Origin of the sequence: Lonsdalea quercina subsp. quercina, assembly GCF_000688655.1 — a bacterium.
GTDB classification, from domain to species: Bacteria; Pseudomonadota; Gammaproteobacteria; order Enterobacterales; family Enterobacteriaceae; genus Lonsdalea; species Lonsdalea quercina.
Window position 1 is genome coordinate 115,343 of the sequence record NZ_JIBO01000002.1, and the last position, 57,671, is coordinate 173,013.

The following is a 57,671-nucleotide window of genomic DNA, read 5'->3' on the forward strand; positions in this document are numbered from 1 at the left end:
GCGCACGGTCTCCAACCCTTTAAATACCATCTGCGGCTCGCCGTTGGCGTTCAACGTCAGCCCGGCGTAGCGCTTTTTACTGCCCTGTTCCGCGCCGCGGATCGTCGGCATCAGGAAACGCTGATAATGGGTTTCGTACTCCAGTTCCAGGGCGCACTCCAGCCCCTGGGTCCGTGCCAGATGCTCTCGCCACCACGCGTTCACGTACTGCGCCAGTTCCCGGCCGATGGCGTCCGCTTCCTGCTCGTTATGGGCGTGATTGAGCCAGACGAACGTCGAGTCGGTATCGCCGTAAATCACCTGATAGCCGCGGGCTTCAATCAGCGCCTGCGTTTGCTGCATGATGTCGTGCCCGCGCAGGGTGATGGAGGAGGCCAGTCGCGGATCGAAGAAGCGGCAGCCGCTTGAGCCTAGTACGCCGTAGAAGGCGTTCATGATGATTTTCAGCGCCTGCGAAAGCGGTTTGTTGCCGCTGCGCTTCGCCGCCTCGCGCTCCTGCCAGATGCTGCCGACAATCGCGGGCAGGCAGTGCTGCTTGCGGGAAAACCACGCGCCGCGATAGCCCTCAACTGAATGTTGTTCGTCCGGGTGCCGCATGCCGACGGTCAGCCCGACGGGGTCGATCAGAAAGGTGCGAATGATGGAGGGGTAGAGGCTTTTATAATCCAGTACCAACACGGAGTCATATAAACCCGGACGGGAGTTCATGACGAAGCCGCCGGGGCTGGCTTCCGGCGGTATCTCGCCAAGGTTGGGGGCGACGAAACCCGCCCGGTGCATCCGGGGGAAATAAAGGNGGGTAAACGCCGCCACGGAGCCGCCGCTGCGGTCTGCCGCCAGACCGGTGAGGCTGGCGCGTTCCAGCAAAAACGGCAGCAGTTCGGTCTTGTCGAAGATGCGCGTCACCAGCTCGCAGTCTTTCAGGTTGTAGTGGGCGAGGGCTGGCTTGTCTTCAGCGAAGCGGCGGTCGATCTCGTCCATCCGCTGGTAAGGGTTATCCATCGCTTTCCCTTCACCCAACAGCGTTTGCGAGACGAACTCCAGGCTAAAGGAGGCGAAGTTCCAGGTGGCGGACTTGAGCGCTTCAATGCCGTCAACAATCAGTCGGCCGGGGGCGCTGGCGAAAAAGTGCCCCTGCTTGTAGCCATGTTCCCGCCATTCCAGCTCCGCCTGCTGCCGGCCCAGTCGTAGCGGAATGCCGTAACGTTCGGCGTGCTTTTGCAGTACCCGCAGGNCGAACTGCACCAGATTCCAGCCGACGATGAGATCGGGATCGTACAGCTGAATCCAGTGATTAAGCTGTTCCAGCAACTGTGGCCGGCTGGCGACGTACTCCAGCGTGAGGTCGCCCGCGTCAGCCGGGTCGCCGTTGGGCGGACCCAGCATAAACACCTGCCGCTGGCCGCAGCCTTCCAGGCCGATGCAGTACAGTTCGCCGTGGCGATTGGTTTCGATATCCAGCGACACCATGCTGAGCGGCGGACGATAGTGCGGCTCGGGTTTCATTCTGGCGTTGATGAGACGTCCTTCCGGGCCGGCGTCGCCGTCGAACCAGACCGGCGCAGTGATAAATCGCTCCATCAAAAAACGTTCAGGTGGGCGAATATCTGCTTCATAAATGGGGACGCTGGCTTCCTGCAACCGTTTTTCGATACGCTGTAGCTGGCGGTATTGCGGGCAGTAAAGGCCCAGCAGCTCTTCGTGATGAAAACTTTTCATTTCCAGCGGGCGAAGCTCGGCCTTTTTCTCGCCGTTCAGCGCGGCGCGGACTTCCGCTTCATGGCGGGCGGGAACAAAAGCCACGGCCTGTTGCAGAGGAAGACGCACCCGTTGCGGGCCGTCGTTGGTGGCGAGCCAGAACTCGACCTGTATGCCGGCCGGCGTATCTTGCCAATGGCGGGTGAGCGCAAAGCCCTGACGCGGGGAGGGAACAGTCATAACCTCAGGCCGTATGAAGAAGAAAGACGTCATTAAGTGTGGTTATCTATACAGTGGTTGTCCAGCCTTTTTCGCCTGCCACCTGGTGAGGCAGCGCTTGTGTTCGCGGTGCGCCCGAAGTCCGAATGATTGATTTGTCTTATGAAAGCCGCGTAAAAATCCGCACCATGCGAACGCAATGCGGGTGGCTCATGGTGCAACAGACGCCCATCGCGGGCATTTAAGGCAATCACTTCCTGTTATATCTGATTTATTAATTGATTAATAACGCGTTTATCCGCCCCGGCTAATTGGCATGGTAATTGCTGATTTTCCCATTGTGGTGCGGGTTGTGCCCGTGCGCATTTTTGCTGGCGATAGCCCTATACACAGCTTCATTTCACGATGGGAACGTAAACCACTATTCATTGACGAGGCGGAACATGAAGAGAAGAGTTTTCTACACAACGATAGCGGCGGTCTGTGTGTCCTCAGCGCTGGCGGCCGCGAATGTCATGGCGGACGAAGTGAAAATCGGTGTGGTGCTGCCCTTGAGCGGCGCGTTGAGCGGTTATGGCCAGCCGTCACAGAAAGGGGTGACGCTGATTAACGGCATGGAGCCGACATTAGCCAATGGCGATACCGTCAAGCTGATCATCATTGACGACAAGAGCGACAAGGTTGAAGCCGCCAACGCCATGCAGCGTCTGGTTTCCAGCGACAAGGTGGATGCGGTGATCGGCGAGGTGACCTCAACCAATACGCTGGCGATGACCAAGATGGCGGAAGACACCAAAACGCCGCTGATTTCTCCCACGGCGACTAATGACCGCGTGACGCGCAACCGCGAGTACGTCAGTCGGGTGTGCTTCTCCGACAGCTTCCAGGGCGTGGTAGGCGCGAACCTGGCCAGCCGCGATTTGAAAGCCAAGAAAGCGGCCATCATGTTCGACAGCAGCAACGACTACTCGGTCGGTCTGGCGCGCGCTTTCCGCAATCAGTTTGTGAAAAACGGCGGCACCATCGCGGTGGAAGTGCAGGCTCCCGGCGGCAGCAAGGATTTCAAAGCGCAGCTCTCTACCGTTAAATCTCACAACGTCGACATGATTTACATGCCGATTTACTACACCGAAGGCGCGCTGATTGCCGTACAGGCTAAACAACTGGGGCTGAAAGTGCCGGTCGTGGGCGGCGACGGTCTGGCGGCCGATCCGATCTTCTTCAAACTCGGTCAGGACGCGGTGGAAGGCTACATGACCACCGACTACTACTCGCCGAACGCAAAAGAGCAGACGCCGGACGGCGAGAAATTCATTCAGGCCTGGACCGCCAAATATAACGAGCCGACCCATACCTGGGGCGCGATGACGGCGGATGCTTACAAAATGATCGTCGCCGCCATGAATAAGTGCAGCGATCCGCACGATCGCGTTTGCGTGAACAAGAATCTGCGCGCAACCACCAACTTTACCGGTATTACAGGGACGTTGACCCTGAAAGGCGGCGACGCCATTCGTCCTGCGGTCATCAACGAAGTCAAGAACGGACAGCTGGCGTTTAAAACGGTGGTCAATCCTTAATCGGCGGGAAGTAGTAAGGAGCGCACAATGGATTTTGCCGTTTTTTTACAGCAGGTGGTCAATGGCATGAGCCTTGGCAGTATGTATGCGCTGATCGCGATTGGTTACACCATGGTGTATGGCGTACTACGGCTGATTAACTTCGCCCATGCGGATATCATGATGGTCGGCGCCTTTGTGGCGCTGATCAGCTTTACCTCCTTCGGGCTGCCTTTCGGGGCAGCTATTTTGTTTTCGGTACTGATCTCGGCTTTGCTTGGGGTTGCTATCGATCGCATTGCCTATCGCCCACTGCGGCAGGCATCCAAAATCTCCATGCTGATCACCGCCATCGGCGTCAGCTTCTTTCTGGAGAACCTCTTTAACGTGGNGTTCGGCGGCANCCCGCGTTTCTTCGAATCGCCGCCGTTTTTCAATCAGACGATGACGCTCGGTCAAATCGTGATCACTCAGGTGGCGTGGATGGTGCCGCTGATCACGCTAGTGCTGCTGGCGATCATTCTGCTCATTCTGTACCGCACCCGACAGGGGATGGCGATCCGCGCGGTGGCGTTCGACGTCAATACCGTTCGCCTGATGGGCATTGATGCTAACCACATTATTTCGCTGGTGTTTGCGCTGGGGAGCGCGCTGGCCTCGCTGGGCGGCGTGTTCTATGCCATCAGTTACCCAACCATCGATCCGCTGATGGGGGTATTGATCGGCCTGAAAGCCTTCGCCGCAGCGGNGCTGGGCGGGATTGGCAGCGTGACCGGGGCGGTCATCGGCGGCTTTATTCTGGGCTTCACCGAAGTGGTGGCGGTCGCCGTATTTCCTGAGCTTGGGGGGTACAAAGATGCTTTCGCCTTCCTGTTTTTAATTTTGGTGCTGCTGTTCAGACCGGTGGGCATCATGGGTGATGAACGACTGGAAAGGAGCCGCTTCTGATGAGAATGCCGCAGACCTCCTCTTCGCTGCTGTTGTGCTATATCGTTTTGTTCGCGCTGGCTTTTTTAGGGTTATTTACCGTGCAGAGCGCGTTCGATGACTATGTACTTCGGATTATCTGCAACATCTTTATTTTTATGATCCTGGCGGTCAGCTACAACCTGATCAACGGGGTCACCGGTCAGTTGTCGCTGGAGCCGAACGGCTTCGTCGCCATCGGCGCGTATGTCACGGCGCTATTACTGCTGACCGCAGACAACAAAACGGACATGTTCGAAATGGCGTCGCCCAGCCCCTTCATTCTGGCTTTGCACACCACGTTCCTGCCCGCGCTGATCATTAGTGGTATCTGCGCCGCGGTGGTCGCTGTCTGTCTGTCGTTCCCGGTCTTTCGCGTACGCGGCGACTACCTGGCGATAGTGACTCTGGGGTTTGGCTTCATTATCAAGATCCTCGCGATCAACAACCCGCAGATCACCAACGGCGCTATCGGACTGAATGAGATCCCGCAGGCGGACCACATTCTGTACTGGTGCGGGTTTATCGCGTTGATCGCCGTACTGTTCGTCCTGCAACTGGTGTATTCCAAATACGGGCGGGCGATGAAGGCGGTGCGCGATGATGAGGACGCCGCAATCGCCATGGGCATCAACACCTTCCGCATCAAAACCTGCGCGTTCGCGACCAGCGCCTTTTTCGAAGGCATCGGCGGCGGCCTGTTGGCCTCCCTGCTGACCATCATCTCGCCGGATCTGTTCGACTTTATGCTGACGTTCCAGCTGCTGATCATCATCGTGCTGGGCGGATTGGGCAGCACCACCGGCGCGATCCTGGGAACGATCATCGTGGTGGGCAGCGGCGAGTGGCTGNGCTTCCTTGACCAGCCATTGACGCTATTCGGCCAGGACCTGGGCGCGCACCCCGGTCTGCGGATGGTGGTGTTCTCGCTGGTGCTGTTGATCATCATGCTGTTCGCGCGCGAAGGGCTGCTGGGCAAACAGGAAATCTGGGAAATACGCAGGAGGCGGCAGAATGGCAAATGAGACATTACTTCGCGTAGCGGACGTCACCATGCAGTTTGGTGGGCTGCGCGCCATCGACGGCGTCAGTTTTAAGATAGCGCCCGCGGAGATCTTCGGTTTGATCGGGCCGAACGGCGCCGGAAAAACCACGCTGTTCAACGTGATTACGGCCAACTACAAGCCGACCGGCGGCACGGTGGAGTTGGAGTCTCAGGCGCTGACCGGGCTGAAACCGAATCAGGTGGTGAACCGGGGGATCGCCAGAACGTTTCAAAATATCCGGCTGTTTCCGTCCATGACGGTGCTCGACAATGTATTGATCGGACTCGACCGTTTTATTCATTACTCCTTCCTCGAAGCCGCTTTGCGTTGCGGGCGCTTCTTCACGGCGGAAAAACGCGCGCGGGAAAAAGCGATGCAGCTGCTTGAGTACATCGGCATCGCCGAACACGCGCATTCGCTGGCAACCAATCTGAGTTACGGCAACCAACGTAAGGTGGAGATTGCGCGGGCGCTGGCGACATCGCCCAAACTGCTGTTGCTGGACGAGCCTGCCGCGGGGATGAACCCACGCGAGACGGCCGAACTGGCGCAGCTCATTTTTAAAATGCGGAAAGACTTCGGACTGACGGTGCTGTTGATCGAACATGATATGTCGTTTGTTAACTCCCTTTGCGAGCGGGTGATGGTGCTGGATTACGGCAAGGCGCTGTTCAGCGGTACGCCGAATGAGGCCATCAATCATCCCGACGTCATCGCCGCGTATCTGGGGGACATCGATTATGCTTAAAGCGACCGATCTACGGGTTTTTTACGGCCTGATTCAGGGGCTGAAGGGGATCGACATTGAGGTCAACAACAGCGAGATCGTGACGTTAATCGGCAGTAACGGGGCCGGGAAAACGTCGACGCTGAACGGCATCATCAATCTGGTGAAGTCGACGGGCGTGGTCAATTTTCTCAACGAGGATATCTCTCGTCGACAGACGCATCAGATCGTGCGTCAGGGGCTGGCGCTGGTGCCGGAAGGGCGCAAGGTGTTCACCAATCTGACTATCGAAGAAAATTTGCGAATGGGAGCCTATAACAACCCGATCAGATTCAGCTATCTGCGCGACAAGATGTATGCCATGTTCCCCCGCTTAAAAGAGCGTCGCGCGCAGCTGGCGGGCACGATGAGCGGCGGCGAACAGCAAATGCTGGCGATTGCACGGGCGCTGATGAGCGAACCGGCGTTACTGATGCTGGACGAGCCAAGTCTGGGACTGGCGCCGAAGGTGGTGGGCGAGCTGTTCAACATCATCCGCCAACTGCGCGAGGAGAAGATTACGATCCTCCTGGTCGAGCAGAATGCGACGGCGGCGTTGAAAATCGCCGACCGGGCCTACGTGCTGGAAAACGGCAAGATCGTCCTGCAAGGGCCTGCGCAGGCGATCCTGGCGAATCCGGAGGTGAAGGCGATGTACCTCGGCGGTTGAGGTTTGNGGGAGAGTTGCCATCGCCGATCCTCTGTCGCGGGGGGGCTTCCTGCGTCAGGGGCCTGCACGATGGGTTCATCCAGCAAGCTGCCGAGCCGGCGGCGAGCGAGGGGCTGCCGTCCGGCGGTTTTCTGCTATTATCCCGAAGTCCTGATTTTTAGCGCAGATAAGTAGGGATTTATGCAAGCCTGGCTTGAGCACTTGGTTACTCAATCGTTAGCCTATTCACTGCTGGCCGTTTTGCTGGTGGCTTTTCTTGAGTCGCTGGCGTTGGTGGGGTTGCTGCTACCGGGCACCATAATGATGGCGTCGCTGGGCACGTTGATTGGCAGCGGACACCTGGGACTGTATCCGGCCTGGGGGGTTGGCATTATCGGCTGCCTGCTGGGGGATTGGATCTCCTATTACGTCGGCTGGCGCTTCAAGGATCGGCTGCATGGCTGGTCGTTCGTCAAGAAGCACAGCGCCTACCTCTATCGCGTCGAAAAAATGCTGCATCAGCATCATCTCGCGACCATTCTGGTCGGGCGCTTTATCGGCCCGACACGGCCGCTGATCCCTATGGTCGCGGGGATGCTGGAACTGCCCCCGAAACGATTCTTGGTACCGAACATCATCGGCTGCCTGACCTGGCCGCCGGTGTATCTGATGCCGGGAATTTTGGCGGGGGTGGCGATTGATATTCCCCACGCGGCGGACAGCGGCAGCTTCCGCTGGCTGTTGCTGATCGCCGCGGTGCTGACCTGGTCCGCTGGTTGGCTGCTGNGGNGCGCGTGGCGTACTCGCCGAGCGCCGTCTGAAGGATGGCTGACGCCAGCGCGTTTACGCTGGCTGGCGCCGATAGCCACGGTTGCTGCGGTGATCAGCCTGGTGCTGCTGTGGCGGCACCCGCTGATGTCGGTCTACCTGCACCTGCTGCTGCAAATTTTTCGCGGCTGATTAGCGGTAAAACTCAGCCACCTGCTCGAAAATGCGGGTGTCGTCGCCGTGGCGGCGCACCTGCAGCACATCTTCCAGTTTTTCTACCTGACTGATCATCTGCGCCAGACGATCGTCGTCGTTCACCAGCAGCCAAATGCGGCTTTGTTCACCGCCTGGCAGCGGCATACACATGATGCCTTCCACGTTGAACGCCCGGCGGGCGAACAGCCCGCAGACATGCGACATGACGCCGGGATGGTTGCGTACGGACAGCTCAAGCGTGACCTGGGGTGAAGAGGATGCGGTTTGCATAGCATTAATCTCCAATCATCTCAATATTGGCGGCGCCCGGCGGCACCATCGGATAGACTTTTTCGTTCACATCGATCAGCGCGTGAATCAGCGCCGGACCCGGCTGGTTCAGGATGTCGCGCAGAGCGGCTTGTGGATCTTCCGCCGCGTTCAAATCACAGGTCGCCAGTCCGAAACCGGCGGCAATCGCCAGGAAATTGGCCTGATAGCTGTAGTCGGACGCCACGTAACGCTGTTCGTAAAACAGATCCTGCTGCTGGTGGACCATGCCCAGCGCCTGATTGTTCATCAGTACGATTTTGACGTTAAGGCGTTGTTCGGCCAGCGTCGCCAGTTCCTGAATATTCATCATCAGGCTACCGTCGCCGGAGAAGCACACCACCGTGCGATTGGGTTCCGCCAGCGCGGCGCCGATCGCAGCCGGTACGCCAAATCCCATCGTTCCTAAACCGCCAGACGTCAGCCACTGGCGCGTGCGGCGCAGCGGGTAGGACTGGGCTACCCACATCTGATGCTGACCGACGTCGGTGGAGATAATGGCGCTGTCGTCCAGCGATTCGGCGACGGCATGGACCAGTCCGTAGTGGCTCAACGGATCGTCCTGTTGCAGAGTGGCGGGGAACGCCTGCTGTAATTCATTCACCTGCTGTCGCCATTCGGCGCGCGTCTGCGGCGCGATCAGCGGCAGCAGCTGCGTCAGTCCTTTTGCAACATCGGCATGCAGCGCCACGTGCGGCTGGCGGATTTTGCCCAGCTCGGCGGCGTCGATATCCATGTGAATAATGCTGGCGTTCGGGCAGAACTGCTCGGCTTTGCCAATGGCGCGATCGTCGAAGCGTGCGCCCAACACGATCAACAGATCGGACTGTTGCAGGATCATGTTGGTGGATCGTGCGCCGTGCATTCCCAGCATGCCCAGCGACAGCGGATGATCGGCAGGCATGGCGCCGAGCGCCATCAATGTCATGGTAGTGGGAATACCGGCGGACTCCGCCAGTTGGATCGCCTGCCGGTGGGCGCCGGCGCTGACGATCCCGCCACCGAGATACAGCACGGGACGGCTGGCTGCGTTGATCATCGCCGCCGCCTGCTCAAGGGCCTGCGGTTCGGCGGCGACCGGCGCGTCATTCGGCGCAGGCGCAGGCAGGGCGTCCAGATCAATGGTGGCGGTCTGTACATCTTTCGGCACGTCGATCCATACCGGGCCGGGGCGGCCGGACTGCGCGATGCGGAAGGCCTCGTTCATCACGTGGGCCAGCTCGTTGATGTTTCGCACCAGATAGTTGTGTTTGGTGACGGGGATGGAGATGCCGTAGGTGTCCACTTCCTGAAAGGCATCGCTGCCGATCATATTGGAGGAGNCCTGAGCGGTAATGCAGACCAGCGGAATGGAATCGAGTTTCGCATCGGCAATCGCGGTCAGCAGGTTGGTCGCGCCGGGGCCGCTGGAGGCCATGCAGACCGCCGCTTTGCCGCTGGCTCGCGCCATGCCCTGAGCGATGAAGCCCGCGCCTTGCTCGTGTCGCGCCAGTACGTGGCGAATGGTTCGGCTTTGTCCCAGCGCATCGTACAACGGCAGGGCGGCCCCGCCGGGAATGCCCGTGACGGTCGTGATGCCTTGCTGCTCCAGCATGTGGACGATCAGCTCAGCTCCGGTATAACGCATAGTCATATCCTTTATCAGAGCCGGTGCAGTTTGGGAGCGGGGATAGAAAGGACAAACCCCGCTCGGCTGGCGCCGGCGGGGTTTGAGAATCTCTTCTGGATTCGGACCCGTTACGGCGCGTTGCCGACCACGACGACGACCACTAGGCGCACGACGACAACCGCATCGACGAGTGCGGTGTTGGAGAGTGCTAGCGTGGAGGACGTGTGTTTCACGGAGAATCCTGTCGTTGGTTTTTTTTAAACCATGTGTATGGACAGGCCAATAGCACATGGGCTGTGGCAGACAATAACCCACAACCGTGAAAAGGTCAAAACCTGTTCGCTATCCGTTTTTATTTTGTTCAGCGGGGACGATCCCAAGGATCTGAGCGGCGGCGACGCGCCCTTGTTGCAGGTCGCAGGTTGAGCCGTCGTAAGCCACGTGGCCGTCGACCACCAACGCGGTGCGATCGGCGATACGGGCGGCGTCCTCAAGGTGGTGCGAGACCATCAGCAGGGTCAGCTGGCGGTCGCGGCATACGTCGTCGACCAGCGTCAGCATCTCTGCGCGCAACGCCGGGTCTAGCGCGGAGAACGGTTCGTCCAGCAGCAAAATCGGCTGCTGACGCAATAGGCAACGCGCCAGCGCCGCCCGCTGCCGCTGGCCGCCAGACACCTGCGACGGCAGCCGATCCAACAGCGCGGTCAGCCCGACGCGTTCAGCGATGTGATTCAACGCCACGCGTTGCGGCTGTGTCAGCTTTAGACCGGGATGCAGTCCCAGCGCGATATTCTGCGACAGCGTCAGGTGGGGGAAGAGATTATTTTCCTGGAACAGAATCGACACCGGCCTTTTCGCCGGTGGCGTCCGGCGGTGATCCGCGCCGTTCAGCATAAGGCGGCCGCCGTCCGCAGGAAGAAAACCGGCGATCAAGCTGAGCAGGGAGCTTTTGCCTGCGCCGCTGGGACCGAGCACGGCAACGCGTTCACCGGCTTCCACGCGCAGATCAAACCGCATCGGCTGGTGCTGGTAGAGATAAGTCAGTTTATCGAGAACGATCATAATCGCCTGCCCGTTTTTCAATCAGGGTGAACAGAACAAAACATAGCAGCAGCAAAAGCAGAGCGGNCACGGCGCCGTCGGCGCTGCGGTAAGCGCCGATTTGCTGGTACAGATAAAACGGCAACGTTCGGAACTGCTCATTGCCGAACAGCGCGATGATGCCGAAATCGCCAAGCGAGAGAATCGAGGCGAACGCCAGCGCTTGGGCGATGGGCGCTCGCAGCGCTCGTAGTTCGATGGTTTGCAGTCGCCGCCAGCCGCGGATATCCAACGACTGACACAGCAGGTTGTAGCGTTCGGCGATGTCATACATCGGATTTTCCAGCACTTTGAGCGCGTAGGGGATCGCCATCAGCGCGTTCGTCGCCGCCACCAGCCACAGGGGCGACGTCGGCAGCCCGATGGTGCCGTTCAGCAGCAGGAAAAATCCGCTCGCCAGTACGATACCGGGCATCGCCAGAATCAGCATGCCGCTGAGATCCAACAGCTGGGCGGAAAGCGGGCGGCGACGCAATTTGAGTTCCCGGCTGCTCCACAGCAGCATTAGCGTGAGCAGCACGCACAGCAGGCCGGAGATGATCGCGACCTTCAGCGAGGTCCACAGCGCATCCCACAGTGCGGGGTGACGCAACACGACGGGCAGGGAGGTGTTCAGTCCATCCGCCACCACGGCCAGCAGCGGCGGCAGCAGCAGCATCAGCGCGGCCACGATCAACAGCGCGTCCGTTATGCGATTAAACCGGGTGTCCTGAGGATTGCGCCAGCGCGTCTGCTGGCTGTATCCGACCGGCAGCAGTTTGGCCAGCCGCTGGCTGAGCAGAACCAGACCGAGGCAGCATCCCATCTGGATTAGCGCCAACAGCGAGGCGCGCGCCGGATCGTAGTCAAAGCTTAGTGCCTGATAAATTGCCAGCTCAATGGTGGTGGCTTTGGGGCCGCCGCCCAGCGAGAGCACGACGGCGAAACTGGCGAAACAGAGCATAAAGATCAGCGCGGCCGCAGGCAGGAGCTGTCGGCGCAGCCACGGCCACTCGACGATGCGAAAGTGCTNCCATTCACTCATCCCGAGCTGCGCGGCCATCTGCCGCTGTTCGGTAGCGATGCCTTCCAGCGCCTGCAACATCAGACGTGTGGCTAGCGGCAGATTGAAGAAAACGTGCGCCAGCAGTATGCCGCCAAGTCCATAGGGCGAAAATGAGTAGGGTAGGCCGAACGCCGCCGTCAACTGCGAGAGCCAGCCGTGCCGNCCGTAGACGCTCAGCAGGCCGAACACGGTCACCAGCACCGGCAGCACCAGCGTCATGGCGTACAGTCTAAGCAGCCAGCGATGCCCCGGAAAACGGCGGCGATACAGCGCGCGCGCCAGAAAAATCGCCGGGATGGTCGACAGCAGCGTCGAGAGCGACGCCTGCCAAAATGTGAAGCGAACGACGTGCCAAAGGTAGTCGTCCTGCCACAGCGCGCGCCACGGATTCTGAGGCGCCTGAAGCCACAGCGCGCCGAAAGCCAGCGCCGCGACCACGACCAGCAGCAGGGCGGCGATGGCGCCGGGCCAGAGCCAGCCGGGGATTAGCGGCTGACGGCGCGTTGCCATGCCTGGATCCAGTCGTTACGCTGCGCGGCGACCTGTTGCGACGTATACGACAACGTCGTCGCGGGTTTGTCCAGACGCTGGAAGCCCGCGGGCAGCGGCATGTCGATGACCGGATACATCCAATTGGTGGTCGGGATGAGCTGCTGGAAGGCTGGGCTGACCATGAACGTCAGGAAGCGCTCGGCCAGCTGCGGCTGTTGGCTGCTTGCCAGACGGCCGGCGACCTCCACCTGGAGATAGTGTCCCTCGCTGAAGGGCGCCGCGGCATAGTTGTCTTTCTTCTCTTCGATGATGTGATAGGCGGGCGAGGTGGTGTAGCTCAGCACCAGATCGGCTTCGCCCTTCAGGAACAGACCATAGGCTTCGCTCCAGCCTTTGGTGACGGTGACCGTTTTCGTAGCCAGCTTCTGCCAGGCTTGCGGGGCGCTGTCGCCATAGACTTTTTGCATCCACAGCAGCAGGCCCAGGCCCGGCGTGCTGGTACGCGGATCCTGATAAATGACTTTCCACGGCTCTGGGCTGTCGACCAGCTCATGCAGGCTGCGAGGCGGGTTTTTCAGTTTGTCGCGATCGTAGATGAAGGCGAAGTAGCCGTAGTCGTAGGGTACAAAGGTATCATTGTGCCAGCCGTCCGGCAGCGAGAGCGCGTCGGTATCGACCGTCCGTTTGCTGAACAGGCCGGTATGTTCAGCCGCCTCTAGCAGGTTGTTGTCCAGACCCAGCACAATATCGGCCTGCGTGCGCTTTCCTTCCATCCGCAGGCGGTTGAGCAGCGCCACGCCGTCGGCCAGCGCCACGAATTTCAGTTCGCAGTCGCACTCTTTCTCGAATGCGGTTTTCACGCCGGGACCGGGTCCCCATTCCGAGGTAAAGGAGTCGTAGGTATACACGGTCAGCGTAGGCTTCGCCAACGCCGGAGCAGAGAGAATCAACAGGCAGGACAGTAATTTTTTTAACACTTTGCACTCCTGAAATAAGGGTGGCAAAGGTCTTTGAGCAAGCGGCAAAGCACTCCCAAATCCCTTCGCCGGTATTAACCGGATCAGGTTCGACGGGTATTTTCTCAGCGTAAAGCGGACGGTATGACGGCACCGGACTTTATCGCACCCCGTTGAGAACTCAGGCATTGTAGAGACTTCATGCCCGGAGTCAAAGCGCGCGTCAGTTTTCCGGCGGCGCGAACCAGGCGGATTTGAAATCAAACCACCCCAGCGTATTCATACGAATGCCGCGCATGCTGCGTTGCCCTTGCAATTGGAGCCAGTGGTGAAAAAGCGGATGGATCTGCTGCTGAGTTATGAGCGATTGGCTCCAGTCCGCCAGCGACCAACCGCCCTGACGCCACTGGCTGGCGTCTTCGGTGAGATCCCGATCCAGACAGTGCTGCATCAGCGGCAGTTCGNAGAGCAGGGCGAACAAGGAGAACTCGAGCGGCAGATAGAAATTGGCGCTGCCGAGCCAGATGTCGCTCGCCTCGGCGCCCTGATACCACTCAGCATAGTCGATACGGCGGACCGACAACGNGACGCCGTGAGCCGACAGCAGCCGACGAATGATGTCGCTGATGTCCTGATACTCGGCGTGCTCATGATAAAAAGNGAGGGTCAGGTGCGAGAGGTCTTCAGGTTTGTCCAGCGTCAGGCGGGGCTGGGCGTGGTGCCAGCGCGGCAGCAGGCCGTAGGCCGGGGACCAGTTGCACTGGTAAGTTTCGTCGGCGAGTCCGAGCAGGGCGACCGGACTCAGTACCTGACATAGCCAGTCCCTGACCTCCCGGCGCGAGGTCAGCGGCGAACGTCGGTCGAACAGCAGGAAGTAGCAGCCTTCCTCCAGCCGGTTCTCCAATTCGTTGTTCGGCGAGTTATCGTTTTGTAGTTGAAGGGAACAGGAGGGGGTATCCGGCGCGTCCGGCAATACCCAGATGCTGACCTCGTCGATCAGCGCACGATAGCCAAAGTAGTCGTCGAAGGCGTTGATTTTCAGCTGCGTATTACTGTTGCGCAGAACGGCGTAAGGGCCGGTGCCCACCGGGTGGCGGGTGAAGTCGGGGAGCGTTTTCCNCTCCTGCGGCAAAATCATCGCGGACACGCTGCCGAGCAGCCAGGGAANCCAGACATCCGGCGTCGCCAGGCGCACGTCCAGCACGGACGGGATGGGCGATTCGACGGCACAGATATGTGAAAACAGCGGCATCGCGGTGATGCGTTGCAGAGACGCGATCACATCTTCCATCGTCAGTTCCCGACCGTGATGGAAACGGACGGCGGGGCGCAGGTAAAAACGCCAGTGCTGGGGGGTGACCTGCTGCCAGTGGTGGGCTAAGTCCGGCAGGAGTTCCCCATTTTCCTCATTTATGGTGGTTAACCCGCTAAAGATCTGCCGGGCCAGATGCGTCTCCGAACGCCGTAGCGCAGAGCCGGGCATCAGATTACGCATCGGCCGGTAGTAGGCGATGCGCAGCAGATGCTTACCCTGCCTGAAGCTGCGCCCGATATGGGATAGCAGCATTTGCCGCACCTGCGATTTGTCCCCCACCAACTGCACCAGCTGGTCGATCCGATCTTGCTCCAGCAGGTCTTCCGCCCGCTGTTGCTGTAGCGTCAGGCCGGTATAGAGGAAGCTGAGCCGCGAGCGTTTTCCTCGTCCCGCTTCTGCTTCCCAGGTCAGCCATCCCTCTTCCTGCATGGCTCGCAGGAGCGAGCGAATATGCCGCCGCGAGCAGTTAAGGACGCCGGTCAGCTCCTGTAGCGTGGTGTCTGTAGGCTGTCCTTGCAGGTGTTGCCAGAGCCGGATGAACTGTTGTTGCAGTCGCGATGAGGACATAAAGGGGAACTCCTCAGCCTAAAGTCATCAATATATTTTCCCCTATCTTACGTTGATACTTTGTCACAACGAAAGCGCAAATAATGAACGGTCGGAGGGCATGACGATGGCACTATCACGATTGTATCGAAGTTATCGCAGCATCCTGTCCCTGGGACACTCGGCGTGGGGACGCTGGTTGTCGGCTTCTCAACGTCTGACGCTGCTGATGCAGGTGACGCAATGGNAGACGGAGACTCTGTCTGATGAGGAATACCGCCACTGGATTTGAGGGCGAAGCAGTTTCTATTTTCTGAGTGATGGTGAAAATTTCACCTGCCGACGGTTATTCCGTCGGCTTTTTTTTGGGCTGAAATAAGTAACCGTATCTTATGCTAATATGGGCTATAGAAGTGTGTAAAGGAACGTCAAAGTCGATATAAACATTCAACCTATGGTAACATGCTAGTAAATGAAACTGGGTTAATCGGTTATAGCGAAATAAAAAACTATCTTGATGTGACCATCCTTCAGTGAGACGTTTCAATTCAGTCTATTACATTAAAACAGGTAAAATAATTCACTATGAAGTTACGTAGAAAAAAGGCACAACCCATCGTTCTGGGCGATGTCACCATTATTGACGACACTCGTTTACGTAAAGCCATTACCGCAGCTGCGCTCGGCAATGCCATGGAATGGTTCGATTTTGGTGTGTATGGCTTTGTGGCTTATGCATTGGGCCAGGTCTTCTTCCCCGGCGCTAACCCCAGCGTCCAGATGATCGCCGCATTGGCGACATTCTCTGTTCCTTTCCTGATTCGTCCGTTGGGCGGGCTGTTCTTCGGCTCCTTGGGCGACAAATACGGCCGTCAGAAAATATTGGCCATCACCATTATCATCATGTCGGTCAGTACATTCTGTATCGGCTTGATACCGTCCTATAACTCCATTGGGATCTGGGCGCCGATACTGCTGCTGCTGGCCAAAATGGCCCAGGGCTTCTCCGTGGGCGGCGAATATACCGGCGCGTCGATCTTCGTCGCTGAATACTCCCCGGACCGGAAGCGCGGATTCATGGGGAGCTGGCTGGACTTCGGTTCCATCGCCGGGTTTGTGCTGGGCGCGGGCGTCGTGGTGCTGATCTCCGCCATCGTCGGCGAAGCCGCGTTTCTGGAATGGGGCTGGCGTATCCCGTTCTTCCTGGCGCTGCCGTTAGGGATCATCGGCCTTTATCTGCGTCATGCGCTGGAAGAAACACCTGCGTTTCAGCAACACGTTGATAAAATGGAAAAAGACGATCGCGACGGTTTGAGCAGCGGTCCCAGAGTCTCGTTTAAAGAGATCGCAACAAAACACTGGAAAGGTCTGCTGGCCTGTACGGGGTTGGTGATTGCCACCAATGTCACCTACTACATGCTGCTGACTTACATGCCGAGCTATCTGTCGCATAACCTGCACTACTCCGAGAACCACGGCGTGCTGATCATCATCGCCATCATGATTGGGATGCTGTTTGTTCAGCCGGTGATGGGGCTGCTGAGCGATCGCTTCGGACGTAAACCATTCGTAGTGATCGGCAGCATAGCGATGTTCCTGCTGGCAATCCCGTGCTTCATGATGATCAACAGCGGCGTGATTGGCCTGATTTTCCTGGGACTGCTGATCTTGGCGGTGATTTTGAACGCCTTTACCGGGGTCATGGCTTCTTCCCTTCCCGCTATGTTCCCGACGCACATTCGCTACAGTGCGCTGGCCAGCGCGTTCAACATTGCTATTCTGATTGCCGGTCTGACGCCAGCAGCAGTAGCCTGGTTGGTCGAAGCCAGCAATAACCTGTTTATGCCAGCCTATTACCTGATGGTTATCGCCGTTGTTGGACTGATTACAGGGATCTTCATGAAGGAAACGGCCAACAAGCCGCTGAAAGGCGCCACGCCTGCGGCTTCTGACCTGAGTGAGGCCAAAGAGCTGCTGCGTGAGCATCACGATAATATCGAGCATAAAATCGAAGACATTAACGTGCAAATCACCGAGCTGGAGAAGAAACGCCAGATGCTGATCGACCAGCATCCTCGCATCAACGAATAATCGTTAGCTGCTGTCAGGAAAGCATTCTGCTTTCCTGACGCCAAATCAGGCAGAAGTCCATTGGGCCTCTGCCTGATTTTTTTTGCGCCGCTTCCCATGAATTTGCTGTCGCACCGGGATAATATTCACCGACGCGCCCACCATGCGAAAGATCAATTAAATTAAATGATTGGCTGATCATAGTGTCGATACAAAATAGTTGAAGCTCGAATGTAACCCGTTGTATTGTCCGCAGCGTTTTATTTTTGTTCTATTTTGAAAGGAAAACTCGCACATGGCCGAATATGGAAAAGCAGTACCAAGAGAAGTAAAGGGATGGAACTGGGGCGCATTTATGTTCAACATCGTCTGGGGTATCGGCAACAAANCCTATCTGCCGCTATTGTGCTTTATTCCTGTATTGAACATTGTCTGGATGTTTGTGTGCGGCTTCAAAGGCAACGAATGGGCGTGGCAGAACGCCGACTATGATGATGTGGAAACGTTCAAACGCGTACAGAATAGCTGGAATAGGGCCGGTCTGTTCGCCTTCGTTCTGGCGCTGGTCTCGGTGTTCTTATCCATTTTTGTTCTGTCCACCATGATGGCGTCACTCGCAGGGGCGCTGGTGCGTTAATCCCATCAAAACAATGGCATTTGTTGCTGGATAACGAATGCCATTTTTCGGTTATTTCTCCCCCTTCTGAACCGCCTCAATAGCCTGCATGTTCATTCTTCATCTCACTTTGCGAGGCTGCTTCCACTCTCTGTAAATGCCAGTATCAATAATTGTTCTCATTATCACTTGAATGCTAACATTCCTGGCTCATATACGGTGGAAACCCAAGGGAATGAGTATGGCGGGAGCGAAAGAGTACAAGATTTTCGAGGTTGCGCTGGCGCGTAAGCAGCGACTGAGTCCGTCCATGATGCGCTGTGTTTTTAGCGGCGAGTCGGTGAGCCAGATGACGACCGGCGCGCCCGATCAGCGCATCAAACTCCTGTTTCCGGCGATCGATGGCACGCCGTCTCAACTGCCGGACGTCGCGAATTGGTATGCCGAGCTGCTGGCGTTGCCGAAACGCCAACGTCCGATTGCGCGGACCTATACCCTTCGCCGCCTGAATGCGGCTGCGGGGGAAGTGGAGGTGGAGTTCGTCATTCACGGCACGGAAGGTCCTGCGTCATCGTGGGCGATGCGCGCTGAACCGGGCGATCGCCTTCAAATGGTGGCGCCCTGCGCCGCCTCGCAGAGCCACCAAGGCGGCTATGAGTGGCTGCCCACCGAACAGACCCGCCGGGCGTTGCTAATCGCTGACGAAACCGCGTTTCCCGCCGTGAAGGGGATTCTGGAACAACTGGCCGGTCAGGCGTCGCCGCCTCAGGTTCAGGCTTTTATCGAATTGCCGCTTCGTGCCGACTGTCAGGATCTCAGCCATTTCTCCTTCGCTGATATTCATTGGTTGCCGCGGGAGGAATGCGGGGCAAAACACGGAGTGCGGCTGTTGGATGCGGTACGCGATGCGCTTATCTTGCCGCAGGTCCCAATCATGCCTTCCGTCGTGTCGTTAACGGAAGTCCCGGACGACGAACTGTTGTGGGAAAGGGCGGAGAGTCAGCACGGGCAGTTTTTCGGCTGGGTAGCTGCCGAATCATCGGTGGTTAAAGCCTTGCGACGATATCTGGTGGGCGAGCGGGGTATAGCGCGAGAGTCGATGGCGTTTATGGCGTATTGGTGTCAGGGGCCGCGCCGGGAGGGATAAGAACAGGCCCNCTTAAGCGGGCCTGGGACAGGATGAGCGGATAAGCCTTAACGTAGGAACGTCGGCTGCGTTTCCTCATAGCGGGCAATTGCCGCTTCGTGTTGCAGCGTCAGGCCGATGTTATCCAGACCATTGATCATGCAGTGGCGACGGAAGCTATCGATTTCAAACGGATAACTCTTGTCGCCCGCCTTCACGATCTGAGCTTCCAGGTCGACGGTGAAGGTAATGCCTTCGTGGTTTTCTACCAGGGTGAACAGCTCGTCGACGTCGGCGTCGCTCAGTCGAACCGGCAGCAGCTGGTTGTTCAAGGCGTTACCGTAGAAAATATCAGCGAAGCTCGGCGCAATCACCACGCTAAACCCGTAGTCGGTCAGCGCCCACGGCGCATGTTCGCGGGATGAACCGCAGCCGAAGTTTTCACGGGTCAGCAGGATGCTGGCGCCTTTGTAACGAGGCTGGTTCAGCACGAATTCGGGATTAGGCTGCTGGCCCGCATCATCCAGAAAACGCCAGTCGTTGAACAGGTGCTGGCCGAAACCGGTACGGGTCACCTTCTGCAGAAACTGCTTGGGAATGATGGCATCGGTATCGACGTTGGCGTTGTCCAGCGGGACGACCAGACCAGTATGTTGAGTAAATTTAGTCATGGGTTATCCCTCTCAGTTCAGTTCACGAATGTCGGCGAAACGCCCGGTCACCGCGGCCGCGGCGGCCATTGCGGGGCTGACCAGATGAGTCCGGCCGGCACGGCCCTGACGTCCTTCGAAGTTACGGTTGCTGGTGGACGCGCAGCGTTCGCCCGGATTCAGACGGTCATTGTTCATCGCCAGACACATTGAGCAGCCAGGCAGGCGCCATTCGAAGCCGGCCTCGATAAAGATCTTGTCCAGACCTTCCTCTTCCGCCTGCGCTTTTACCGGGCCTGAGCCGGGAACGACCATCGCCTGTACGCCCGCAGCGACTTTACGGCCTTTGGCGATCGCGGCGGCGGCGCGCAGATCCTCGATCCGCGAGTTGGTGCAGGAGCCGATAAAGACTTTGTCGATGGCGACCTCGGTCAGTTTGATCCCCGCTTTCAGCCCCATGTAATTCAACGCTTTTTCGGCGGAGGCGCGCTCGACCGGATCGTTGAAGGATTCCGGTGACGGGATGGCCTGATTCACGCCAATCACCTGACCGGGGTTGGTGCCCCAGGTGACCTGCGGCGCGATGTCGGCGGCGTTCAGCGTAACGACGCTGTCAAACTGCGCATCCGCATCTGACTTCATCGTTTTCCAGTAAGCCACGGCTTTATCCCACTCATCACCCTTCGGCGAGAACTGGCGCCCTTTCAGGTAGGCGAAAGTCGTTTCATCCGGAGCGACAAGACCGGCTTTGGCGCCCATTTCAATCGCCATGTTGCACAGTGTCATGCGGCCTTCCATGCTCAGCGCTTCGATGGCCTTGCCGCAGAACTCGACCACGTGACCGGTGCCCCCGGCGCTGCCGGTTTTGCCGATGATCGCCAATACGATATCTTTCGCGGTGATGCCGGGAGCAGCATCGCCGGCGACTTCAATCTTCATGGTTTTCGCGCGACCTTGTTTCAGGGTCTGGGTCGCCATCACGTGTTCGACTTCGGAAGTCCCGATGCCGAACGCCAGCGAACCAAACGCGCCGTGTGTGGCCGTGTGGGAGTCGCCGCAGACGATGGTCATGCCCGGCAGCGTCATTCCCTGCTCAGGACCGATCACGTGAACGATGCCCTGATAAGGGTGGTTCAGATCGTACAGCTGTACGCCGAATGCTTTGCAGTTCTTGATCAGTTCTTGCATCTGGATGCGGGCCATCTCGCCGCTGGCGTTGATATCGCGCGTCTGGGTGGAGACGTTATGATCCATCGTGGCGAAGGTTTTTCCGGGCTGACGCAGCTGGCGGCCCTTGGCGCGCAAGCCGTCGAACGCCTGGGGCGATGTCACTTCATGCACCAGATGACGGTCGATATACAGCAGCGGCGTTTCGTTTTCCGCTTCGTACACGACGTGCGCATCAAATAATTTCTGATATAACGTTTTACCCATGATCACACCCCTTCCGCGACATAGCGGGCAATAACGTCGCCCATTTCACTGGTGCCGATGGCTTTGCCGTCACGAGCCAGATCGCCCGTGCGGTATCCGGCCTCCAGCGCATGATTCACCGCTTGCTCAATGGCGGAAGCGGCGGCATCTTCACCCAGGCTGTAACGCAGCAGCAGGGCCGCAGACAGGATTTGTGCAATCGGGTTGGCGATGTCTTTGCCAGCGATATCAGGCGCGGAACCGCCTGCGGGTTCATACAGACCGAAGCCGGATTCGTTCAGGCTGGCGGAAGGCAGCATGCCCATTGAGCCGGTGATCATGGCGCATTCGTCGGACAGAATGTCGCCGAAGATGTTGGAACACAGCACTACGTCGAACTGGGCCGGATCTTTGATCATCTGCATCGTGGCATTGTCGATGTACATATGGTTCAGCTTCACATCCGGGTAATCTTTGGCGATTTCGGTAACGACCTCGCGCCAAAGAATGCTGCTCTGCAACACGTTCGCTTTGTCGATAGACGTCACGGTATGACGGCGTTTACGTGCGGATTCAAAGGCGATGCGGGCAATACGTTCAATTTCGAAACGGTGATAAATCTCAGTATCGAAAGCGCGTTCATCTTTACCGCTGCCTTCGCGGCCTTTCGGCTGGCCGAAATAGATCCCGCCGGTCAGTTCGCGGACGCACAGGATGTCGAAGCCTTTCGCGGCGATGTCTTCGCGCAGCGGGCAGAATGCTTCCAACCCCTGATACAGGCGGGCCGGCCGCAGGTTGCTGAACAGGCTGAAGTGTTTACGCAGCGGCAGTAACGCGCCGCGCTCAGGCTGCTCAGACGGGGGCAAATGTTCCCATTTAGGACCGCCGACGGAACCGAACAGAATCGCGCTCGCCTGTTCGCAGCCGGTAATGGTGTCTATGGGCAATGGCGTACCCTGACGGTCAATGGCGGCGCCGCCGATATCATATTCGCTGGTTGTTATGTTCAAACCAAAACGTTGACGTAAGGCTTCCAACACTTTATATGCCTGCGCCATGACTTCCGGACCGATGCCGTCACCAGGCAGTACGGCGATATGGTAACTTTTGTTCATCACACTGTTTCCTGACTATTTTGTTTGTTGTTCTGCTGCTGCAAACGCAGTAATTCCTTTTCAACCATCTGCGCGCGCTGAATATTGTTCAATACGTTCACCATGGCGTTCGCGGAGGATTCGACGATATCCGTCGCCAGACCGACGCCGTGGAAGCGACGGTTCTGATATTCGACCACGATGTCTACCTGACCCAGCGCTTCTTTGCCGTGACCTTTGGCGGACAGCTGATACTGCACCAGATTGATATCGAAACCGGTGATACGGTTGATGGCTTTGTAGACGGCGTCGACCGGGCCGTTGCCGGTGGCGGCTTCTGATTTGATTTCTTCGCCGCAGGCCAGTTTGACCGACGCCGTGGCCATGACGCTGGAGCCTGATTGTACGCTGAAATAATCCAGGCGGTAGAGGGCCGCGTCTTCTTGTTTATTGTTGATGAACGCCAGCGCTTCCAGATCATAATCAAACACCTGGCCTTTCTTGTCCGCCAGTTTCAGGAAGGCGGAATACAAATCATCCAGGTTGTAGTCGCACTCCTTATAGCCCATCTCTTCCATGCGGTGTTTCACGGCAGCACGGCCTGAGCGCGACGTCAGGTTCAGCTGCACTTCTTTCAGACCGATGGATTCAGGCGTCATGATTTCGTAGTTTTCGCGATTTTTCAGAACGCCGTCCTGATGGATGCCGGAAGAGTGGGCGAAGGCGTTGGCGCCGACGACGGCTTTGTTGGCCGGAATCGGCATATTGCAGATTTGACTGACCATCTGGCTGGTGCGGTAAATTTCCTGATGATTGATGTTNGTGTGCAGATTCATCAGCTTCTGGCGCACTTTGATCGCCATAATGACTTCTTCCAGCGCACAGTTACCGGCGCGTTCGCCGATGCCATTCAGCGTCCCTTCGACCTGACGGGCGCCCGCGTTGACCGCCGCCATGGCGTTGCCGACCGCCAGACCCAGATCGTCGTGGGTGTGGACGGAGATGATGGCTTTGTCGATATTGGGAACGCGCTGGTACAGCGAAGCGATGATATTGCCGAATTCATGAGGCAGGGTGTAGCCGACGGTATCTGGAATGTTGATGGTGCGGGCGCCGGCGTTGATAGCGGCTTCCACGACGCGACTCAGATCGTCAATCGGCGTCCGTCCCGCATCTTCACAGGAGAACTCGACGTCGTCAGTGTAGTTGCGCGCGCGCTTGATCATACAGGTTGCGCGTTCAATCACGTCATTCAGCGTACTGCGCAGCTTGGTGGCGATATGCATCGGCGAGGTGGCGATAAAAGTATGAATACGGAATGCGTCTGCCACTTTCAGGGCTTCAGCCGCGACATCGATATCCTTCTCTACACAGCGAGCCAGTGCACAGACGCGGCTGTTTTTGATCTGCCGGGCGATGGATTGTACTGAATCGAAATCACCAGGCGATGAGACCGGGAAGCCCACTTCCATCACATCGACCCCCATACGCTCCAATGCCATGGCGATCTGAATCTTTTCCTTGACGCTCAGACTGGCCTGCAGTGCCTGCTCACCATCACGCAATGTGGTATCGAAAATAATCACTTCTTGGCTCATCGCTCTGGTTCCTTTGTCTAGTAAATTCTGACGCCCGGCGAGTAAAAAAAAACCCGCGCAATGGCGCGGGTTTTTTTGAAGGTGTGGCGTGAAAATCAGCTGTAAATTTCGCCCACCGGCATACCGCGCATGTTGGATGCGATAAGTAGTAGGCCTAGTAGTTTTGCGAAGTGGGACATGCTGATTGTCTTCCAATGTTTGTTAGTAAATTGCTTCTCTATTATTGGTACTTGAATACTGTGGGTATGTCAACGTTTGATTTTTGTGACAAAGAGGGGATTTCCGGCGATAAATTTGGCCTGATTTGTTCTAAAAATAGCCAGACCGCGCGATGGGTAAGTGGAGTCTTTGGGCTGGTTATGTCGGCATACAGGACCCCATATCGCGCTTTTTCAGTCAGAAAAGAGGGTTAGCGCCGATAATATTTTTTGCTGAACTCACTGAGGCTCATGGGATATTTTCAGACCAACGCCGATTCTTTTGGAGTTTTAACGTAGTAAAAGTGTTTTTTGCAGCCAATTCCCCGAATGCGTGTAAACGTGTTTAAGTCCGCGGAATTAGCCTGACGTAAAGACTGCCATTATGTTGATGCGTTCTATTTTGAGAAGAGCGAAATCACGCGAATTTTATCCCGCGAAAATCTGCCGTAAAACGGCTGTTTATGCGGATAAAAAAATTTGTCGGCAGGGTTAATGGTAAGAAAAAGCGCGTTGGAAAGGTTTTTCGGGTCAGCGACGCTGTTTTCACCGATAGAGAGGCTGAACCGCTCTCAAGCTGGTTGTGGATATGGGGCGCGGGCGCTTAAGCGCTCAACGCCTTTACTCGAAGGGGCGCCTGTGCACTGTTATAACCTGCTGCAGCTCCCGCAGGGCACTGACAATACCTAAATGGTCTATGAGCGTCATCATACTGTGATAAAAGCGGTTGCCGTCCGGAAGGTTGTGCGGTTAGATCGAGCAGATATCCTTGGTTAGTTTATGGCTATCATTCCATTCATTCTTCATTAACTGACTTATTAAGGGGTTACCAGTGAAACTGGATGAAATTGCGCGTCTTGCGGGGGTTTCGCGTACGACGGCCAGTTATGTCATCAACGGAAAGGCGAAGCAGTATCGCGTGAGCGATAAGACCGTTGAAAAGGTCATGGCGGTGGTCCGTGAACACAATTATCATCCCAATGCTGTAGCCGCTGGGCTACGCGCCGGACGAACGCGTTCTATCGGCCTGGTCATCCCCGATTTGGAAAATACCAGCTATACCCGCATTGCCAACTATCTTGAGCGTCAGGCCCGCCAGCGTGGCTATCAGTTGCTGATAGCATGCTCGGAAGATCAGCCCGATAACGAAATGCGCTGCATCGAACATCTTTTGCAGCGTCAGGTGGATGCCATCATCGTGTCCACGTCTTTGCCCCCGGAACATCCTTTCTATCAGCGCTGGGTTAAAGATCCTTTGCCGATTATCGCGTTGGNCCGCGCGTTAGATCGTGAGCACTTCACCAGCGTGGTGGGTGCGGATAGGGAAGATGCGGAAATGCTGGCGAGGGAGCTGCGTAACATTCCGGCTGAACGGGTGCTCTATCTGGGCGCGTTGCCGGAATTATCCGTCAGTTTCCTGCGCGAACAAGGTTTTCGTCAGGCCTGGGAAAACGATCCCCGGCAGGTGAAATATCTCTACGCGAACAGCTACGAACGCAGTGCGGCGGCAGCGGTATTCTCGGACTATTTGCAGCACAACCCGATGCCGGAGGCTTTGTTTACGACCTCTTTCCCTCTATTGCAAGGCGTGATGGACGTGACATTGAAGCAGAGCGGTCGGTTACCCAATAATCTCGCTATCGCCACGTTCGGCGACAACGAGCTGCTGGATTTCCTGGAATGTCAGGTTCTGTCCGTCGCGCAGCGCCACCGGGAGGTGGCTGAGCGGGTACTGGAACTGGTACTGGCGAGCTTGGATGAACCACGCAGGCCGAAGGCGGGACTTTATCGTATCCGTCGCAGTCTTTATCGCCGGGGGTCATTAAGTCGTCGTTAAAGGGATAGGATATTGCCGGGCCGAACTTCCCGGCAACGCCTGCTATTCCGGCCGTTATCATCGTTGTTTAATGCACACCCTCTGGATATCTCTCTGCGAATTTTTACTCAGTGCGTGTTATTTTCGAGTTTTCGCCTAAGAAAAGTCCCGTTTTATAAGAAAGTTTTTTTACCTTTCTACGCCACACCCTAATGGAAAATTAATGGATAACGAGGCGATCCCGGCTTTTGACGGATACGCAAAACAGCTGACGACAAAATTCCAGGAAATAAGGCCACGCCTATGACCCTCGATATCACGCCATTACTGCTAACGGCCGTGACCATTTGCGCGGTGTTGGCGCCAATGATGAGCAAAATAACCCGCTATACCGGCGACTGAAAATTGATGTAGACAATCAGGCCAGTGATGTTTTTGGTCCTGATGTTTCGGGGCGTCCGATCCTGAGTTTAATCGACGATGCGATTGCGGTAGATCCTATAAGACCCTGCAATAACGGTATTAACTGGGGTAAAAAGCAGCCGAAAGCAAAGCGACTACTGGCGCGACATGCTTGAAATCAGTATGTCGATCGCCATGCCGATCACTAAACAGTAAATCACCCTGGCGAAGGTGTCAGCCAGCGCGCCGCGCAGGCATGAGAACCGGGTGAACACGCCAGTTGACTTCTGAGTATCGAAGATCAAACTGTTTGTGGGGCTGTATTATCGGGATCAGTAGGGAAATACTTATTTAAAACAAAACATTGTATTTATTTCCAGAGAACGCGATGTGCAGATCGCTGTTCCTCTCTTTCTTATTTAGAATCGGCTTTGCTTTAGACCTTACAGATTAGTATTAGCGAGAAATGAAACATTCGCACTGTAAATATAAACAGTCTTTCTGCCCCGAAGAAATTCTTTCCAAGCATTGATGACGCCGTTGATAAGATATTCTTAATGGAAAACATTCTGTTTTTCTCAGCGAAAATGTTTTTTTACAATTCAAAACTGCATTGGGGATTTAAGAACACCCCTTTTTGACAAAAAAGATTGTTAAAAAATTCAGATAAATCAGGGGGTGATGACGAAGTCAGGTTTTATCGAAAATAGAAAATACGTAACGATATGTGGCTGTGAAAATAATATTGCATCGGTTGTTAAAGCGTATATCTTTCACGCATTCGAGGGGGCCTGGTTAATTTCTCTTATTTAATCACAGCCTTAATACTCATTATTTTTTATTGGTGTTTTCTTAACAGTTTTTCCCCCGCTAAAACTTGCTGAAAATAATGCCTGCCCGCCTCCGTACTTGCTTGACAAGGTTTTCCTCCCCTCCGTAAACTCTGGAGCGTGGGAATTTGTGGGACAAAGTGGTAGAAAATGGCATGAAGGGCTAAATACAACCATGTTTCGTGGGGCAAGTCTGGTCAATCTCGACAGTAAAGGACGGCTCGCCGTTCCGACCCGATACCGGGACGTACTGAACGAGGAAGCGCAGGGGCAAATGGTTTGCACCATTGACCTTCACCAGCCATGCCTGCTGCTTTATCTCTTGCCTGAGTGGGAAATCATCGAACAGAAGCTCTCTCGCCTGTCGAGCATGAATCCCGCCGAACGTCGCGTTCAGCGTTTGCTGCTGGGACACGCCAGTGAGTGCCAAATGGATGGTGCCGGGCGTTTATTAATCGCGTCTACGCTGCGGCAACATGCAAAGCTTACAAAAGAAGTGATGCTGGTCGGGCAGTTCAACAAGTTTGAACTGTGGGATGAACAGACCTGGTATCGACAAGTCAAGGAAGACATCGAATCTGAACAATCGACTCAGGAACCGCTATCTGATCGATTGCAGGACTTATCTCTATAGTCATGACAGAAACTTTTAAACACACGACCGTGCTGTTGGATGAGGCCGTCAACGGCCTGAACATTCGCGGCGACGGTATTTACATTGACGGTACGTTTGGCCGCGGCGGTCACTCCCGTCTGATTCTGTCCCATTTGGGGCCGGAGGGTCGCCTGCTGGCAATCGATCTCGATCCTCAAGCTATCGCCGCTGCCAGCGACATTGACGATGCGCGTTTCTCTATCATTCACGGTCCTTTTTCTTCAATCGCTGAATACGCTGAGGAACGCGGACTGAAGGGAAAAATCAACGGCGTACTGCTGGATCTTGGCGTCTCTTCGCCGCAGCTTGACGATCCGGAGCGTGGTTTTTCCTTCATGCGCGACGGCCCGCTCGACATGCGTATGGATCCTACCCGCGGCGTCTCTGCTGCCGAATGGTTGATGAAAGCGGAAGCGGAAGATATCGCCTGGGTGCTCAAAACCTTTGGCGAAGAGCGTTTCGCACGCCGTATTGCGCGCGCCATTGTTGAGCGTAATCAGACCGAACCGATGACGCGTACGAAAGAGCTGGCCGAGCTGATTGCCGCCNCCAGTCCGATCCGCGAGAAACATAAACATCCCGCAACGCGCTCTTTCCAGGCTATTCGTATTTATATCAACAGCGAACTCGAAGAGATCGAACGTGCGCTCAACGGCGCGCTGGATGTGCTGGCTCCTGAAGGCCGGCTGTCAGTGATCAGCTTCCATTCCCTTGAAGACCGCATCGTGAAGCGTTTTATCCGCCACAACAGCCGTGGGCCGCAGGTGCCAGCTGGTTTGCCGTTGACGGAAGAACAGCTTCAGGCGCAGGGGGGAAGAACCCTGAAAATCGCAGGAAAAATGAAGCCGTCCGACGCTGAAGTCGCGGAGAACCCGCGCGCCCGCAGCTCCGTATTGCGTTTCGCCGAGAGATTGTCCTCATGATCGGGCACGAGCGTCACTCCCTGGCTGGCGTTATCGCAGAAGATTTGCTGCGGCACGGCAAACTGCCGTTGCTGCTGCTGGTCGCGGTCTTGATTTCGGCCGTGTTGGTGGTGACGACGGCGCATCGCACGCGCCTGCTGACCGCGGAGCGAGAGCGCCTTCTGCTGGAACGTGACGCGCTGGATATCGAATGGCGCAACCTGATTCTGGAAGAGAATGCGCTGGGCGACCACAGCCGTGTCGAGCAGAACGCGATAGAAAAACTCTACATGGGCCATGTCGATCCTTCGCAGGAAAATATTGTGGTTAAACAATGAACTGACAGGTTATTACTTAATAAATGAAACCCGCACGCACCGGAAGGTTGAAACGTCAGGAACAACATGCCAGCTTCGTCAGCTGGCGTTTTGCGTTGCTTTGCGGGGGGATTCTGATCTGTCTGATCGGCCTGATGCTGCGCACCGCCTATCTCCAGGTCATTGCGCCAGATAAGCTGGTGCGTGAAGGCGACATGCGCTCCCTGCGTGTGCAGGAAGTTCCGACCGCGCGTGGGATGATTAGCGATCGCGCGGGCCGTCCGTTGGCGGTCAGTGTCCCGGTCAATGCCATCTGGGCCGATCCCAAGGAAGTGAACGACCACGGCGGCATTGCGCTTGATACGCGCTGGAAAGCGCTGGCCGATGCGCTGGACATGCCGCTCGACCAAATCGCCACTAAGGTTAACGCTAACCCTAACGGTCGCTTCGTTTATCTGGCGCGTCAGATAAACCCCGCCATCGGCGAATACATTCATAAACTAAAACTGCCGGGCATCAATCTGCGTCAGGAGTCGCGTCGCTACTACCCGTCAGGTCCGGTGACCTCTCATCTCATCGGCTTCACCAACATCGACGGACAGGGAATCGAAGGGATCGAGAAGAGTTTCGACCGCTGGCTGACCGGCCAACCGGGCGAGCGCACCGTGCGTAAAGACCGGTTTGGGCGCGTTATCGAGGATATCTCCTCCGTCGACAGTCAGGCCGCGCACAACCTGATGCTGAGCATCGACGAACGCCTGCAGGCGCTGGTGTACCGNGAGCTGAATAACGCGGTCGCCTTTAACAAGGCGGAGTCCGGCACCGCCGTGTTGGTCGACGTCAACACCGGCGAAGTGCTGGCGATGGCCAATAGCCCGGCTTATAACCCCAATAACCTATCCGGCACCTCCAACGACGTCATCCGCAACCGCGCCATTACCGATATCTTTGAACCGGGTTCCACGGTGAAGCCGATGGTGGTTATGTCCGCGCTACAGCGCAACGTGGTGAAAGAGAACAGCGTTCTGAATACGCTGCCTTATTACATCAACGGACACGAAATCAAAGATGTGGCGCGTTACAACGAACTAACGTTGACGGGCGTGCTTCAGAAATCGAGCAATGTCGGCGTATCCCGACTGTCGCTGGCAATGCCTTCCTCAGTGTTAGTGGATACTTACTCTCGTTTTGGGCTGGGTAAACCCACCAACCTCGGGTTGGTCGGTGAAAGCTCCGGGCTGTTTCCTCATCGTCAGCGCTGGGCGGATATCGAGCGTGCCACCTTCTCATTTGGCTACGGTCTGATGGTCACGCCGCTGCAACTGGCGCGGATGTACGCCACAATCGGCAGCTTCGGCATCTATCGTCCTCTTTCCATTACCAAAGTCGACCCGCCAGTGTCGGGAGAACGTATCTTCCCGGACAACATCGTACGCACCGTGGTGCACATGATGGAAAGCGTCGCGCTGCCGGGCGGCGGCGGCTCAAAAGCGGCAATTAAAGGCTATCGCATCGCGATCAAGACCGGTACGGCGAAAAAAGTCGGGCCGGACGGTAAGTACGTCAACAAATACATCGCTTACACCGCCGGTGTTGCCCCGGCCAGTAATCCCCGCTTTGCGCTGGTCGTGGTCATCAATGACCCGCAGGCCGGGAAATACTACGGCGGTGCGGTCTCTGCGCCGGTATTCGGCGCCATCATGGGCGGCGTGCTTCGCACCATGAACATCGAGCCGGATGCCCTGGCGACGGGGGAGAAAAATGAATTCGTTATTAACCGAAAAGAGGGCTCAGGTGACAGATCGTAATTTGCACGATTTGCTGGCGCCGTGGGTTGCCAACGCTCCCGAGCGCGCGCTGCGGGAGATGACGCTGGACAGTCGCATTGCCGCGGCGGGCGACGTCTTTGTCGCTATCGNCGGACACCAGACCGACGGGCGACGCTATATTGNGCAGGCCATCGCTCAAGGCGTGGCTGCGGTGATTGCCCAGGCGGATGAGGAAAATCCGGAAGGCACCGTGTGTGAAAAGCACGGCGTACCGGTGATTTATCTGGATGAACTCAATCAGCGGCTTTCGGCGCTGGCGGGACGTTTCTACCATCAGCCAGCGGAGAGACTTCGCCTGGTCGGCGTGACCGGCACCAACGGCAAAACGACCACCAGTCAGCTGTTAGCGCAGTGGAGTCAGGCGCTGGGGGAAACCAGCGCGGTGATGGGCACTATCGGCAACGGCTTGCTGGGACGAGAAGCCCCGGCGGAAAACACCACGGGATCGGCCATCGGCGTACAACAGACGCTCAGCCAATTGGCTGATGCGGGCGCAACGTTCGCCGCGATGGAAGTTTCTTCCCACGGACTGGTTCAGCATCGCGTTGCCGCGCTGCCCTTCGCCGCCGCCGTATTTACCAATCTGAGCCGCGACCATCTCGACTATCACGGCGACATGGCGCATTACGAAGAAGCCAAATGGGCGCTCTTCGCGGAACATCAGGTCGGTGAAGCTATCATCAACGCGGACGACGAAGTGGGTCGACGCTGGCTGAGCCGGCTTCCTGACGCGGTAGCCGTGACGCTGGGATCGTCGCGTCCAGAGGGCCGCAGCCGTTGGCTGCAAGTGAAAAGCGTGGAGTATCACGACAGCGGTTTTACCGCGCAGGTGGATTCCAGCTGGGGGCAAACCACTGTTCACAGTCGCCTGATGGGCGAGTTCAACGTCAGCAATATGATGCTGGCGCTGGCGACGCTGCTGGCGCTGGGCTATCCGCTGGAACAGTTGGCTGAAACATCCGCGTCGATCCAACCGGTGTGCGGCAGGATGGAAGTCTTCCACGCCGAAGGCAAACCGACCGTCGTGGTGGATTATGCGCACACACCCGATGCTTTGGAAAAGGCGCTGGAGGCCGCGAGACTGCACTGTCAGGGGCAACTCTGGTGCGTGTTTGGCTGCGGCGGCGATCGTGACAAAGGTAAGCGCCCACTCATGGGCGCGGTAGCGGAACAGCTGGCCGACCGGGTCATCGTGACGGACGACAACCCGCGCAGCGAAGCGCCGCAGGCTATCGTCAAAGACATCCTCAGCGGCCTGATGGACGCCGGCCGTGTTCAGACGATTGAAGGTCGGACGGCGGCGGTCAGCAGTGCGGTGATGCACGCGGGGCCGGATGACGTGGTGCTGGTGGCCGGTAAAGGTCACGAAGATTATCAGATCGTGGGCAATCAACGGCTGGATTACTCCGACCGTCTGACGGTCGCGCGTCTGTTGGGAGTGGTGGCATGATTCGCGTAACGCTTAGCCAATTGGCGAACGTTTTAAACGCCCGTCTGGAAGGGGACGATCTGGCGATCGACGCCGTCTCGACGGATACCCGCCATCTGGCCGATGGCTGCCTGTTCGTGGCGCTGCAGGGTGAGAAATTCGATGCCCACGACTACGCCGAGAATGCGATCAGCCAGGGCGCGGCAGCACTGTTGGTGAGTAAGCGCTTACCTGTTTCGGCGCCGCAACTCATCGTGAAAGATACGCGGCTGGCGCTGGGCGCGTTGGCTGCCTGGGTACGGCAGCAATCATCGGCTCNCGTCGTCGCCCTGACCGGTTCGTCCGGGAAGACGTCGGTCAAAGAGATGACTGCGGCAATCTTGCGGCAGTGCGGCAACGTTCTTTATACCGCCGGGAATCTGAACAACGACATCGGCGTGCCGCTGACGCTGCTGCGACTGACGTCGGAACACGATTTCGCCGTCATTGAACTGGGCGCGAACCACATCGGCGAGATCGCCTACACCGCTGACCTCACGCGGCCGGAAACGGCGCTGGTCAACAATATTGCGGCCGCGCATCTGGAAGGGTTCGGGTCGCTGGCCGGCGTCGCGCAGGCCAAAGGCGAGATCTTCAACGGTCTTCCCGCCGACGGCGTCGCTATTCTGAACGCTGACAGTAACGACTGGCCGCACTGGCAAACGACCCTGACGCAGAAAACCGTCTGGCGCTTTTCGCCGGAAGCCGCAGAGGATGTGAACTTTTTCGCCAGCGACGTCGTCGTGACGGCGCAGGGCACGACGTTCACCTTGCACAGCCCGTTCGGTGAGATTCAGGTGATGCTGCCGCTGCCGGGCAAACATAATGTTGCCAACGCGCTGGCGGCCGCGGCGCTGGCGATGTCCGTCGGTGCATCGCTGAAGGACGTGAAGTCTGGACTGGCGCAGCTTGAGGCGGTGCCGGGACGTTTGTTCCCGCTCTCTCTGGGCGGTGAGCAGCGGGTGCTGGACGACAGTTACAACGCCAACGTCGGCTCCCTGACGGCGGCGGTACAGGTACTGGCGGATATGCCGGGGTATCGGGTACTGGTCGTCGGTGACATGGCGGAGTTGGGGCGGGAAGCCGAAGCGTGCCACCGGCAGGTCGGCGAGGCCGCGCGGATCGCCGGTATCGACCGCGTGCTGAGCGTCGGCACGTTAAGCGAATTGATTAGCCAGGCCAGCGGTCAGGGCGAACATTTTCAGGATAAAGCCGCGGTGGTCGCCCGTCTTCGGGCGCTATTGGCGGAACACACAGTGATTACCATTTTAATAAAAGGCTCACGCAGCGCTGCGATGGAGCAGGTAGTACGGGCATTACAGGAGAAGGCAACATGTTAGTGTGGCTGGCCGAACAACTGGTCAAATTTTATTCCGGCTTCAACGTCTTTTCCTACCTGACGTTTCGAGCCATTGTCAGCCTGCTGACTGCATTAGTGATCTCGCTCTGGATGGGGCCTCATTTGATCGCCTGGTTGCAGCGTTTACAGATTGGGCAGGTCGTTCGTAGCGAAGGGCCGGAGTCGCACTTCAGCAAACGCGGTACGCCGACGATGGGCGGCGTGATGATACTGGCGTCGATCACGATTTCCGTACTGCTATGGGTGAATCTTTCGAATCCGTACGTCTGGTGCGTGCTGTTGGTGCTGCTGGGGTACGGCATCGTCGGATTCGTGGACGATTACCGCAAGGTCGTGCGCAAAGATACCAAAGGGCTGATCGCGCGCTGGAAGTATTTCTGGCAGTCGCTATTGGCGCTGATCGTCGCTTTCTCCATGTACGCCATTGGCAAAGACACGCCGGCGACGCAGCTGGTCGTGCCGTTCTTTAAAGACATCATGCCGCAACTGGGGTTGATGTACGTGGTTTTGGCTTACTTCGTCATTGTCGGCACCAGCAACGCCGTCAACCTGACCGACGGTCTGGATGGCTTGGCGATTATGCCGACGGTGTTTGTCGCCGCGGGCTTCGGGCTGGTGGCGTGGGCGACCGGGAACATGAACTTCGCCAACTATCTGCATATTCCGTACATCCGTCATGCCAGCGAACTGGTGGTGGTATGCACGGCGATAGTCGGCGCGGGGCTTGGGTTTCTGTGGTTCAACACCTATCCGGCGCAGGTCTTTATGGGCGACGTCGGTTCGCTGGCGCTGGGCGGCGCGCTCGGGACGATCGCCGTGTTGCTGCGTCAGGAATTTTTACTGGTGATCATGGGGGGCGTGTTCGTGGTCGAAACGCTGTCGGTGATCCTACAGGTTGGCTCCTTTAAGCTGCGCGGCCAGCGGATTTTCCGCATGGCGCCGATACATCACCACTATGAGCTTAAAGGGTGGCCGGAACCGCGCGTGATTGTGCGATTCTGGATTATTTCTCTGATGCTGGTGCTCATTGGACTGGTCACACTGAAGGTACGGTAACGACATGGACTATCAGGGTAAAAAAGTCGTCATTATCGGGTTGGGCCTGACCGGGCTATCCTGTGTTGATTTCTTCCTCACGCGCGGGGTGACGCCTCGTGTGGTGGATACCCGTGTCAGTCCGCCCGGTCTGGATAAACTACCTGAACAGGTCGAGCGCTACGTAGGCGGATTAAGGGACGAGTGGCTCATGGACGCCGACCTGATCGTGGCCAGCCCCGGCATTGCTCTGGCGACGCCCGCATTATGCAGCGCCGCAGACGCAGGTATTGAGATTGTTGGCGATATCGAGCTGTTTTGCCGCGAGGCGCAGGCGCCCATCGTCGCGATCACGGGGTCGAACGGTAAAAGCACCGTCACCACGCTCATGGGGGAAATGGCGCGTGCGGCCGGTTGGTCGGTGGGCGTCGGCGGCAACATCGGCGTTCCGGCGCTGGAGCTGCTCAAGCAGGAGTGTCAGCTCTATGTACTGGAGCTTTCCAGCTTCCAGTTGGAAACGACCTCTAGCCTGCACGCGGCGGCGGCCACCATTCTGAACGTCACGGAAGATCATTCCAATCGTTATCCGCTGGGGCTGCAACAGTACCGTGCCGCCAAACTGCGTATCTACGAAAACGCCGCCGTCTGCGTGGTGAATGCCGATGATGCGCTGACCATGCCGGTGCGCGGCGCCGACGATCGCTGCCTGAGCTTCGGCGTCGATGTGGGCAACTATCACCTGAATCGGCAGCAGGGCGAAACCTGGCTGCGGGTTAATGGAGAGCGCGTGATCAATACGCGCGAAATCAAATTGGTCGGTCAGCACAACTATACCAACGCGCTTGCCGCGCTGGCGCTGGCCGATACGGTGGGTATTCCGCGCGCTTCGGCGCTGGCGGCGCTCACCGACTTCACCGGTCTGGCGCATCGTTTCCAACTGGTGCTGGATCGCAACGATGTGCGTTGGATCAACGACTCGAAGGCGACCAACGTCGGCAGCACCGAGGCGGCGTTGAGCGGGCTGCACATCGACGGCACGCTGCATCTGCTGCTGGGCGGAGACGGTAAGTCCGCCGACTTCTCCCCGCTGAAGCCTTATCTTCAGGGCGATAACGTGCGGCTGTACTGTTTTGGTCGCGATGGCGATCTGTTGGCGGCGCTGCGCCCGGATATCGCCCTGCGTACCGAGACGATGGCGCAGGCGATGACGCAGATTTCCCAGCAGGTCCGCCCGGGAGACGCAGTGTTGCTGTCCCCGGCCTGTGCGAGTCTGGATCAGTTCCGCAGTTTTGAGCAGCGCGGCGATGAATTTGCACGTTTGGCGGAGGAACTGGGCTGATGCGAATGGCGGCGATAGTGGAACGATTGAGACGCTGGGTCATGGGAACGCGCGAAAGCGATAACCTCAGCGCCGTGCTATACGATCGTACGCTGCTGTGGCTGACGCTCGGACTGGCAGTCATCGGTTTCGTGATGGTGACATCCGCTTCCATGCCAGTGGGTCAGCGTCTGGCTGGCGACCCGTTCTTGTTCGCCAAGCGCGACGGGCTTTATCTTGCGTTGGCCTTTGGTTTGTCGCTGATCACCATGCGGGTGCCGATGGGCGTGTGGCAACGCTACAGCCCGCTTTTGCTGCTGGTGGCGATGGTTTTGCTGCTGGTTGTGCTGGTGGNGGGGAGTTCGGTCAACGGGGCGTCCCGTTGGATATCGCTGGGGCCGTTGCGCATCCAGCCAGCCGAACTGTCGAAGCTGGCGCTGTTTTGCTACCTCTCCAGCTACATGGTGCGCAAAGTGGAAGAGGTACGAAACAATTTCTGGGGATTCTGCAAACCGATGGGTGTGATGGTGGTGCTGGCGGTGCTGCTGCTGGCGCAGCCTGACCTCGGCACGGTGGTCGTGTTGTTCATCACGACGCTGGCCATGCTGTTCCTGGCGGGCGCCAAACTCTGGCAGTTTCTGGCGATTATCGGCAGCGGCATCTTCGCGGTCTGTCTGCTGATAATTGCGGAACCGTACCGTATTCGCCGCGTGACATCTTTCTGGAATCCCTGGGATGATCCGTTCGGCAGCGGCTATCAGTTGACGCAGTCGTTGATGGCATTCGGACGAGGCGAAATATGGGGGCAAGGACTGGGAAATTCGATTCAAAAACTGGAATATCTGCCGGAAGCGCACACTGACTTTATTTTCTCCATTTTAGGCGAAGAACTGGGCTATATCGGTGTGGTTTTGGCGTTGTTAATGATATTCTTCGTCGCCTTTCGGGCGATGTCGATTGGACGGCGCGCGCTGCAGATTGATCAGCGCTTTTCAGGGTTTCTGGCGTGTTCCATCGGCATTTGGTTCAGTTTCCAAACATTGGTCAATGTAGGAGCCGCGGCGGGCATGTTGCCGACCAAAGGGTTAACCCTGCCGCTGGTCAGTTACGGGGGGTCCAGTCTGTTGATTATGTCGACCGCCATCGTACTGCTGTTACGCATAGATTATGAGACGCGCCTGACGAAAGCGCAGGCGTTTACGAGGAGTGCCCGATGAGTGGCGAAGGCAAGCGTCTGATGGTGATGGCGGGCGGAACTGGGGGGCATGTGTTCCCTGGACTGGCCGTGGCGCATCATCTGATGGCGCAGGGATGGCAAGTGCGCTGGTTAGGCACCGCTGACCGTATGGAAGCCGATTTGGTGCCCAGGCACGGTATTGAAATTGATTTTATCCGCATTTCTGGCCTGCGCGGAAAAGGGTTAAAAGCGCTGATTTGCGCGCCGCTGCGTATTTTCCGCGCGGTGCGTCAGGCGCGGGCGATCATGCGCGAGTACCAGCCGGACGTCGTACTAGGTATGGGCGGTTATGTTTCCGGTCCCGGCGGCTTGGCGGCGTGGCTGTGTGGTATTCCGGTGGTGTTGCATGAACAGAACGGCATCGCCGGGCTGACTAATCGCTGGTTGTCGCGTATTGCAAAAACGGTCTTGCAGGCATTTCCGGGCGCGTTTCCCAAAGCGCCCGTCGTCGGAAATCCGGTGCGGACCGACGTGTTGGCGCTGCCGTCTCCGGCGGAGCGTCTGGCGGAGCGGTGCGGGCCTATCCGTGTGCTGGTTATCGGCGGCAGTCAGGGCGCTCGGGTCTTGAACCAGACGTTGCCAGGCGTGGCCGCTACGCTGGGCGACAGAATCACGATTTGGCATCAGACCGGCAAAGGCGCGCAGGCTGACGTTCAGGCCGCATACGCAATAGCCGGACAACCGCAGCACAACGTCGTCGAGTTTATCGATGATATGGCGGCGGCATATGCCTGGGCCGACGTCGTCGTTTGCCGCTCCGGGGCGCTGACGGTCAGTGAGATCGCCGCCGCCGGCTTGCCGGCGCTTTTCGTGCCGTTCCAGCATAAGGATCGGCAGCAGTATTGGAACGCGTTGCCGTTGGAACGGGCAGGCGCGGCCAAAATTATCGAGCAGGCCGATATCAGCGTTGACGCCGTCAGCGATGTATTGGGCGGCTGGGACCGCGCTACGCTGCGCGACATGGCCGAAAAGGCCCAAACGGTCGCCATTCCTGATGCGACCGCGCGCGTTGCGGCTGAAGTCGTGGCGGCGGTTCAACATTAATCATGACATCGCTGGACACAGGACGGCGATCAAATAGGTAGCGATAGGTAAAAGNGAATACACAACAACTGGCGAAACTGCGTTCAATCGTGCCCGAGATGCACCGTGTCCGGCACATCCACTTTGTTGGCATCGGTGGTGCCGGCATGGGCGGTATCGCCGAAGTTCTGGTTAATGAAGGCTATGAGATTAGCGGCTCCGATCTGGCGCCGAATGCGGTCACGCAGCAGTTGAGCGACCTGGGCGCGCAGATCTATTTCCACCATCGTCCAGAAAATGTGAATGGCGCGAGCGTGGTGGTTGTATCCACCGCCATTTCCGGCGACAACCCGGAAATCATCGCCGCGAAGGAAGCGCGTATCCCGGTGATTCGTCGAGCGGAAATGCTGGCGGAACTGATGCGCTTTCGTCACGGCATCGCGGTCGCGGGTACGCACGGCAAAACAACGACGACGGCGATTGTCACCAGTATTTATGCGGAAGCCGGGCTGGACCCCACATTCGTCAATGGCGGGCTGGTAAAAGCGGCGGGTACGCATGCGCGACTGGGATCCAGTCGCTACCTGATCGCAGAAGCGGATGAAAGCGATGCGTCTTTCCTGCATCTACAGCCGATGGCGGCGATTGTGACCAATATCGAAGCCGATCATATGGATACGTATCAGGGCGATTTCGAGAACCTGAAGCAGACGTTTATCAACTTTCTGCACAACCTGCCGTTTTATGGGCACGCGGTGATGTGTCTGGACGATCAGGTTGTTCGCGAACTGCTGCCGCGTGTGGGACGCCACGTGACGACGTACGGATTCTGCGACGATGCCGATGTGCGTATCGCCAGCTACCGTCAGGTGGGGGCGCAGGGCCACTTTACATTGGAGCGTCAGGGGAAACCACTGCTGCACGTAACCCTGAATGCGCCGGGTCGCCACAATGCGTTGAACGCGGCGGCGGCGGTTGCTATCGCATCAGAAGAAGGTATTGAAGACGACGCGATCCTGCGGGCGCTCGAGCGTTTCGAAGGCACCGGCCGCCGTTTCGACTTCCTGGGCGAATATTCTCTGGAGCCGGTGAACGGTAAAAGCGGCGCGGTCATGTTGGTGGATGACTATGGCCATCATCCCACCGAAGTGGACGCTACGATCAAAGCGGCGCGGGCGGGCTGGCCGGAAAAAAGGCTGGTGATGATTTTCCAGCCTCACCGCTATACGCGTACGCGTGATTTGTACGACGACTTCGCGCACGTGCTGTCTCAGGTGGACGTGTTACTGATGCTGGACGTTTATTCGGCAGGAGAAACGCCTATTCCAGGGGCAGATAGCCGCTCTTTATGCCGTACAATTCGCGGAAGAGGTAAGATTGATCCGATTTTAGTGCCGGATATAGAGAGTTTACCTGAATTGTTGGCACCGGCGCTGCAAGATGGGGACCTCGTGATGGTTCAGGGCGCGGGTAATATCGGCAAACTGGCCCGCAAGCTGGCGGATTCACGCCTACAGCCGCAGGTCAGAGGGTAAACCGGAATGACTGAAAAGGTTGCTGTATTGCTAGGGGGATCATCCGCAGAACGCGATATCTCTTTGCTCTCTGGGCAGGCCGTATTGGCCGGTTTGCGGGAAGCTGGAGTGGATGCGCGAGCGATAGATCCCCGCGATTTCCCGGTCAGTTTCCTTAAAGAACAAGGGTTTAGTCGGATATTTATTGCGCTTCACGGGCGTGGAGGCGAAGACGGTTCCATGCAGGGCGCGTTGGAGCAACTGGGGCTGCCGTATACCGGCAGCGGCGTCATGGCGTCGGCGCTTACGATGGATAAATGTCGCACCAAACAGATTTGGCAGGCGTCAAATTTACCGGTAGCGCCTTATATCGTGCTGAATCGGCGTCAGTTTCAGCGCAGTAATCCATCTGGTTTGCTAGAGTTAGTAGAACCTCTCGGTATGCCTTTGATTGTCAAGCCGAGTCGGGAGGGTTCCAGCGTTGGAATGAGCAAAGTCGAGCAGGCTGATGCATTACCTACGGCGCTGGAAGCGGCCTTCAATCATGACGAAAATGTGATGGTGGAAAAGTGGTTGAGCGGTCCGGAGTTTACGGTGGCTATTCTCGGTGACGAAACACTGCCGTCGATCCGCATTGAGACGACAGGCACGTTTTACGATTATCAGGCGAAGTACGCGTCGGAAGACACTCGCTATTTCTGCCCAAGCGGTTTGACGGCGGAGCAGGAAAGCGAACTGGCTTCCCTGTCTCTGGCGGCCTATCGCGCGCTGGACTGCAGCGGTTGGGGACGGGTTGATGTAATGATGGATGACGGCAGATTTTACCTGTTAGAGGTCAATACCTCGCCGGGCATGACCGAGCACAGTCTGGTGCCGATGGCTGCCAGACAGCATGGCCTGACGTTTCCACAATTGGTGACACGCATTTTGGAGCTGGCGAGCTGATATGTCGCAAGCGGCGCTTAACACACGCGGACGCGAGCCCGAATCCAACGGCGCGCGTCGCAGCAACGGCGGCCAACTGGCGGGCATGATTTTCCTGCTGATGGTGGTGGGCACCATCGCCTGGGGTAGCTGGATGGTGGTGGGGTGGATGAAAGACGCCAGCCGGCTGCCGCTGTCCCGGCTGGTGGTGACGGGAGAAAGAATCTACACCACCAACGACGACATTCGTCAGGCGATACTGTCGCTCGGGGCGCCGGGCACGTTTATGACGCAGGACGTTAACGTCATTCAGCAGCAGATTGAACGGCTGCCGTGGATTAAACAGGCCAGCGTACGCAAGCAGTGGCCGGACGAATTAAAGATTCATCTGGTTGAATACGTGCCTTTCGCACGTTGGAATGACCAACTGATGGTTGACAGCGATGGAAACGCATTCAGCGTACCGGCGGAACGTATCGGTAATAAAAAGATGCCGATGCTGTACGGACCGGAAGGCAGCGAAGCCGACGTGCTGGAAGGGTATCGAAACATTAACCAGATACTGAGCGCCGGCAAGTTTCAGCTGAAAATGGTTGCGATGACCGCGCGCCATTCCTGGCAGGTCGGTCTGGAAGACGATATCCGCCTGCAGTTGGGACGCGACGATCAGGCTCGCCGTCTGGCGCGATTTATTGAGTTGTATCCGCTTCTTCAACAGCAGGNGAAGGACGGAAACAAGCGGATTAACTATGTGGATCTGCGTTACGACTCAGGCGCGGCGGTAGGTTGGGGTCCGGCGTTTATCGATCAGCAAGAAGACATTGATCGTCACCAAAACGGTAATCAGCAACAGAATCAGGCACAGGCTAAACAGCAATGATCAAGTCGACGGACAGAAAACTGGTAGTTGGGCTGGAAATCGGTACAGCAAAAGTGGCTGCGCTGGTAGGGGAAGTTCTGCCCGATGGCATGGTCAATATTATCGGTGTGGGTAGCTGCCCGTCACGGGGTATGGATAAAGGCGGCGTGAACGACCTGGAGTCGGTGGTGAAATGCGTACAGCGCGCCATCGACCAGGCAGAGTTGATGGCAGACTGCCAGATCTCATCGGTTTATCTGGCGCTGTCCGGCAAACATATCAGCTGCCAGAACGAGATTGGCATGGTGCCGATCTCCGAAGAAGAAGTGACGATGGACGATGTGGAAAGCGTCGTCCACACGGCGAAATCCGTTCGCGTACGCGATGAACATCGCATCCTGCACGTCATTCCGCAGGAATACGCGATCGACTACCAGGAAGGCATCAAGAATCCGGTAGGGTTGTCCGGCGTGCGTATGCAGGCAAAGGTGCATTTGATCACCTGCCATAACGATATGGCGAAGAACATCGTCAAAGCCGTTGAGCGTTGCGGACTGAAAGTCGACCAGCTGATTTTCGCCGGACTGGCATCCAGCTATGCGGTGCTGACTGAAGACGAACGTGAACTGGGCGTCTGCGTCGTTGATATCGGCGGCGGCACCATGGACATGGCGGTCTATACTGGCGGCGCGCTGCGTCACACCAAGGTGATTCCGTACGCAGGTAATGTGGTCACCAGCGATATTGCTTACGCTTTTGGTACTCCGCCTACGGACGCCGAGGCGATCAAAGTTCGCTACGGCTGCGCGTTGGGCTCCATCGTGAGCAAAGACGAAGCGGTTGAAGTTCCCAGCGTGGGCGGGCGTCCGCCTCGTAGTCTGCAACGCCAGACGCTGGCTNAAGTCATCGAGCCGCGTTACACCGAGCTGCTGAATCTGGTGAACGACGAGCTATTGCAGTTACAGGAGCAGTTGCGTCAGCAGGGCGTCAAGCATCATCTGGCGGCCGGTATTGTGCTGACGGGGGGAGCCGCACAGATTGATGGCCTGGCCGCATGCGCCCAGCGTGTGTTCCATACGCAGGTGCGTATCGGGCAACCGCTGAACATCACGGGCCTGACGGATTATGCGCAGGAGCCCTACTACTCTACGGCGGTAGGGTTGCTGCACTACGGTAAAGAATCTCACCTGAACGGTGAGCATGAAGTAGAAAAACGCGCCTCAGTGAGCCATTGGTTTAAGCGACTGAATAGCTGGCTGAGAAAAGAATTTTAACGGTTATCAAAAGAGATCCAGGCACAGCTTTTTTGATCTCGAAGTAACACAGGCATAAGACGGAGAGAAACTATGTTTGAACCTATGGAATTAACCAACGACGCGGTGATAAAAGTCATCGGCGTCGGTGGCGGCGGCGGTAACGCGGTCGAGCATATGGTGCGTGAGCGCATTGAAGGCGTTGAGTTCTTTGCGGTTAACACTGACGCGCAGGCACTGCGTAAAACGGCGGTTGGGCAGACCATTCAGATCGGTAGCGGTATTACCAAAGGTCTGGGTGCTGGGGCTAACCCGGAAGTCGGCCGTAACTCTGCTGAAGAAGACCGCGAGGCGTTGCGCGCATCTCTCGAAGGCGCCGATATGGTATTTATCGCAGCCGGTATGGGCGGTGGTACAGGTACGGGCGCTGCCCCGGTCGTGGCCGAAGTGGCTAAAGATCTCGGCATACTTACTGTTGCTGTCGTGACCAAGCCGTTCAACTTCGAAGGCAAAAAACGCATGGCATTTGCGGAACAGGGCATCGCGGAGCTGTCCAAGCACGTGGATTCCCTGATCACCATCCCGAACGACAAACTGCTGAAAGTACTGGGACGCGGCATTTCCCTGCTGGATGCGTTCGGCGCCGCCAACGACGTGCTGAAAGGGGCGGTTCAAGGTATCGCAGAACTGATTACTCGTCCGGGGTTGATGAACGTCGACTTCGCGGACGTTCGCACGGTGATGTCCGAAATGGGCTATGCCATGATGGGTTCCGGCGTGGCGCGTGGCGAAGACCGTGCGGAAGAAGCGGCCGAAATGGCGATCTCAAGTCCGCTGCTGGAAGATATCGATCTGTCCGGCGCCCGTGGCGTTCTGGTCAACATCACGGCGGGCTTCGACCTGCGTCTGGATGAGTTCGAAACGGTGGGTAATACTATCCGTGCTTTCGCTTCCGACAACGCGACCGTGGTTATCGGTACGTCTCTGGACCCGGAAATGAACGACGAACTGCGCGTCACCGTGGTGGCGACCGGCATCGGCATGGACAAACGTCCGGAAATCACGCTGGTGACCAACAAGCAGAGCAGCCAGCCGGTAATGGACCATCGTTACCAGCAGCATGGCATGTCCCCTCTGCCGCAGGAAAAACCGGCTGCCGCCAAGGTCGTCAACGACCAGAACGCGCAGCCTAACAAAGAGCCGGATTATCTGGATATCCCGGCGTTCCTGCGCAAGCAGGCCGATTAACCGGCCGCTTGGTTGGATTCTCCGCTCTTTGTGCTAAACTGTGCCGCCGGCCTTGGTATAGACTAGGGCCGTTGGTTCGGATTAAATGCGAGATAACACGATGATCAAACAACGTACATTAAAACGTATCGTACAGGCGACAGGGGTCGGTTTACATACCGGCAAAAAAGTCACCCTGACAATGCGTCCTGCACCGGCAAATACCGGGGTCATCTATCGTCGCACTGACTTGAATCCACCGGTTGATTTTCCGGCTGATGCCAAATCCGTGCGTGATACCATGCTCTGTACTTGCCTGGTCAATGAGCATGACGTGCGAATTTCGACCGTGGAGCATCTGAACGCCGCGCTGGCGGGTCTGGGTATCGATAACGTGATGATCGAAGTCGATTCTCCCGAAATTCCGATTATGGNCGGCAGCGCCAGTCCGTTCGTTTACCTGTTGCTCGATGCCGGTATTGAAGAGCTGAACTGCGCTAAGAAGTTCGTGCGGATAAAAGATACCGTGCGTGTAGAAGATGGCGACAAGTGGGCGGAACTGAAGCCTTATAACGGTTTCAATCTGGACTTCACCATCGACTTCAACCACCCGGCGATCGACTCTGGCGCACAGCGCTACAAGCTAGAGTTCTCTGCGGACTCTTTCGTCCGTCAGATCAGCCGTGCGCGGACCTTCGGTTTCATGCGAGATATTGAATATCTCCAGTCCCGCGGGCTGTGCCTGGGCGGCAGCTTTGACTGCGCGATTGTCGTTGACGATTATCGTGTGCTGAACGATGACGGTCTGCGTTTTGAAGATGAGTTCGTTCGTCACAAAATGCTGGATGCCATCGGCGACCTGTTTATGTGCGGCCATAACATTATTGGTGCCTTCACGGCATTCAAGTCTGGTCATGCGCTGAACAACAAACTGCTGCAGGCTGTGCTGGCAAAACAGGAAGCGTGGGAATACGTGACCTTTGAAGATGAGGCGGAAATGCCGCTGGCGTTCAAAGCGCCTTCGACGGTACTCGCCTGACGAGTCAGAACAACAACTTGTCGTTTTCATGACTGGTTATCACTGGTTTTCTCTCCGGCCAGTGAAGCCAGTCTTTTTAATATCCGCTGTAACCTTTCCGGGCTGTTTTCCGCTAATCCATTCAATATCTCTGCACTTTGCGGACTCAGTGAACGTCGCTTCGGCGCATCGATAGAACCAACGCCGGTTGTGGTTTCCGACGGCTTATTATTTTGGTGCGCTTTAGCAGCAAGCGAGGGATTAATCCGGATGTCGATTGCGGCTAATGATGGTAGTATTTGAGCACGCAAAGCGGAGAGNAGCGCTGGCTGTTCATAACGTAGCCGCATCATCCAGCTGGCGTTCGCGGTTTCCAGCACCAGCAGATTCCGCCGGTAGTTCGCCACGCGGCACCAAGGGTGCATTTGCGCAGGCAATATCGCGCAGACGGCGCGATTAAGCTTTACCAGCGCGGCAGCGCGCTGCTGAATATCCCGTAGCGGACCGCTTCCGGTTTCCGATGCGCTATCAAAAAAAGATTCTAGTGACTGTGGACGACTATCACGCATAACGCAGGCTCCGACGGACAGTAAACTTGTGATTGGTATTCTAAATCGTTGGCGACAATTTGGCAGACGTTATTTTTGGCCGCATCTCCTGCTGGGGATGGTCGCGGCTGGTTTTGGTCTGCCCGTTAGTCTGTGCGAATCCCAAAATACGTCGTCCCTGTCGACTTCGGCTATCAGTCGCCATAATGTTTCCGCCTTTAGCCTGACCAATTTAGTGGCATTAAAAGATGCCCATCGGCGTTCATCCGTCGGCATTGATTATTGGCATCAGCATGCCATTCGCACTGTTATCCGGCACTTATCGTTTGCACTCACTGCGCCGCAGCCTTCTTCGGTGGCTGAAGTGGTCGTCGCCTCGCCTGCACAGCACCAAATCCTGATTGAAACGCTTCACGCGCTACTGACCCAGGAAAATAGGGTGCCGGCGCTGGATGTAACCACCTACTTCTCCGCCGTATCCACGCTATCCCATCATTCCGGGATCTGGCTCGCCCAGACGCTAGGGATACGCGCCGGACCGCTCAGTTAAACCGCTTTTCTGTCAACACGCGCAATAGCCGGGTGAGTTCGCCTGGTTTTCTGATGTTATGCCACGGTAGAGACGGTGGTATTGTAGAGATTAAAATTATTATGTTAGTAAAACTATTGACCAAAGTTTTCGGTAGCCGTAACGACCGTACCTTACGCCGTATGCGTAAAACTGTAGATGTTATTGCTCAGCTTGAACCGGCTATGGAAAAGCTGTCTGATGACGAGCTAAAAGCCAAAACGCAGGAGTTCCGCGAACGTCTCAAGAAAGGGGAAACGCTGGAAGCGCTGTTGCCCGAAGCCTTTGCCGTCGTACGTGAAGCGAGTAAACGAGTTTTCGGCATGCGCCACTTTGATGTTCAGATGCTGGGCGGGATGGTGCTTAATGAACGCTGCATCGCTGAAATGCGTACTGGTGAAGGTAAAACGCTGACCGCGACGCTGCCTGCTTACCTGAATGGCCTGACCGGTCGCGGCGTGCATGTTGTTACCGTAAACGACTACTTGGCGCAGCGTGATGCCGAGAACAACCGTCCGCTGTTCGAGTTTCTTGGTCTGACGGTGGGGATCAACCTGCCAGGCATGCCGGCGCCGGCAAAGCGTGAAGCGTATGCAGCCGATATCACTTATGGCACCAACAACGAATACGGTTTTGACTACCTGCGCGACAATATGGCGTTCAGCCCGGAAGAGCGCGTTCAGCGCCCGCTGTTCTACGCGTTGGTGGATGAAGTCGACTCCATCCTGATTGATGAAGCGCGTACCCCGCTGATCATTTCTGGACCTGCCGAAGACAGCTCCGAGATGTACATCCGCGTCAATAAAATCATCCCGTCGTTGATCCGTCAGGAAAAAGAAGATTCCGACACGTTCCAGGGCGAAGGCCACTTCTCCGTGGATGAGAAATCCCGTCAGGTCAATCTGACCGAACGTGGTTTGGTGAAAATTGAAGAACTGCTGGTAAAAGAAGGCATCATGGAAGAAGGCGAATCCCTGTATTCGCCTTCGAATATTATGCTGATGCATCATGTGACCGCTGGTCTGCGGGCGCACGTCTTGTTCACGCGCGACGTCGATTATATCGTTAAAGACGGCGAAGTTATCATTGTCGACGAACATACCGGTCGTACCATGCAGGGGCGTCGCTGGTCTGACGGCCTGCATCAGGCCGTTGAGGCGAAAGAACACGTCACCATTAACAACGAAAACCAGACGCTGGCCTCCATCACCTTCCAGAACTACTTCCGTCTGTACGAAAAACTGGCGGGGATGACTGGGACTGCGGATACCGAAGCTTTCGAATTCAGCTCTATCTATAAGCTGGATACCATTGTCGTCCCGACAAACCGCCCGATGATCCGTAAAGACCTGCCCGATCTGGTGTATATGACAGAGCGGGAGAAGATCGACGCCATTATCGAAGACATCAGGGAGCGTACGGCGAATGGTCAGCCGGTGCTGGTGGGGACCATCTCGATTGAGAAATCGGAAGTGGTCTCCGACGCGTTGACTCGCGCAGGAATCAAACACAACGTTCTGAACGCCAAGTTCCATGCCATGGAAGCGGATATTGTCGCGCAGGCCGGTCGCCCGGGCGCCGTGACCATCGCCACCAACATGGCCGGTCGTGGTACGGACATCGTGCTGGGCGGCAGCTGGCAGACGGAGATCGCCCAGTTGGAAGCCCCGACGGAAGAGCAGATTGCCGCCATCAAAGCAGACTGGCAGTTGCGCCACGATGCGGTGCTGGCTTCGGGCGGTTTGCATATCATCGGCACCGAGCGCCATGAATCGCGTCGTATCGACAACCAGCTGCGTGGCCGTTCCGGTCGTCAGGGGGATGCCGGTTCTTCTCGTTTCTATCTTTCAATGGAAGATGCTCTGATGCGTATCTTCGCCTCTGACCGTGTGTCCAACATGATGCGTAAGTTGGGGATGAAGGAAGGCGAAGCCATCGAACATCCTTGGGTGACCAAAGCCATTGCCAATGCACAGCGTAAGGTGGAAAACCGTAACTTCGATATCCGTAAGCAGCTACTGGAATATGATGATGTCGCGAACGACCAGCGCCGTGCTATTTACACGCAGCGTAATGAACTGCTGAACTCCGCCGATATCAGCGAAACAATCAACAGTATTCGTGACGATGTGTTTAAAGCGACGATCGATAACCATATTCCGCCGCAGTCTCTGGAAGAAATGTGGGATATCGACGGTTTGGAACAGCGTCTGAAAAACGATTTCGATCTGGAAATGCCAATTGCTGAATGGCTGGAAAAAGAGCCTCAGCTGCATGAAGAAACGCTGCGTGAACGTATCCACCAGCAGGCGATGGAAGTTTACGCCCGCAAAGAAGAGGTTGTGGGCGTCGATGTCATGCGCAACTTCGAAAAAGGCGTAATGCTGCAGACGCTGGACTCCCTGTGGAAAGAACATTTGGCAGCGATGGACTATCTGCGCCAGGGCATCCATCTACGCGGCTATGCGCAGAAAGATCCGAAGCAGGAGNACAAACGTGAGTCGTTCTCCATGTTTGCAGCGATGTTGGAAGCGTTGAAATATGAAGTCATCAGCACGCTGAGCAAAGTTCAGGTTCGCATGCCGGAAGAGATCGAAGCGCTGGAACAACAGCGCCGTGAGGAAGCTGAACGACTGGCGAGCCAGCAGCAGCTGAGCCATCAAAGCGAAGCAACTGCCGCGCCGTCTGCGGGTGGTTCATCCGAGCGTAAAATCGGCCGTAACGATCCTTGCCCTTGCGGTTCGGGCAAGAAATACAAACAGTGCCACGGACGTATCCAGAACTAGTCTTCATCACGGTTGGATAACATTATCGGTATCAATAAAGGCGGTCATTGACCGCCTTTTACTTGGGGAAAGGCTTATGACGCAGAAACCTTTGTCAGTCGCAGTAGGCATTATTCGTAACGCCCAGCGACAGTTTTTTATCGCCTGCCGCCAGGCTGGCTCGCACATGGCCGGTAAATGGGAGTTTCCCGGTGGAAAAGTGGAAGCGGGGGAGACCCCCGAACAGGCATTGATTCGTGAATTGCGTGAGGAAACAGGGATTGAGGCGCACGACCCTCAGGCGCTGACGGATAAAACATTTTCCACGGGCGATCGGCTCATCACGCTGCATTTTTTCCTGGTAGAACATTGGCAAGGAGAACCCTATGGCCGGGAGGGGCAGCCGTCGCGCTGGCTGACCGTCGACGAACTGCAAGAAGAGGAATTTCCGCCAGCGAATGCGGAGATGATCCGCTGGCTAAAGCAGTCGGCGTAATACCGCAGGTTAATACTTGGTTTCGCTCCAGTTTTCGCTGTCAGTAATCGCTTCATTACTGGGAATGCGTTTCTCTTCTTCAGCCCATTCCCCGAGATCGATTAACTGACAGCGTTTGCTGCAGAAAGGGCGGTAAGGGCTTTGTTCTCCCCACACCACAGGTTTGGCGCAGGTTGGACATTTTACGGTGGTGATATCGTTGCTCATCTTAGTCACTCCTAACAGCAAGCCAGTTCGAACGTCAGGCGGTCGGGCACTTGCCCATGCTCGCTGTCCAGCGGCATAAAGCGAATCGCATAACGGCTCTTGTGGCCAGAAATTTGTGGGTATAGCTGATGCTCCTGTGCGATCTGTATGCGCAGGAGGTCGGCGTCGGCTGCATTGTCCTGATAGAAGCCTTTCAGGCTGATTTGTGGACGGAAGATCGCTGAGTTGCGGATGAGGTCCAGAATCATCCCCAGCGTTTGTTCGAACGGGGCGACGCTGTCGAGCCAGACGCTGACCTGGCGGTTTCTGTGCTCGACAGGTTGATGCAGCCAGCTATGCAGCGTCGGCAAGTCGAAGTTACAGCATCCCCCAGGGATGCTCAGCCGTTGGCGCACCATGCCAATAAGGCGATCTTCTCGCAGGCTCTGGCCCATACGCGGGGCGGCCATCAGTTGACTGGCCTGTTGGCGTAACTGCTGGCGAAAGGCGTCAATCCGCGCCTGATCGACGCCGGGCACGTCCTGCCACTGTGTTAACTTCTGCTGCTGGCGTTCTAGTTCTTTCATCAAATCGGGTCGAACGTCGCCGCGTTCGAGTATATCCAACAGGTCGGTAGCGGCGCGGAAAAATCCCAGCGCGTTCCCCATGTGTTCCAGCATCTGGTTGTCATGCATTTGTTGAAGCAGAAACTCGAGACGTAGCCAGGTCCGCGTTTTCTCATTCAGCGGATATTCAAATAATAGGGTTGAGGAAGCATCACTCATTATTTTGTCATCCTGTCTTTTGCGGTTGCCGCCAGCTCAAGATAGCGCTGATGCAGCATGGCAATTTGTGGAGCGAGTTCGCTCTGGCTATGGCTATTGTCGATGATGTCGTCGGCATAAGCCAGACGCTGTTCTCGCGTGGCTTGTGCGGCCAGAATTTTTTCCGCCTGTTGGAGGGAAACCCCATCTCGCGCCAGCGTACGCTGTAGCTGAATTTCCGGGGTGACATCCACAACCAGAACACGTTGCGCCTGCGATTGCAGGCCGCTTTCGATTAGCAGGGGGATCACCCACATCACGTATGGACCGGGGGCGGCAAGCAACTGGCGTTGGGTTTCCGCGTGGATTAATGGATGCAGCAATTGGTTTAGCCACGCTTTTTCACGTTCATCGGAAAAAATTTTTTCCCGTAGGGCGGCGCGGTTGAGCGTATCGTCGGTGTTCAGTATCTCGGGGCCGAAGCGTTTTGCGATAGCGGACAACGCTGACGTTCCTGGCTCAACGACCTGACGGGCGATAATGTCCGCATCGATGATAGTGATGCCTTGCCGGGCGAAACCTTCAGCGACGGTGCTTTTGCCGCTGCCGATACCGCCTGTAAGCGCTACGATGTATGCCATGGTATCGATCTGCAAAATTACCGGGTAAATTTACGGGATTCTAGCCTAAATAAAGGTAAATTCGCAGTCTTGCCGCAGGATTATTCGCGCGTATGATTAGGCTACTGGATAGGTTTTAAAGCATACCGACTATCTCCCCGATGGTCTTCGCCACTGACCAGGACACCTCCTTATGCGTATTGAAGAAGATTTAAAGTTAGGCTTTAAAGATGTTCTCATCCGTCCCAAACGCTCCACCCTCAAGAGTCGCTCGGAAGTTGAATTGGCGCGCGATTTCACCTTTATGCATGCGGGCTGCCATTGGTCGGGCGTGCCGGTTATTGCGGCCAATATGGATACGGTCGGCACTTTTCGCATGGCTCAGGCGCTATCCACGTTTGGCGTGCTGACCGCCGTGCATAAACATTACTCCGTTGAGCAGTGGCAGCAGTTTGTTACACAGTCATCGGAAGACGTGTTGCGCCACGTCTTAGTCTCTACGGGGACATCAAGCGACGATTTTACCAAACTGAAGCAAATTCTGGCCCTCTCTCCAGAGCTGAAGTTTATCTGCATCGACGTCGCTAACGGCTATTCCGAGCACTTTGTCTCTTTTGTGCAGAAAGCGCGAGAAGCGTGTCCTGATAAGATCATTTGCGCCGGGAATGTGGTGACCGGCGAAATGGTCGAAGAGCTGATTCTTTCCGGTGCGGATATCGTCAAAGTTGGGATTGGTCCCGGTTCCGTTTGCACCACCCGGTTGAAAACGGGCGTGGGCTATCCGCAGCTATCGGCGGTGATCGAATGTGCCGATGCAGCGCATGGACTCGGCGGACAAATCGTCAGCGATGGCGGTTGCTCCGTGCCTGGCGACGTCGCCAAAGCTTTCGGCGGCGGCGCTGATTTTGTCATGCTGGGCGGGATGCTGGCGGCACACGATGAGTGCGAAGGCACCATAGCCGAAGAAAACGGTCAGAAAATGATGCTGTTTTACGGCATGAGTTCGGCATCAGCGATGGAGCGCCACGTTGGCGGCGTAGCCGGCTATCGGGCTGCGGAAGGTAAAACCGTTAAGCTTCCGCTACGAGGTCCGGTGGAATACACCCTTCGCGATATCCTCGGCGGCTTGCGTTCCGCCTGCACTTACGTTGGTGCTTCACGCCTGAAAGAGCTGACCAAACGCACGACGTTCATCCGCGTCGCCGAGCAAGAAAACCGTATTTTCAACGTTTAGCTTTCCGCTTCCTCAACTGACGGGATCAGGCTCCCGTCAGGACATGCCCCAACTGGAAAATAGGCAGATACATGGCGATCACCAGCGTACCGACAATGACGCCCACCGTGCCCATCAGTAGCGGCTCCAAGGTATGAGGCAGCTTTTCTGCAAACTGCTGCGTATTGTTTTCATGCCATTCGGCTAACTGTGCGAACAGGTGCTCTAGTGCGCCTGTCTCTTCTCCGACTCTGATTAACTGTGGGCAGGGCGCTGGGAACAGCGGTGAGCGTTCTACCGCCTGACTCAGCGGGATGCCGCGTTCGATGAGGTTCTGTATCTCTTTTAATTCACTCTGGTAAAGAGGATGTCCGAGCGTCGCGGCGGCGCTCAGTCCGGCCGGCAGCGGCAGTCCTGCACCGTGAGTCATCGCCAGCGTATGGAAAATCTGGCTGAGACAACGCCCGCGAATAAGTGTGGCAATGCCGGGCACTTTGAGCCACAGACGTTGCTCTCTACGCCGCCAGCGTGGAAAGGTTCTGCGCGCCCAGCCGTAGGTTGCCGCGAGTACGATGCTTATTGTGACGAGAGCGGCCCCATCGCGCATACACCGTTCCGAAAAGGTCAGTAAAGTCTGAGTCAGCATGGGAAGCGGGGCGTTAAACGAGGCGTAGAGTCGGCCGAACTCAGGCAGGACCAAGGTGATCATCAGTGCGCTAACCACTAGCACGGCGGCGGAAACGAAGAGGGGATAGCGTAGTGCTTTGGCAACTTTATACGCCAATTGCTGACGCGCCTCCTGATAGGCGGAGAGCTGCTGGCAACAGTCGCTGAGCTTACCGGTCAGTTCGCCTGCGGCAATCAGCGAGCAATACATCAGCGGAAATATATGGGGATAGTGCCGAAGCGCCTCTGCCAGCGACATGCCTTGTGCGACCTGTCGGCCGACGGTGTGTAAGACACATCGCCACGCCGGTTTGTCATGCTGCCGAGCCATGAGGTTCAACGATTCCAGTAGCGGAAGCCCGGCCTGCAATAGCGAGCCTAGCTGGTGAATGACGGGAGTCAGCTGCGAGCTGCGCCAGGCATAACGGGTCAGGTATTGTCGGATCTTCAGGTTAAGGGGTTGGTAACCCAGTTCGAGCAGATGATCGTACACCTGTTGGCGGTGGGTCGCGATAAACTCGCCGCGACACAGTTCACCTTTGCCGCTGAGGGCCTGCCAGTCGTACAGCTTTTGCATTGCCATCTCAGTCTCCTTCCTCCACCCCGTCACCCACTACCCGATAGACCTCATCCAGTGATGTGATGCCTTCATTGACTAACGCCAGACCAGCATTGAACAGCCCATTTGAGCGGGAATTCTGGTCTGGCGCCTTTTCGTAGGAGACTTCTCCGTTATCCGCCAGCGTTTGCTGGAGGTGAGGGGTAATGGCCAACAGGTCGTAAATCGCGGCTCTGCCATAATAGCCTGAAAAACAGTGATTGCAGCCCCGTGGGCGCCATTGCCGTAGTGGACCTGACCAGGCTGCATGGGGCGATATTGGTTCCGAGGGCACCCGCTCGCGGCAATGAGGGCACAGCCTGCGAACTAAGCGCTGAGCAATGATGAGTTTCAGCGCCGAGGCAAGCAGGTAGCCGGGAACGCCAAGATGTCTTAGCCGCGTGATGGTCTCGCTGGCGGAGTTAGTGTGCAGCGTGGATAGCACTAAGTGACCGGTTTGCGCCGCTTTGACGGCAATATCTGCCGTTTCGGCGTCGCGAATCTCTCCAATCATGATGACGTCGGGATCCTGGCGCAGCAGGGCTCTTAGCACCCGGCTGAAGTCCAGCCGACTTTTGGCATTGACGGCGGTTTGATTGATCCCTTCTAACGGAATTTCTACCGGATCTTCCACGCTGCAAATATTGCGGCTGGTACTATTGAGCCAGCGTATGGCGCTATAAAGCGTGAATGTTTTCCCGCTCCCCGTCGGGCCTGTGACCAAAATCATACCTTGAGGCAGTCGCAGGACCCGCTTGAATAGCCGTAATGCGCTTGTAGAAAGCCCCAGCGTGTCCAGCGTTAGCGCATGTTGCTGCGTTTGTAATACCCGCAGTACGACCTTTTCGCCCGTTTGTATCGGAAGCGTGGCGATACGTAATGAGTAACGTTCCCGATCGAGCTGCAGGGTAAATTGACCATCCTGTGGTAGACGGCGTTCAGCGATATCCAGCTTCCCCATGATCTTAAGCCGTGCAATAAGCCGGGGCGTCAGTTCGTCAGGGGCTGAAGGAATTTCCTGTAAAATGCCGTCAATGCGCAGTCGTATCCGGCAATGCATCACCATCGGCTCGAAGTGGATATCCGAGGCCCGCCGCTGAATCGCTGAATTCAGCGTCTGATTGATGAATCTGACTACCGGGATATCTTCCTGCTCTTCGACTTCAGATACAGGCTGATAGGTCGACGCCTTTTCCATGGCGCTTTGCGGCGGGGCAAGCGCTTTCTCCAGTCTGGCCGCAGGCCATTTCTCGATCAACACGTGACGGTTGCCGGCGAATTTCAACGCCGTCAGCATTTCAGTGGTTGGCGGGCTGCCGACAGCAACGGTAATGGATTGTTCATCAATGGCCAGTAGCAAAGCGTGATAACGCTGGCACAATACGTCGAGCTCTTCGCTAAGTATTTGTAACGTCATGAGATCACCCCGCAGCATCATCCAGCCGGAAAACGTCGAGACAGGCCCGACTGAGCGTGTCGGCCCCGGTTTCCGTCAGGCAATTTTTGGTCCAGTTCAACGATCCAGTCTGAGGCTCCAGCGTCGGCGTCATCACCACGCTTAGCCCTTGCAACGAGGATTGACCTGTCAACGTGATGACGCCTCGGAAAACGGTAACCTGACTGATATAACGTGTGGTTGTACCCGTTGGAATGCCCTGATTGCCTGCACTGCAAAGAGCCAGATCGGCATTGCTCAGCCCACAGAGATCGACGGCTATTTTGTAAGAGGCCGCCGTTTGCAGCATGTCGGTCATTGCCGCTTTTTGCAGGTATCCCTGATAGGCCGGAATTCCCAGGGCGCTTAGCACGGCAATGATGACGATCACAACCATCAGCTCAATCAACGTAAATCCTTGCTGTAACATGATTTCAGTCCTTGATGTGGCGGGTGGCGGCAGAATAAGGGAAGGCAACCATTTCGGCGACAGGCGATAGCCCAGTTCGTAATCCGCTTCGCAAACTGTTTTATGAGTTGCAGTTAGCGCCCGATTTTTTTCCTGGCAACTTCCAATTTCTATATTTGTCTCATCAGAAAGTGGCGCTAAACGGTATGCTTGCAGTGAGTATTGGCCGTTGGGAAATGTGTCGCTGACTTTTAAAGCCGCATGACGGGTGAATGACGAGCAGGGGAAAGATGCTACGCTTTGGTCTGTGCGAGGCGTTTGCCGCGTAGAAGAATGCGCGTAAAACGACAGGTTAATAGGAGTTTGTAGATGGAATTGGTAGATGGTTGGCTAACGGATGTGGCGCGCGTACCGTCCCCGCATTGTGACGAAAGGCCTGAGGGCGACATTCCCTCGCTGCTAGTCATACACAATATCAGCCTGCCGCCGGGCGAGTTCGGCGGTCCCTATATCAATCAATTGTTTACAGGAAGACTGCAGGCGGCTGAACACCCTTATTTCGCCGAGATAAGCCATCTGAGGGTTTCGGCTCATTGCTTGATTCGTCGGGATGGCAGCATCGTTCAATATGTGCCCTTTGACCGTCGAGCCTGGCATGCGGGCGTCTCCAGATTTGAGGGGCGCGAACGCTGTAATGATTTCTCTATCGGTATTGAACTCGAGGGGACCGACACGCTTCCTTTTACGGAGGAACAATACCGGCAGTTGGCATCGGTCACCCAGCTATTATGTCTGACTTATCCGATTACGCCGAATCGAATTTGCGGTCACAACGATATTGCTCCAGGTCGTAAAACCGATCCCGGTCCTGCTTTCGACTGGGATCGATATCGACATTTAGCGCAGAAATAGCGATCTACAAAGGGAGTCTAAATCGATGACGCTGTTTACGTTGTTGCTGGTTTTGGGATGGGAACGCCTGTTTAAACAAGGCGAACATTGGCAGTTGGATCACCATTTTGCGGTGAGGCTTCGGCATCTTTCTTCGCCGTCCTTGATACAAACCCTGCTTTTGTCGCTGGCGGGTATGGCAACGACCGCGCTGCTGATGGGGCTGGTCAGCGGCTTGTTGTTCGGTCTGCCGATGCTGATTTTATGGGTTATTATTGGTTTGCTTTGCGTGGGGGCTGGCGAGGTGAGGCTGCACTACCGTCGGTATTTGCAGGCGGCGCTACGCGGTGAAGCGGATGCGGAGCGCCAAATGTCCGGTGAATTGGCCCTGATTCATGGGTTGCCGGTGGACGGTAGTGAATCGGATAGGCTCAAGGAGCTACAGAACGCTTTGCTGTGGATTAATTTTCGTTATTACCTGGCTCCGCTGTTCTGGTTTGTGGTCGCCGGGCCTTATGGTCCCATTGCGCTGGTCGGTTATGCCTGTCTGAGAGCGCGTCAAACGATGCTTGCTCGTTACCACACCCCGTTGGAGCGGGCTAACTCTGGCGTGGATACATTGCTGCATTGGCTCGACTGGATCCCTGTGCGGCTGGCCGGAGCGGCTTATGCTTTGATGGGGCACGGCGAAAAAGCGTTGCCCGCCTGGTTCTCCGCCTTGCTGGATTTTCACAGTAGCCAGTATTGGGTGCTGACCCAGCTGGCTCAATTTTCACTGGCGCGAGAAACCCATATCGATCCTCTCGCGACGCCGATTGCTGCCGTTAAGTTGGCAAAAAAGGTGACGTTGATGATTGTAGTGGTGGTGGCGCTATTGACCATCTACGGCGCGCTGGTATGACTCGTTGCCAGAAGCCAGAAGCCAGAAGCCAGAAGCCAGAAGCCAGAAGCCAGAAGCCAGAAGCCAGAAGCCAGAAGCCAGAAGCCAGAAGCCAGAAGCCTGTACGTGTGTAACTTTGAGAGTCGAACCGCTGATGGGTGATGGAGAGGAAAACAGCAAGCGCCTGAGAAGAAATAAAAGCAATGGAGCCAGAGCGGCTGTTGTTCTTCCTGACTGTAAGTCTCAATTGATGCCGCCCGCTGGTTCAGGCGGCATCGGAGTCATGAAAGCTTTATTTAGACTGTTTACGCTGCTTCAGCCAGTAACCGCATCCCAGTACCGCTAACCAGATTGGGATCAGGATGACCGAAATCCGAATGCCTGGCGTCAGGGCCATAATCACTAGTATACCCACCATAAATAGCAGGCACAGGTAGTTGCCGAAGGGGTAAAGCAGCGCCTTAAACTTGGTTTCTATGCCTTCCCGATCTTTATGCTGGCGGAACTTAATGTGCGCCAAGCTGATCATAGCCCAGTTAATGACCAGAGCCGAGACGACGAGCGCCATCAGCAGCTCCAGCGCTTTGCCGGGAATGAGGTAGTTGATCAGTACGCAAAAGG

52 protein-coding genes and 1 riboswitch (2 of these 53 running past the window's edge) are annotated in these 57,671 nt (G+C 56.5%); of the genes, 32 read left to right on the plus strand and 20 right to left on the minus strand.

Features of this window, described 5'->3' with window-relative positions; genetic code table 11:
* On the minus strand, positions 1-1,938 hold the 5' portion of the coding sequence (locus tag RZ35_RS01285; protein WP_026741677.1) for a DNA polymerase II. 438 nt of this gene lie to the left of the window's left edge; the window shows 1,938 of its 2,376 coding nt (coding positions 1-1,938); the start codon lies at positions 1,936-1,938; the stop codon falls past the left edge of the window.
* A gap of 494 nt (positions 1,939-2,432) precedes the next feature.
* On the opposite strand from RZ35_RS01285, the gene RZ35_RS01290 reads away from it, so the two are divergent.
* From RZ35_RS01290 to RZ35_RS01315, 6 genes are all read left to right on the plus strand, one after another.
* Positions 2,433-3,497, plus strand: coding sequence for an ABC transporter substrate-binding protein (locus tag RZ35_RS01290; protein ID WP_394296470.1), 1,065 nt, complete (start codon positions 2,433-2,435; stop codon positions 3,495-3,497).
* Positions 3,498-3,524: 27 nt separating this feature from the next.
* Positions 3,525-4,424: a branched-chain amino acid ABC transporter permease gene (locus RZ35_RS01295; protein ID WP_026741679.1), complete on the plus strand. Its 900-nt coding sequence runs from the start codon at positions 3,525-3,527 to the stop codon at positions 4,422-4,424.
* A complete protein-coding gene (locus RZ35_RS01300) occupies positions 4,424-5,467 on the plus strand; it encodes a branched-chain amino acid ABC transporter permease (protein ID WP_026741680.1) in 1,044 nt (347 codons plus the stop codon). The genes RZ35_RS01295 and RZ35_RS01300 overlap by 1 nt, the downstream gene beginning before the upstream one ends.
* Complete coding sequence (locus RZ35_RS01305; RefSeq protein WP_026741681.1) at positions 5,457-6,236, plus strand: ABC transporter ATP-binding protein; 780 nt, start codon at positions 5,457-5,459, stop codon at positions 6,234-6,236. The genes RZ35_RS01300 and RZ35_RS01305 overlap by 11 nt, the downstream gene beginning before the upstream one ends.
* Positions 6,229-6,924 carry an ABC transporter ATP-binding protein gene (locus RZ35_RS01310; protein ID WP_026741682.1) on the plus strand — a complete coding sequence of 232 codons (696 nt, stop codon included), beginning with the start codon at positions 6,229-6,231 and terminating at the stop codon, positions 6,922-6,924. The genes RZ35_RS01305 and RZ35_RS01310 overlap by 8 nt, the downstream gene beginning before the upstream one ends.
* A gap of 180 nt (positions 6,925-7,104) precedes the next feature.
* The gene (locus tag RZ35_RS01315) at positions 7,105-7,863 is read left to right on the plus strand and encodes a DedA family protein (RefSeq protein ID WP_026741683.1); all 759 of its coding nucleotides are present in this window, start codon (positions 7,105-7,107) and stop codon (positions 7,861-7,863) included.
* Here the strand turns inward: RZ35_RS01315 and ilvN are convergent, their stop codons facing one another.
* From ilvN to sgrR, 6 genes are all read right to left on the minus strand, one after another.
* Positions 7,864-8,157 (minus strand): acetolactate synthase small subunit, encoded by a 294-nt coding sequence (ilvN, locus tag RZ35_RS01320; protein ID WP_026741684.1) that lies wholly within the window; start codon positions 8,155-8,157, stop codon positions 7,864-7,866.
* Between the two features lie 4 nt (positions 8,158-8,161).
* Positions 8,162-9,823 (minus strand): acetolactate synthase large subunit, encoded by a 1,662-nt coding sequence (gene ilvB, locus RZ35_RS01325; protein WP_026741685.1) that lies wholly within the window; start codon positions 9,821-9,823, stop codon positions 8,162-8,164.
* A 324-nt stretch (positions 9,824-10,147) separates the two neighbouring features.
* Positions 10,148-10,867 carry a thiamine ABC transporter ATP-binding protein ThiQ gene (gene thiQ / locus RZ35_RS01330; protein WP_026741686.1) on the minus strand — a complete coding sequence of 240 codons (720 nt, stop codon included), beginning with the start codon at positions 10,865-10,867 and terminating at the stop codon, positions 10,148-10,150.
* Complete coding sequence (thiP, locus tag RZ35_RS01335; protein ID WP_026741687.1) at positions 10,851-12,461, minus strand: thiamine/thiamine pyrophosphate ABC transporter permease ThiP; 1,611 nt, start codon at positions 12,459-12,461, stop codon at positions 10,851-10,853. The genes thiQ and thiP overlap by 17 nt, the downstream gene beginning before the upstream one ends.
* On the minus strand, positions 12,437-13,420 hold the full coding sequence (gene thiB, locus RZ35_RS01340; protein WP_026741688.1) for a thiamine ABC transporter substrate binding subunit: 984 nt from the start codon (positions 13,418-13,420) through the stop codon (positions 12,437-12,439). The genes thiP and thiB overlap by 25 nt, the downstream gene beginning before the upstream one ends.
* Before the next feature lie 42 nt (positions 13,421-13,462).
* Positions 13,463-13,582: riboswitch (TPP riboswitch) on the minus strand.
* A gap of 40 nt (positions 13,583-13,622) precedes the next feature.
* Entirely contained in the window at positions 13,623-15,281 is a 1,659-nt protein-coding gene (gene sgrR, locus RZ35_RS01345; protein ID WP_026741689.1) for an HTH-type transcriptional regulator SgrR, read from the minus strand.
* A gap of 106 nt (positions 15,282-15,387) precedes the next feature.
* Here sgrR and sgrT point away from each other — a divergent pair, with 106 nt between their 5' ends.
* The 3 genes from sgrT (at position 15,388) to RZ35_RS01365 (ending at position 19,093) form a co-directional block, all read left to right on the plus strand.
* Positions 15,388-15,552, plus strand: coding sequence for a glucose uptake inhibitor SgrT (gene sgrT / locus RZ35_RS01350; RefSeq protein WP_026741690.1), 165 nt, complete (start codon positions 15,388-15,390; stop codon positions 15,550-15,552).
* 293 nt (positions 15,553-15,845) lie between these two features.
* Complete coding sequence (proP, locus tag RZ35_RS01355) at positions 15,846-17,351, plus strand: glycine betaine/L-proline transporter ProP (RefSeq protein ID WP_026741691.1); 1,506 nt, start codon at positions 15,846-15,848, stop codon at positions 17,349-17,351.
* A gap of 836 nt (positions 17,352-18,187) precedes the next feature.
* Positions 18,188-19,093 (plus strand): siderophore-interacting protein, encoded by a 906-nt coding sequence (locus RZ35_RS01365; RefSeq protein ID WP_026741693.1) that lies wholly within the window; start codon positions 18,188-18,190, stop codon positions 19,091-19,093.
* 47 nt (positions 19,094-19,140) lie between these two features.
* On the opposite strand, the gene leuD is transcribed toward RZ35_RS01365, so the two are convergent.
* Genes leuD through leuA form a run of 4 tightly spaced genes read right to left on the minus strand, consistent with a single transcriptional unit; the run spans position 19,141 to position 23,827 of the window.
* Positions 19,141-19,743: a 3-isopropylmalate dehydratase small subunit gene (gene leuD, locus RZ35_RS01370; RefSeq protein ID WP_026741694.1), complete on the minus strand. Its 603-nt coding sequence runs from the start codon at positions 19,741-19,743 to the stop codon at positions 19,141-19,143.
* Positions 19,744-19,755: 12 nt separating this feature from the next.
* Positions 19,756-21,156 (minus strand): 3-isopropylmalate dehydratase large subunit, encoded by a 1,401-nt coding sequence (leuC, locus tag RZ35_RS01375; protein WP_026741695.1) that lies wholly within the window; start codon positions 21,154-21,156, stop codon positions 19,756-19,758.
* A gap of 2 nt (positions 21,157-21,158) precedes the next feature.
* A complete protein-coding gene (gene leuB, locus RZ35_RS01380) occupies positions 21,159-22,250 on the minus strand; it encodes a 3-isopropylmalate dehydrogenase (protein ID WP_026741696.1) in 1,092 nt (363 codons plus the stop codon).
* Positions 22,250-23,827: a 2-isopropylmalate synthase gene (gene leuA, locus RZ35_RS01385; RefSeq protein ID WP_026741697.1), complete on the minus strand. Its 1,578-nt coding sequence runs from the start codon at positions 23,825-23,827 to the stop codon at positions 22,250-22,252. The genes leuB and leuA overlap by 1 nt, the downstream gene beginning before the upstream one ends.
* Before the next feature lie 1,029 nt (positions 23,828-24,856).
* On the opposite strand from leuA, the gene cra reads away from it, so the two are divergent.
* Positions 24,857-25,861, plus strand: a complete 1,005-nt coding sequence (gene cra, locus RZ35_RS01390; protein WP_026741698.1) for a catabolite repressor/activator — start codon at positions 24,857-24,859, stop codon at positions 25,859-25,861.
* A gap of 536 nt (positions 25,862-26,397) precedes the next feature.
* On the opposite strand, the gene alaE is transcribed toward cra, so the two are convergent.
* Positions 26,398-26,517: an L-alanine exporter AlaE gene (gene alaE, locus RZ35_RS18555; protein ID WP_157755365.1), complete on the minus strand. Its 120-nt coding sequence runs from the start codon at positions 26,515-26,517 to the stop codon at positions 26,398-26,400.
* Between the two features lie 730 nt (positions 26,518-27,247).
* Between alaE and mraZ the strand changes: the two genes are divergently transcribed.
* The 16 genes from mraZ to lpxC all read left to right on the plus strand — a co-directional run bounded on the left by mraZ (position 27,248) and on the right by lpxC (position 45,032).
* Positions 27,248-27,706: a division/cell wall cluster transcriptional repressor MraZ gene (gene mraZ, locus RZ35_RS01395; RefSeq protein WP_026741699.1), complete on the plus strand. Its 459-nt coding sequence runs from the start codon at positions 27,248-27,250 to the stop codon at positions 27,704-27,706.
* Positions 27,707-27,708: 2 nt separating this feature from the next.
* Positions 27,709-28,650, plus strand: a complete 942-nt coding sequence (rsmH, locus tag RZ35_RS01400; RefSeq protein WP_026741700.1) for a 16S rRNA (cytosine(1402)-N(4))-methyltransferase RsmH — start codon at positions 27,709-27,711, stop codon at positions 28,648-28,650.
* Entirely contained in the window at positions 28,647-28,967 is a 321-nt protein-coding gene (gene ftsL / locus RZ35_RS01405; RefSeq protein WP_026739107.1) for a cell division protein FtsL, read from the plus strand. The genes rsmH and ftsL overlap by 4 nt, the downstream gene beginning before the upstream one ends.
* A 23-nt stretch (positions 28,968-28,990) precedes the next feature.
* On the plus strand, positions 28,991-30,754 hold the full coding sequence (locus RZ35_RS01410) for a peptidoglycan glycosyltransferase FtsI (protein WP_026741702.1): 1,764 nt from the start codon (positions 28,991-28,993) through the stop codon (positions 30,752-30,754).
* Positions 30,741-32,225, plus strand: a complete 1,485-nt coding sequence (murE, locus tag RZ35_RS01415; RefSeq protein ID WP_026741703.1) for a UDP-N-acetylmuramoyl-L-alanyl-D-glutamate--2,6-diaminopimelate ligase — start codon at positions 30,741-30,743, stop codon at positions 32,223-32,225. Before RZ35_RS01410 ends, murE begins: the two co-directional genes overlap by 14 nt.
* Positions 32,222-33,583: a UDP-N-acetylmuramoyl-tripeptide--D-alanyl-D-alanine ligase gene (gene murF, locus RZ35_RS01420; RefSeq protein ID WP_026741704.1), complete on the plus strand. Its 1,362-nt coding sequence runs from the start codon at positions 32,222-32,224 to the stop codon at positions 33,581-33,583. Before murE ends, murF begins: the two co-directional genes overlap by 4 nt.
* The gene (mraY, locus tag RZ35_RS01425; RefSeq protein WP_026741705.1) at positions 33,577-34,659 is read left to right on the plus strand and encodes a phospho-N-acetylmuramoyl-pentapeptide-transferase; all 1,083 of its coding nucleotides are present in this window, start codon (positions 33,577-33,579) and stop codon (positions 34,657-34,659) included. Before murF ends, mraY begins: the two co-directional genes overlap by 7 nt.
* Before the next feature lie 4 nt (positions 34,660-34,663).
* Positions 34,664-35,977 carry a UDP-N-acetylmuramoyl-L-alanine--D-glutamate ligase gene (gene murD, locus RZ35_RS01430; RefSeq protein WP_026741706.1) on the plus strand — a complete coding sequence of 438 codons (1,314 nt, stop codon included), beginning with the start codon at positions 34,664-34,666 and terminating at the stop codon, positions 35,975-35,977.
* Complete coding sequence (gene ftsW, locus RZ35_RS01435) at positions 35,977-37,173, plus strand: cell division protein FtsW (protein ID WP_026741707.1); 1,197 nt, start codon at positions 35,977-35,979, stop codon at positions 37,171-37,173. Before murD ends, ftsW begins: the two co-directional genes overlap by 1 nt.
* Positions 37,170-38,237, plus strand: coding sequence for an undecaprenyldiphospho-muramoylpentapeptide beta-N-acetylglucosaminyltransferase (gene murG / locus RZ35_RS01440; protein ID WP_026741708.1), 1,068 nt, complete (start codon positions 37,170-37,172; stop codon positions 38,235-38,237). Before ftsW ends, murG begins: the two co-directional genes overlap by 4 nt.
* A 98-nt stretch (positions 38,238-38,335) precedes the next feature.
* Positions 38,336-39,751, plus strand: a complete 1,416-nt coding sequence (murC, locus tag RZ35_RS01445) for a UDP-N-acetylmuramate--L-alanine ligase (protein WP_051625431.1) — start codon at positions 38,336-38,338, stop codon at positions 39,749-39,751.
* Positions 39,752-39,757: 6 nt separating this feature from the next.
* On the plus strand, positions 39,758-40,675 hold the full coding sequence (locus tag RZ35_RS01450) for a D-alanine--D-alanine ligase (RefSeq protein ID WP_026741709.1): 918 nt from the start codon (positions 39,758-39,760) through the stop codon (positions 40,673-40,675).
* A 1-nt stretch (position 40,676) separates the two neighbouring features.
* Positions 40,677-41,534, plus strand: coding sequence for a cell division protein FtsQ (ftsQ, locus tag RZ35_RS01455; RefSeq protein WP_026741710.1), 858 nt, complete (start codon positions 40,677-40,679; stop codon positions 41,532-41,534).
* Positions 41,531-42,787: a cell division protein FtsA gene (gene ftsA / locus RZ35_RS01460; protein WP_026741711.1), complete on the plus strand. Its 1,257-nt coding sequence runs from the start codon at positions 41,531-41,533 to the stop codon at positions 42,785-42,787. The genes ftsQ and ftsA overlap by 4 nt, the downstream gene beginning before the upstream one ends.
* A 72-nt stretch (positions 42,788-42,859) precedes the next feature.
* The gene (gene ftsZ / locus RZ35_RS01465) at positions 42,860-44,014 is read left to right on the plus strand and encodes a cell division protein FtsZ (RefSeq protein ID WP_026741712.1); all 1,155 of its coding nucleotides are present in this window, start codon (positions 42,860-42,862) and stop codon (positions 44,012-44,014) included.
* A gap of 100 nt (positions 44,015-44,114) precedes the next feature.
* Complete coding sequence (gene lpxC / locus RZ35_RS01470; RefSeq protein ID WP_026741713.1) at positions 44,115-45,032, plus strand: UDP-3-O-acyl-N-acetylglucosamine deacetylase; 918 nt, start codon at positions 44,115-44,117, stop codon at positions 45,030-45,032.
* A gap of 26 nt (positions 45,033-45,058) precedes the next feature.
* Here lpxC and RZ35_RS01475 read toward each other — a convergent pair whose 3' ends face one another.
* Entirely contained in the window at positions 45,059-45,580 is a 522-nt protein-coding gene (locus tag RZ35_RS01475; protein WP_026739121.1) for a DUF721 domain-containing protein, read from the minus strand.
* Between the two features lie 28 nt (positions 45,581-45,608).
* Between RZ35_RS01475 and secM the strand changes: the two genes are divergently transcribed.
* From secM to mutT, 3 genes are all read left to right on the plus strand, one after another.
* On the plus strand, positions 45,609-46,109 hold the full coding sequence (gene secM / locus RZ35_RS01480) for a secA translation cis-regulator SecM (protein WP_026741714.1): 501 nt from the start codon (positions 45,609-45,611) through the stop codon (positions 46,107-46,109).
* Between the two features lie 101 nt (positions 46,110-46,210).
* The gene (gene secA / locus RZ35_RS01485; protein ID WP_026741715.1) at positions 46,211-48,913 is read left to right on the plus strand and encodes a preprotein translocase subunit SecA; all 2,703 of its coding nucleotides are present in this window, start codon (positions 46,211-46,213) and stop codon (positions 48,911-48,913) included.
* Positions 48,914-48,989: 76 nt separating this feature from the next.
* Positions 48,990-49,388 carry an 8-oxo-dGTP diphosphatase MutT gene (mutT, locus tag RZ35_RS01490; protein WP_026741716.1) on the plus strand — a complete coding sequence of 133 codons (399 nt, stop codon included), beginning with the start codon at positions 48,990-48,992 and terminating at the stop codon, positions 49,386-49,388.
* A 9-nt stretch (positions 49,389-49,397) separates the two neighbouring features.
* On the opposite strand, the gene yacG is transcribed toward mutT, so the two are convergent.
* From yacG to coaE, 3 genes are read right to left on the minus strand one after another with little or no spacing between them, the layout of a single operon-like run.
* The gene (gene yacG / locus RZ35_RS01495; RefSeq protein ID WP_026739125.1) at positions 49,398-49,595 is read right to left on the minus strand and encodes a DNA gyrase inhibitor YacG; all 198 of its coding nucleotides are present in this window, start codon (positions 49,593-49,595) and stop codon (positions 49,398-49,400) included.
* A gap of 11 nt (positions 49,596-49,606) precedes the next feature.
* A complete protein-coding gene (zapD, locus tag RZ35_RS01500) occupies positions 49,607-50,359 on the minus strand; it encodes a cell division protein ZapD (protein WP_026741717.1) in 753 nt (250 codons plus the stop codon).
* Positions 50,359-50,979, minus strand: coding sequence for a dephospho-CoA kinase (coaE, locus tag RZ35_RS01505; RefSeq protein ID WP_026741718.1), 621 nt, complete (start codon positions 50,977-50,979; stop codon positions 50,359-50,361). The genes zapD and coaE overlap by 1 nt, the downstream gene beginning before the upstream one ends.
* Before the next feature lie 172 nt (positions 50,980-51,151).
* On the opposite strand from coaE, the gene RZ35_RS01510 reads away from it, so the two are divergent.
* The gene (locus RZ35_RS01510) at positions 51,152-52,192 is read left to right on the plus strand and encodes a GMP reductase (protein ID WP_026741719.1); all 1,041 of its coding nucleotides are present in this window, start codon (positions 51,152-51,154) and stop codon (positions 52,190-52,192) included.
* A gap of 25 nt (positions 52,193-52,217) precedes the next feature.
* Here the strand turns inward: RZ35_RS01510 and hofC are convergent, their stop codons facing one another.
* Genes hofC through ppdD form a run of 3 tightly spaced genes read right to left on the minus strand, consistent with a single transcriptional unit; the run spans position 52,218 to position 55,300 of the window.
* Positions 52,218-53,420 carry a protein transport protein HofC gene (gene hofC, locus RZ35_RS01515; RefSeq protein ID WP_026741720.1) on the minus strand — a complete coding sequence of 401 codons (1,203 nt, stop codon included), beginning with the start codon at positions 53,418-53,420 and terminating at the stop codon, positions 52,218-52,220.
* 1 nt (position 53,421) lies between these two features.
* Positions 53,422-54,852 (minus strand): type II secretion system protein GspE, encoded by a 1,431-nt coding sequence (gene gspE, locus RZ35_RS01520; RefSeq protein ID WP_026741721.1) that lies wholly within the window; start codon positions 54,850-54,852, stop codon positions 53,422-53,424.
* 4 nt (positions 54,853-54,856) lie between these two features.
* Entirely contained in the window at positions 54,857-55,300 is a 444-nt protein-coding gene (gene ppdD / locus RZ35_RS01525) for a prepilin peptidase-dependent pilin (protein ID WP_026741722.1), read from the minus strand.
* Between the two features lie 348 nt (positions 55,301-55,648).
* Between ppdD and ampD the strand changes: the two genes are divergently transcribed.
* Positions 55,649-56,191, plus strand: coding sequence for a 1,6-anhydro-N-acetylmuramyl-L-alanine amidase AmpD (ampD, locus tag RZ35_RS01530; protein ID WP_026741723.1), 543 nt, complete (start codon positions 55,649-55,651; stop codon positions 56,189-56,191).
* 25 nt (positions 56,192-56,216) lie between these two features.
* Positions 56,217-57,071 (plus strand): beta-lactamase regulator AmpE, encoded by an 855-nt coding sequence (gene ampE, locus RZ35_RS01535; RefSeq protein WP_026741724.1) that lies wholly within the window; start codon positions 56,217-56,219, stop codon positions 57,069-57,071.
* 271 nt (positions 57,072-57,342) lie between these two features.
* Here ampE and RZ35_RS01540 read toward each other — a convergent pair whose 3' ends face one another.
* On the minus strand, positions 57,343-57,671 hold the final stretch of the coding sequence (locus RZ35_RS01540; protein ID WP_026741725.1) for an amino acid permease. It continues 1,027 nt past the right edge of the window; only the last 329 of its 1,356 coding nucleotides appear in the window; its start codon lies off the right edge, out of view; it ends in the stop codon at positions 57,343-57,345.

What these genes read in the sequence shown, in the direction of transcription:
- RZ35_RS01510 (WP_026741719.1), top strand. Translation starts at nt 51,152, where the DNA reads ATGCGTATTGAAGAAGATTTAAAGTTAGGCTTTAAAGATGTTCTCATC.
- ampE (WP_026741724.1), top strand. Translation starts at nt 56,217, where the DNA reads ATGACGCTGTTTACGTTGTTGCTGGTTTTGGGATGGGAACGCCTGTTT.
- hofC (WP_026741720.1), bottom strand. Translation starts at nt 53,420, where the DNA reads ATGGCAATGCAAAAGCTGTACGACTGGCAGGCCCTCAGCGGCAAAGGT.
- leuC (WP_026741695.1), bottom strand. Translation starts at nt 21,156, where the DNA reads ATGGGTAAAACGTTATATCAGAAATTATTTGATGCGCACGTCGTGTAC.
- leuD (WP_026741694.1), bottom strand. Translation starts at nt 19,743, where the DNA reads ATGACTAAATTTACTCAACATACTGGTCTGGTCGTCCCGCTGGACAAC.
- ftsL (WP_026739107.1), top strand. Translation starts at nt 28,647, where the DNA reads ATGATCGGGCACGAGCGTCACTCCCTGGCTGGCGTTATCGCAGAAGAT.
- RZ35_RS01290 (WP_394296470.1), top strand. Translation starts at nt 2,433, where the DNA reads ATGGCGGACGAAGTGAAAATCGGTGTGGTGCTGCCCTTGAGCGGCGCG.
- thiQ (WP_026741686.1), bottom strand. Translation starts at nt 10,867, where the DNA reads ATGATCGTTCTCGATAAACTGACTTATCTCTACCAGCACCAGCCGATG.
- ampD (WP_026741723.1), top strand. Translation starts at nt 55,649, where the DNA reads ATGGAATTGGTAGATGGTTGGCTAACGGATGTGGCGCGCGTACCGTCC.
- mraZ (WP_026741699.1), top strand. Translation starts at nt 27,248, where the DNA reads ATGTTTCGTGGGGCAAGTCTGGTCAATCTCGACAGTAAAGGACGGCTC.
- mutT (WP_026741716.1), top strand. Translation starts at nt 48,990, where the DNA reads ATGACGCAGAAACCTTTGTCAGTCGCAGTAGGCATTATTCGTAACGCC.
- RZ35_RS01305 (WP_026741681.1), top strand. Translation starts at nt 5,457, where the DNA reads ATGGCAAATGAGACATTACTTCGCGTAGCGGACGTCACCATGCAGTTT.
- RZ35_RS01450 (WP_026741709.1), top strand. Translation starts at nt 39,758, where the DNA reads ATGACTGAAAAGGTTGCTGTATTGCTAGGGGGATCATCCGCAGAACGC.
- murG (WP_026741708.1), top strand. Translation starts at nt 37,170, where the DNA reads ATGAGTGGCGAAGGCAAGCGTCTGATGGTGATGGCGGGCGGAACTGGG.
- murC (WP_051625431.1), top strand. Translation starts at nt 38,336, where the DNA reads ATGCACCGTGTCCGGCACATCCACTTTGTTGGCATCGGTGGTGCCGGC.
- mraY (WP_026741705.1), top strand. Translation starts at nt 33,577, where the DNA reads ATGTTAGTGTGGCTGGCCGAACAACTGGTCAAATTTTATTCCGGCTTC.
- gspE (WP_026741721.1), bottom strand. Translation starts at nt 54,852, where the DNA reads ATGACGTTACAAATACTTAGCGAAGAGCTCGACGTATTGTGCCAGCGT.
- leuB (WP_026741696.1), bottom strand. Translation starts at nt 22,250, where the DNA reads ATGAACAAAAGTTACCATATCGCCGTACTGCCTGGTGACGGCATCGGT.
- RZ35_RS01310 (WP_026741682.1), top strand. Translation starts at nt 6,229, where the DNA reads ATGCTTAAAGCGACCGATCTACGGGTTTTTTACGGCCTGATTCAGGGG.
- zapD (WP_026741717.1), bottom strand. Translation starts at nt 50,359, where the DNA reads ATGAGTGATGCTTCCTCAACCCTATTATTTGAATATCCGCTGAATGAG.
- ppdD (WP_026741722.1), bottom strand. Translation starts at nt 55,300, where the DNA reads ATGTTACAGCAAGGATTTACGTTGATTGAGCTGATGGTTGTGATCGTC.
- yacG (WP_026739125.1), bottom strand. Translation starts at nt 49,595, where the DNA reads ATGAGCAACGATATCACCACCGTAAAATGTCCAACCTGCGCCAAACCT.
- proP (WP_026741691.1), top strand. Translation starts at nt 15,846, where the DNA reads ATGAAGTTACGTAGAAAAAAGGCACAACCCATCGTTCTGGGCGATGTC.
- ftsZ (WP_026741712.1), top strand. Translation starts at nt 42,860, where the DNA reads ATGTTTGAACCTATGGAATTAACCAACGACGCGGTGATAAAAGTCATC.
- coaE (WP_026741718.1), bottom strand. Translation starts at nt 50,979, where the DNA reads ATGGCATACATCGTAGCGCTTACAGGCGGTATCGGCAGCGGCAAAAGC.
- ilvN (WP_026741684.1), bottom strand. Translation starts at nt 8,157, where the DNA reads ATGCAAACCGCATCCTCTTCACCCCAGGTCACGCTTGAGCTGTCCGTA.
- murD (WP_026741706.1), top strand. Translation starts at nt 34,664, where the DNA reads ATGGACTATCAGGGTAAAAAAGTCGTCATTATCGGGTTGGGCCTGACC.
- RZ35_RS01365 (WP_026741693.1), top strand. Translation starts at nt 18,188, where the DNA reads ATGGCGGGAGCGAAAGAGTACAAGATTTTCGAGGTTGCGCTGGCGCGT.